A 57671-nucleotide genomic window follows, 5' to 3' on the forward strand; every position below is an offset into this window, starting at 1 on the left:
CTTGTCTGTATCAAATTTTATTCGCGGCCAGTAATTATGATGGAAAGGATACTTTATTAAAGCAATTAATTGTAATTCCCGACATTCTTGAAGATTTATTAAAAACTACTGAATATGATAATAGATTATTAGCTGAAAATTTTAAAAATGAGGATATTTTCTATTGTTTAGGTAGTGGACCCAACTTTGGGCTTGCTTATAAGTTAGCAATGACCATGCTCATGGAAGGGGCTATTAAACATGCATGCCCGGAATATTCTGCTGAATTTAGGCATGGTTTAATTGAAAGAGTCGAAAAGGATGTTCCGATTATATTTTTAAAATCAGATTTTGAATCTGATGAAATTACACAAAAAGCTATTGAATTTTCAGAAAATTTAAAATTAAAATCAATTATTTATGAATTAAAAGATTATGCGGATATTGATAAATTATTATCTCCATTTGTATTTGTAATCCCTCTTGAATGGTTTGTTTATTATTTAGCACATTATAATGGTGAAGATCCGGGTGCTACAAGACATATTGGAAAAGTAAGATATTAATCTTTAAAAAAAGAATAATGTAGAGTTTACTCTACATTGACTTTATGTTTTGGAATTACTAATTTCGGAATGGTTACAATAATGATTCCGTTAGAGAATTTAGCAGAAATATTTTCTAAATCAATGCTGTTTTCAAATCTTATAGTTTTAACACATCTGCCAGTCTTAATTGAAGACACGATTACTTCTGCATCTTCTTCTTCAAATTCTTCAATGAATGATTTGAAAGTAGTTTCAATGGTTAAATCATTGTCTCCTGCTTCAATTAAAACATCTTCTTTATCAACACCAGGAACTGCTGCTTTAATATGGTATTTGTTTTCGGTTTCAACAAGATCAATGTCTAAGGTTTGAACAGTAGATTTTTTGTAATCAGCATATTTTTGGTCTGCAGTTTTTTGAACATTTTTAATGTATTCTTTGAATTCATCTATGCTGGCGTTTAAATCGTTGATTACATTATCTGCAATATTTTTGCCTTTTTCTTTGGTTTCTTCATACTTATCTTTTTGTTCTTCTTTTTTCTCATCAAATTTATCTTTTGTATCAGAAATTTTAGTTTCTATAGTTTCACTATCCACCATAATTTCACGCTCCTTATTGATGAATTGATTATAAGTATGTGTTAATTACGTTTTGTCAGTATATAAATTTAACTATTAATAACTTCAAGTTACTAAATTTAGGCATTAGTAATACTCATCATCTTCTTCGAGTTTTCTGTCGATTTTTTTAATAGTATCAATTTTTCTGTTAATTTTATCAATGCCTTCTCCTTCAATAGCTGAAATAAAAATTGAATTGTTTTCATCATCAATATATTGATTGAGATATTCTGCATCGTCAATTAAGTCCATTTTATTAAATAAGTAAACAGTTGGAATTTCGGAAAATATTTTTTCAATTTGTTTTAATAAGTTGTATTGGTTATCTAAGTGAAATCCGCAAGTTTCAGAAGCATCAAAGATAAATAATATGGCATCCGCTAAATGTTCAAGTGCGACAATTGCATTCATCTCAATATCGTTCATTTCTAAAACTGGTCTGTCTAAAAGTCCTGGGGTGTCAATAATTTGAATACTTTTCCAATGTCTTTCTGTATGGCCAATCTGAATACCTTTTGTTGTAAATGGATAATTGGCAACTTGAGGATCTGCTCCGGTAATTTGTCTTAAAAGAGTAGATTTACCTACGTTAGGAAAACCAGCAATTACTATTGTTGTTGCATCAAAATCAATTGTAGGCATATTCCTTAAGTTTTGTTTTGCAAAATCAAGGAAATCCAGATTTTTTTTGATTTTATTTATAACTGATGCGATTCTGCCATAAGCCTGCTTTTGTATTGCAGTTGCATTTTCAGAAGGGTTTTTCCTAATTTTAGCCCCATATTCTTTTTCAAGTTGTGTTATGATTCCATAAGCCCAGTTAAGACCCCCAAGTGCCTGTTTCATATCATCAACACCAACAGTAATGTCGATATAGTCTTGATAAAACGGATGTAAACTCTCAATTTCAGGAACTGCATCAAGAATAGATTTTAATTTATCTTTAATAACTTGACAAGAAGTTACAACTCTTCTTTCTTCAATTCTTTTACCTTTTAAATGTTTAGGTATTTTTTGACTCCTCATTAAGTCTGCTTGTTTTTTACCTCTGCTGAATCCTTTATCTAAAATTTCATCAGGCGTAGGTATTGTAGGTATCATCATTGTATCACTCTAAATATAGGTTGCTTATGTTCGTTCTCTCTCAACATTTCTATTATTATAGTTTAGATTTGGTTGGTTAATTAATTTGTGGATAATGTTGTGATATTTCAGTTGGTATATTATTTGTTTTATATAATTGATATAATAAAAAAGTATATTTTCTTGGAAAAGTTTATACCTTATAAAGTTCATATATAATAATCATGAAAGTCGCAAAAATTGAAGAACATTTGACGGACAAGGAATTAAATGATATTATAAAAGAACATAAGGATTCCTATAATATTTATAGGCGAGCTTATTTAATCAAAATGGTTAAAAAAGGAGATACTATAAAAAAAGCCTCTAAAATTATGAATGTCTCTAGAAAAACAGGTGAACGTTGGGTTAAAGAATATAACGAGAAAGGTATTGATGGATTAATGCCTAATTATAGTAATTGTGGCCTTGAATCAGAATTAGACGATGAAAAGTTGAAAATTCTTTATGAAGCCATCACAAATAGCGATAAAAGATTAACAATTGAAGATGTTCGAGAAATGATATATACCTTATTCAAAATAGAATTTAGTTATAATCATGTTTGGTTCATAACACGGAAAAAATTAGGATTAAACTACGGAAAACCTTTTATTAAATATGAAGGTCGCACAGAAGATGATGTCAAAATATTTAAAAAAAACTAACAATAATTGACACAAATAGACGAATGTTAGCATTCATGGATGAAACTGCCTGCAAAAGCGTAACAAACGTTAGAAGAGTATTATATGCACCAAATACAAAAAATATACAAGTACACTGTGGTGAACGATTTAAAATCAATGTATTTGGATTTATTGGAGTCCACTGTAGTTCATACATGGAAACTAATGAAAGAGGAGATTCAATTAATCTTGTAAAAGCATTATATCACTTCAGAATGGAAAATATGCTTAATAATGAAGCTAAACAATTAATTAAATAAGCAATAACTAACTCCAATTTAGAATACGAATATATTAAGGATATTGACCCAAAAATCATTAAATAGAATGGATTTAATAAATAAGGTAAATGATAAACTTTATAATGATAAACATTCCAATCAGGAATCCATTGCAAAAATTAAATGAACTTATTTCAATATTTAAAGGAGAATTTGGTGAATTTGTAGGGTTAAAATCACTTTATGAAATTGGTTGAATAATGGGGTATAAACTTTCACAAAGAACTATGGCATTTTCAAATCCTCTAAACTAATTTCATATTCATAAATTGAAAAGAAAAACATGAATAAATATCTTTTATAAAAATTCAACAGTCAGATTCCCACAAATTTGTGGGAATCTGGGAAAGGATTTTAGTCTTTCTTCTTTACCTTGAATTTCATCACCATCATCTTTACCCTTTTTATAACCGTAACCTAAAATCACGATTATATAGAATAAAATGACAGCTAGTATGAATTTCATATTATTATTAATGTTTTTGCTAATTTCTTTAGTGACTTCATATGCCTTTGCAGAATCTTGTGTTTCACCAGACTCAGAACCTCCTTCAACTGAATCAGAAGAACCTTCCGCAGCAGCCTGAACACCCACGGATGGAGAAGTTCCACCATTTGTTCTGATTAGGTTGTTGGAGTTTCCTTTAACTTCACCTTCACGACCATTAATATTGGAACCACCATGTCCTGAGGAGCCATGACCGTTACCACTGCCTTGGCCGTTTCCGGTACCGGTTCCATGACCGTTACCATTATTGCCACTATGAGCCTTGATGTATTCAACAATACTTGGCACTTTAGGATCAGGATTATTGATGGCCTCACCGGCCTCATAACCAGAATCATGATCCTTGTTGGAAGATGAATAACCATCACTGATTGGTATGTTCCAGGAAGTAGACTGACTGATATAAGATGATATTGTAGCCATAATATTAGTTATAGCTGATGCAACATCAAATGTTGCAACAGCCTGATTGTCAACGAATTTAACGGTTTGTGAATATGAACCTGCAGTAAACTTAACATCAAATGCCGGAATATCAGACAAATAATCATTAGTTAGTCTATTGATTAATCTTAACCTGTAAGATGAGTCCCCTACACGGTCAATAACCAAATCAACAAAACCTTTAATGTATGATGTTGCACCATTTGTCATTCCAGTGTATGAGTCTGATCCATCCCATAAATTATAACCGTATCCATTACAACCTGATTGAGTGTAGGTATGTGTTTTTCTTGACTCCCAGCTACGGTGCTCTGTTTTGATGCAAACATTATTTTCAATATGAACAGCATTATGGAAGTTATCAGCTAACTCCCATACCTGAATACAATTACAATAACAACCATATAAGTCAGTTCCATGCTTAAATCCATAGAATGCATCGTATTCGGCACCTGAATCCGGTTCACCAGGATGTGAATGCATATTATGGACAAGATTACTTACAACATTTACATTCTCACTATAACCGTTAAAGTTAATTCCCATGAAACTGCCATCCAAATCATTTCTTGTAATGTTCACGTTACTGAATCTGCCTTCCAAAAGTATTGCATCACCAACACCTTCATAAACAGTATTTTTGTCAATAATTACTCCATTGTTGTTGTTTTTTAAACGTATGCCAAAAACACCATAATTGATTCTATTATTTAGCAAAGTAGTGTCACCAGAACCATACAATAGTACTTGATGAGCACTGCTGAGGTATGGGTCCTGACCATTATTTTCCAATAAAGAATCTTTTAAAGTAGTTTTTTTACTGTTTAAAATCCAAACACCATTATCATAACTATTCTTGACATTAATTCTTTCCAATTTAGTGTTACTTGATTTATTAACAATTACACCATTAGTGGAATTATTCACTTTAGTATCTTTAACTAAAGTGTTTGTACTGTTTATGATATTGATTCCAACTGCATCATTGGCAGATACAATAGAATCCTTAACTGAAATATTTTTTGTTTTTTTAATCAGTATTCCATCTGCTCCATCATTTATGATAGTGAATCCGTTGATTGAAGAGCCTTTTGCATTTTCACCAATTGTGAAAACCGGCTGAACACCATTACCGACAAGTTTGGTATTATTGTTAGTGATAATGTTTAAGGGCTTATTGATTGTGAAATTAGCACCATAAAGGGTATCATAGTCGAATACGAATTTGCTACCTTTTTCAGCATTATCCAATAATTTCTGAATATTTTGAATCAATGTAGAATTGATTTTATCATTAACATTAATACTATCGGTAATGTTAAATGTGAAAGTGGAAACTTTACCCCAATTATTAGAAGTATCCACCGCAACAGCCCTCAAAACTGTGTAAGCTTCAATACTAACAGGTTCGACATAAGTTCTGCGAGTAGCACTGTCAATTGGATTGGATCCGTCAACTGTGTAGTATATATTTGCTATACTATAGTCGTCACTTGCAGATAACTCAACACTTTGAGTTTCATCAAATACTCCTCCTTTAGTTGATTTACCGTTAATGTTTGCAGAAACTGGGCTAGGGGGAGTAATATCCCATGACTCAACAACAATTGTTGTATTTCTTGCAAGATTAATACCCTCATGAGTTACCAATAGTTCCACACGATATTTGCCGGCTTTACTGTATACATGTGAAGGATTCCGCTCACTTGAATAGTAACCGTCACCAAAACTCCAATAATAAGTATTGTTGCCTTGGGTAGATAAATCAGTAAACTGAATAGTCCTTTCAGTATTATTCACATGCTCATAAGTGAAATCCGCTGAAATATCATTAAATGCAAAAATACCCTGATTAGTAGTAACAATCAAAGTACCGTCATCAGATAATGTAGGGCTACTGAAACTGATTGGCCCACCATATTTACCGGTTAAAGTATAATTCCAGATTTGCTCACCGGTTAAATTAAAAGCATATACCACATTACCTTGAGATAAATAAATAATCTCATCACCACTAATTAATGGAGAACTTAAAGAATTATTCGCATTAGCAATACTTTGACTCCATAAGATATTTCCATTAGAAGCATTAATGGCCGTCAAACTCTTTTGACCTGTAATGTATAATATGCCTTTATAATATGATGGAGTACCAGAAGCAGATTTGTCACCACTAGACCAAATACATGTGTTGTCACCAATAGACCAAACACGTGTGCCATTAGGTAAATATGCATTAATAATGTTGTAATCATGAGAAGGTTTAAAAGAAATAGCTGCCTCACCTGGTTGATTTAAAACATAAAGTAATCCATTATCTCCAATGCTTATAGTATCGGAATATGCGAGAAATATAACACCAAAATCAGATATTCCTTTTACAAATTTAACAGAACCATCCCAGTTTACTGCAACAAGTTCATGATGGGTAGAAACCATATATAATGTACCATCATTAGCAATAGTTGGTGTAGAACCAGTAATTGCAGGTAAAGTACAATTCCATGACAAATTATTATCTTTAAATGCAAATAATATAGAAATATTATCATTTCCACTTAAAACATATAATGTATTGTCATAACCAAATATGGGACTAGAACCCGTATTATATTCCCCTAAATTATATTTAAACATTAATTCACCATCTGGAGAAATACAATACAACGTACTATTCAACCAATTAGTAAAGTAAATATTACCATCACTTCCAATAGTTGGTGTGCAAATGATTTTACTAGTTGTACCATAACGCCAGATAACCAAACCCTGATTATTTAAACAATACAAGTACCCATCATCACTACCCACATAAATATGGCCATTTTTATCTATAACTGCAGAACCAGAACTAACAATATTTGTATTAGACCATTTACTGACATTAGTTAATGGACCAATATAATTAGTAACTCCCGTTTTATTATTATTTCCTTGATATTGGCTCCAAATAGCCTCTGAAGACTGATTCATATCATTTTTCTTTAGATAAGTAACTGAGAAATCATTTGTGTAAAAGTTAATAGACAAATATTTATGGCTATGAGATTCAAACCGGATTACAGTTCTATTATGAATATAAAAAGGATTTGTATATAATATTCGAGTATCACTAAAAATTGGATCACTACCATCTAATGTGTAATATGCTAATAAAATAGAAACTAAGAGTTTTTAGAAAAAATAAGGTTGACGACTTGATAAAACTCATACTAATTAGTGAATTGGGAGGAGTTATTATTGCAAATAAAAATGTTGAATTAATGAGAGGAAAGCCAGAAATTGCTGTTAGAAAACTAGCGATTCCAATAATGATATCCATGCTTTTAACAGCATCATATAATATTGTTGATGGTATTTGGATTGCAGGATTAGGTCAAACTGCTATTGCAGGAATAGGTTTTGTAACACCAATATTCATGATTTTAAATGGTGTTAGTGTAGGGTTAGGTAATGGGGCGACAAGCAGTATTAGTCGTGCTGTTGGAGCAAAAAATCATAAAAGAGCTAGTAAGTCAGCAACACATTCAATTGTAATTTTACTAATGGCTTCGATAATTTTGACTATAATTTTGCTTATAATTCAGGAACCTTTGCTTAAAGCATTCGGTGCTAGTGGTCAATCATTAGTTGAAGCAATTAAATATGCAACACCATTATTTGCAGGTTTATTTGCTTTTATTTTTGCTAATGGGGGAAGTGGGATTCTCCGTGGGGAAGGTGATATGAAAAGGGCAATGTATGCAATGATAGTCTCTGTTGTTTTAAATTTTATTTTAGATCCTGTTTTTATCTATGTTTTAAACTTAGGTTCAACTGGAGCTTCACTTGCAACAATAGTGAGTTCTATTGGTGCTGCAATTGTGATAATGTATTGGATTTTAATTAAAAATGATACTTATGTTGATGTTACTTTTAAAGGATTTAGATTTGACTTAGAAATAACTCGAGACATCTTAAAAGTAGGTATTCCATCTTCATTGGACATGTTTATGATGTCACTTGCAATGAGTTTTTATTTGATATTTATTTCATCTGTTGGTGGTGAATATGGTATTGCAGCATTTACATCTGGTCAAAGATTGTATTTGTTTGGAATAATGCCTTTAACAGCTATTGGTAGTGCAGTTGCAGCTGTTAGTGGAAGTGCTTTCGGCGCTAAAAATTGGGATTATTTGTCAAGAACCCATAGTTATGGTACAAAATTCGCCATGCTATTTGCAGTCCTAATCATGCTTATTTTAGTAATATTTGCACCGCAATTATCATTGATTTTTGCATATACTCCAGATACAGCTCCTTTAACTCCTGAAATAACAAATTTCTTAAGAATAGCTTCCTTTGGTTTACTTTTAGTTGGTTTTGGCATGCCTTCAAGCTTTTTCTATCAGGGAATTGGTAGGGGAACAACTTCTCTTATGTGGACAATCATAAGAGAATTAATTTGTACTGTAAGTTTTACTTATCTATTTGGAATTGTATTTGGTTGGGGGTTAATTGGTATTTGGACAGGTTTGGCAGTTGGTAGAATCATAGCATCTATTTTCAATTATGCTTATGCCAGATATACCATTCGCAAGTTAAAAACAACTTTAAATGATGCAGTTATTTAATCATTGAGAACAGAGATTTGTTTTAAAAATAAATAATTTAAATCTTTCTACTAGGCAGTAGGGGTATTTGTATTTATTTTTTTCCAAATTTCATATTGTTTTAGTCTTTTATCAGTTTAAAACACCATTTAAATCATTTTATTTTTATCATTCTGGAAGTAATATTAATTTTTAATATGTCATTGTTAAGTATTATTTTTTAAATTTTCTCTAATCCGTGATATTTTTGTTAATCATGGGTTGAATTTATAATAATCATTTTATAGTTCATTAATCTCTTTTTAAATTTATTTAAATTATTGTTTTTTGTTAATAGGTATTTTTTTTAAAAGTTTGATAGGTGTTGTTATTACTTTTTATATAAAAAATAATAGAATTGTATTAAATAACTTTATATATGTATTATTTCAAACCAATTCTTATATTCTTGATAAAATTTCGATTGTTGGGAATATGTTAAAAATTAATTGGAGGTCAAAATATTAGAAAACAACTACTTTTATTCATTACTCTTATTACATTCTTAATGTTTGTAACAGGTGCAGTTTGTGCAGGTGATGCAGATGCATTTGATAATGCCGCTTTAGGTATTGATTCAGCATCTTATTCGGATGCAATATCAAGTTCTAATGATGATATTAACGAACAAGTTTCTGATTCTCAATCTTCAAATATTTTGAAAGATTCTGGATCCGGCAATACTACTTCTGTTGAGGTAAAAGTTAATTATCAATATTCTGATGATGCAAATAAATTAGTTCCTGATTTTTATGTAGTTTCTAATGGAAACTACCTTAATTTTACAAAAAATTATAATGTGAATGATAAAAATTATGTTCTAAATATTAAAGATGCTTTGGCAGGCAGTTATAATATTACTGCAATGACATCTGGATATGTTAGTCAATCTAAAATAATTAGTGGTGCAGATTTAACTAACCTTGTTTCATTTGATTTAAAAGCTACAAAAGCTTATGAATTAGGAAAAACAGTTACTGAATCAGCAGATAAATTATTAGATTTCAAAAATGCCGATGATATTCTTATTGTCACTTCAGCTGGTGTAGCTAAATTATATGGCAAATGCAGTGAAGAGGCAATAGAGGGTATTATAAATTATGGTAACCATATAGCTTATACCGATGTTTTAATGCTACGCCAATCTGCTGTAGATCCGATTGACTTTGCTTTTATAACTAAAAAAGGAAATCAATTAAAAGCAGCAATATTTGAGAACGGGTCAACAAAACACTCTTACTTGGGTACTATTTCTGAAAATATGACCAAAAAGCAATGGAATACTTACTTTAAGTCTATTAAAGGTAAGAACGCATGGGCATTTGCAAGTTTAGCAAATGGTTGGGTTGCAGGTGTTTCAAGAGAAGTGCTTCAGGAAGGTGCATTCCATGGACATATTTGTGAAGGAACATTAGGCGGATTTAGTATTGTGCAAGCTTTATTAAAATATTACCCTCCTGTAAAAGAAACCCAATCTGAAGGTGCAGGTTCTCCAGGCGATATAACTTCATACAAGATTCTTGGTGTTCCGGGAGGATCTGATGATGATGCAGCAATGTTTTTCTTAGATGCAACTATTGGTAAAACTGGTTATGTAGGTGTTGATACCACAGCAACTGGTGCAACTGAGAATATGATTGGATTTATCAGATGGTATGCTAGTTCCAATACTGGTGATTTAATCATCATGTCATTAAATTCCACTAATGTTAAAAATACTTTCATAAAAGAAACTGGTATTAATCCAGATTCCGGAAGTTTGGAAGAATTAAAATACTGTTCATGGTGGATTAAAAAAATTAATACAAATCCTGGATGTTTAGTTGACTTTTTATATGAATTTACTAATTTAACTGCAGAACAGTATTATTATTTAATGGGTACAAATGCCGATGTTAGTGCAGATGGTCATGCTATTCAAGCTATTGATGCTCATGGTTTAGATATGAAATATATTTTATCTTTAAATTTACCAAAAGCAACAAGAACAAATGCTGATACTATTAAAGGCACATTAACTGATGCTCAAATGAAACAAATTGGTATTGATGCAGCTAAAAAAGGAAAAGAGTTATTCAAAAATGAATTAGGTATTGATATTGACAGAGATAATGTTGACTTTGCAGTATTTACTTCAGCAGGTTATGTTTACTTGAAAGGTCAAGAAACAGTTTTAGTTCGTGATGGTCTTCATGAAGTATTAGGCACTAGTTTATACAGTAAAAACATGTTACAATACCACCAAGCACTTTGGAAGCCATTATGGTTTGCATTTATCTTACGTCATCCGGACACAAAAGAAATTCATGCAGCATATCTTAGATACAATGTTAATGGATCATTCTTTGTAGGGGAACTTGATGGTGATAAAGTAATAAACATAGGCATTGATACTTTAAATAACTCTGCAAAAGTAAAAGCTATTCCAAAATCTTTCATGCCAGATGGAAATTGGTTCAGTATTCAGACTATTGCAAATGCATGGAGATCTCACCCAGCATTTGATCAAATATTGTCTTTCTTATACCACAATCATGTATGTCCGGGTGTACAACCGGGATTCTTTATAACTGACCACATTCAAAAGAAATATCCTTTAGGTGAAAATGAATCATATACTTACATTGCTTCAACTACTTTCTGTAAGGATGACAGTATGACTTATTTATTAGGTATTTCTCCAGGTATGGGTACTTTTTTAGTTAAAAAATTACCTAATAATGAAACTGTATCTGAATATATTGCTGGCGGAACTTACCAGGGTGTTCTTGTGGTATGGGATAATAATCTTAAAGTTGGTAAGGTTTCTATTTTAAGTTTCAAATGGGGTGACATTGATACAAGTATGTACAGTACCTCTGAAGCTAAACGTGCTGCTCAAATCGAGGCTTACATTGATTTGTATAATGGGGTAAATAATCCAAATATTAAATCACGCCCTATTGTTTCTACAGACTGTGAAAAATGGATTAATGAAGAACAATTTAATAAATTAAAGCAAGGTGCTGATGATTCCGTTATTAGATATGTTAAAGGTCTTAACAATGTTACTAAAGAAGATTTATTAAAGTCTATTGCAGATAATAATAAAGATAAGACAAAAAACAATACCAAAGACAATACTAAAAAATCTAACACTACATCTAATGCAAAATCTGATGGCTCCAGATCTAATTCAAATGGTCATTCTAAGTCCACTGATGCTAGGTCATCTAATCCATCTCAAAGTAGATATTATGGTCATGCAAATGCAGCTACAAGTAAAGAACCTGTAAATGTTGGAGACAGTTCACAACCTTTAGAAGATTCTGAAGCTGATCAAAGTTCAGACAGTAAGTCAAAATCTTATGAAGTTTCAAAATCTATTGAAACACAATCTACAGATTCCAATAATCTTTTATATGCTTTAATAGGTATTTTAGCAATTGGAATTGTATTAGGTTTAGGTTACATGAGACGTAAATAAAACTAAACATATTAATTAATAACTCATTCAATTGAGTTATTATTTTTTTATTTTAATAATTTGGTTGAATTTAATTAAATAAATTTTTATTATAGGTTTGTTTAATTAAATTTAATTATAAAATGGTGATTTAATGAAATATAAAAGACTGGCATTGTTGATAACAATAATTTTTATCATATCATTTGTTTCAACTAGTGTATGTGCTCATCCAGGACATGGTTCTGAGTATGCTGAGGAGGTAACTGTAGAAACTCCTTCTCATCCTTCTGATTCAGGGTCTGGTTCTTCTGGAAGTTCTAGTTCTAGCTCATCTAGTGGCCATAGTTCTTCAAGTAGTTCAAGTTCTAGCTCATCTGGTAATTCTGCTTCTTCTGGAGGTTCTGCATCTTCTGGCAGTTCTGGAAATTCTCATTCAGGTGGTTCTAGTTATTCTTCTAGCAATCCAAATCAATTAAGTTCTGACGAGTCTTCATCTGGTGTTTTGGAAGTGAAAGATAATTCAACAATTGAAAAAAACAGTACTGATAAAGCAAGCAATGATACAAATATTTCTGATAATGATGATGAAAATAATGATTTGTTCAATATAAACAATATAATTTTATTTGTAATCGTATTGATGTGTGGATTTTTCATAGCGGTTGTGATGTCAAAATTTTTCACTAAGGAATAATTATGGAGATATTATGGTTTTTAGTTCATTATGGTCTATAGCTTTTATAGGTTCTATAATAATTTTTTCTATTGTTATTGGGTTGATTTTAGGTTTAAATGTTTCTAAAAAATATATGGTTAAATTTTCTATCGTTTCAATAATGGTCATGTTAATATTAATTTATTTAATGAATTTATATAATGATCAGTTAAATTTGGCTATTGGTTCGTATAATTATTTATTGCTGTTTGTAATTTCATCTATTTTAATTTTCATTGGATATTTGATTAATAAAAGTAAGGATGTAAATAAAGTTATTTCATTGTCTTATTTATCCTTTGTATTAATCGCATTTACATGTATTTTATCTAAAAATGTTTTAAATGGTTGGGGAGATATTCAAATAACGTTATTGGCAACATGCTTATTTAATTCATTGGTAATTGCGGTATTCGCTATTAAAAAATTGAAAATTTTAAGTAATTCTTATGAATATTTGGGTAAATTCTATTTTATTTTTGGAATTTATTTTTTGGTAGTTTCTTTATTCATTCCAAACCTCGTTGCTTTGGATGTTAATACTATGAAACCGATAAATATTGTTTCTATAGAATCAATCATTCTTACTATTGTGTTATTGGCTGTAGTGGTTAGTTTAGGTTTATTATATAATAAAAAAAATACTTTATTTAAATAATTTATGTGGTGTTTTATGTGGTAAGTATTCCAGGAAGTGAATTGTTAATCGCAGCATTAAATGTTGTATCTCAGAGTTTACAGATTCCGGTAATTATTTTCTTATTAATATTTGCTGTTTTTGCAATATTTGCATTTGGAGGGTTAATTTCAGATTATAATTGTCGTATTAAATTGAATAGAGAATATAAGGAGAAATTAATTTTTTCATTGGTCAATGCCAGTTCTATAGACGAACTTAAAAGCATTGTCAGCAATTCTGAAATTTATGATAATCAAAAGGAAGTATTATTGAAAGTAGTTAATGCACATTCTCTTTCAATTGAATCAAGAGAATCATGGGCTTTAAATTTGATTGAAGATGAAGAGGTAGTCATGGCAAAATCTCTTGAAAGACTTGATATTGTTACACGTATCGGCCCGACTTTAGGATTAATGGGAACTTTAATACCAATGGGTTCGGGTCTTGCAGCGTTGGGTAGTGGAGACGTATCTACATTAGCTAATGCAATCATTGTAGCATTTGATACAACTGTTGTGGGTATTGGAGCTGGTGCGGTTGCTTATGTTGTTGCTAAAATTAGACGTAGATGGTATGAAGAATATTCTTCTAATTTGCAACTATTTGTCAATGCGGTTTTAGAAAATTTAAAGGATTAGATGATTTCATGATTCGTAGAAGAAAAGGAAAATTTCTAAGCCATGGTGAAGAAGATCCAATGGCAGGGACAACTAATCTTGTTGATGCAATGTTAGTAATTGCTGTAGGGTTGTTAATATTTTTAGTAATTTCATGGAATATGCAAAATATTGTCTTTAATGAAAATATGGATGAACAACAAAGACAAAAAGTTAAAGATGCTATAAACGAAGTTTCACAAGTAGATCAGGGTGAAGAATTAGAAGACACTCCTGATTTAAGTAAATCATCAGGTAGTGGTTATACTGAAATGGGTAAAGTTTATAAAGATTCTGAAACGGGCAAATTGATCATGGTTGAAGGTTAATTATATTAAACTAAACCTTAAACTTTTTAGGGCATGTTATATTTTAATTAAAGTGATGCTTAAAATCATGATAAAATATAATATGGTGAGGAATTATTGTTTATCTAATAAATCCACTACTTTATTTGCAATAAATACGCAACAGTCAACACAGGGTGATTTATCCTTCCCATGATTAGTTATTTTATCGCATCTAACAGTGCCATATTCATCTTTAAAAGCATTAAAAATTTCTTTTGCATTTTCTTTAATGATTGGAGGAGCTTCATTTAAAATACCGTTGGCCATTAATGCACCAGTTACTGCGCCACAGGTTCCTTCATCAAATGTTCCGCCCATTCCTCCTGCAAATCCACAAGATAATTTTGTCATTTCTTGAGGAGTTATGTCCGCCTCAGCAGTTTCACAAAGACCCATTAAAGTTGATTCGGAACAGCTTTTAAATGTTCTATATTCCCTAATTTTTTCTTCTAAAATTTTTTTATCAAGTTTCATACTACAATCTCCCACATATTATTATATAAATTATATTAACAATGAATATTAAATAGTTATTTAGTGAAAATAGTGAGTTGATAAGAAAATGCATCCAAGACCAAGTCCAATTGCGGCTTCTCTTTATACCCTAAGAGATATGAATGTCGATGTTATTATTATGCATGGGCCAAATGGTTGTTGTTTTAGAACTGGAAGACTATTGGAAAGTGATGGAGTAAGAGTTCTAACAACTGCAATGGCCGAAAACGATTTTATTTTAGGCGCTGGTGAAAAACTGGAAGAAACTTTAATTAAGGCTTATGACATGTTTGAACCTAAATTAATGGGGGTTGTTGGAACATGTGCAAGCATGATTATTGGAGAAGACTTAAAAGAAGCAATAGCTAATGCTGATTTGCCTTGTACAGTTATCCCTGTCGAATCTCATGGAGGATCAGGTGAAGGGGATAATACTATTGGAGCTATTATGGTTTTAGAATCAGCTGTTGAATGTGGAGTAATCCCTCGTGAAGAAGCTGACAGGCAAATTGAAATGCTTGAAAAAGCAACGGAAGTAGAAAAAACTCGTGGAATGGCTCAAGGCAGATATATCAAACCAAACTTTGGAGATTCTAAAGAACGTGTTGCAAAAGTCGTTGTTCAAGCCATTAAAGAGGGCAAAAATGTAGCTTTTGTTCACAATGCCAAAAAAGAGACTGCATATTTATTTGCAGATATTATTAATTTTGATTACACGGAAATTAATCAAGATAATAAACCTATTGTTGTTGCCAATTTAGATGAAAATATAGGTTTAGAACGAATCAGAGGTCATGCAAGGAATATCAAAGAAGAATTGCCAATGGATATTGACTTTATTACTGGAGGATTAGATGAATATCCTGTAACTGCAGATGTTGCAGCCAAATATTTAAAAGATAAAGATTTAGATTTAATTGTTGTATTTGGTGTTCCTCATGCATTTCCAATCGAAGAATTTGACATTGAATCAGTAGCTGTAACCGATGGGCCACGTTTAGTAGAACCTTTAAAGGATTTAGGTTATACTCATGTTGTTGCAGAACTTGATGCACATTCAAAAACACTTGGAACTGATAAAATCGTATTTTCTGACTTTGGCGAAATGATTAGGTCAACTAGCGGATGGTTAAAAGAATGATAACAATAATTGATTATAAAAGTGGAAATTTAAAAAGTATTTCCAATGGATTTAGAAAAATTGGTGCTGATTATCAAATCACTGATGATAAAGAAATTATTGCAGATAGCGATTACTTGGTACTGCCTGGTGTTGGAGCATTTGGTAGTGCGATGGAGAATTTAAAACCATTTGAAGATGTAATAAATGAACATGTAAATGATAACAAGCCATTTCTTGGAATTTGTCTGGGTCAACAAGTATTAATGGGGTCAAGTGAGGAATCTCCAGAAATTAAAGGTTTAAACTTGTTTAAAGGACATGTGGAATTGTTGTCCGGGAATGTAAAAATACCTCATATGGGGTGGAATCAACTAAAAGTAGTCAATGATTCTCCAATTTTAGAAGGCATTGACAAAGAATTCTTTTATTTTGTTCACTCATATCATGTAGTTCCTGATGATGATGAAATAATTGCCGGAGTATGTGATTACGGTGGAGAAATTGTAGCAAGTTTATCTCAAAACAATTTATTTTCAACACAATTCCATCCGGAAAAAAGCGGAAAAGCAGGATTAAAGATTATTAAAAACTTCACTAATTTGGAGATATAATTAATGGATATTGAAGGATTTGTAAGGGCAAGAATTGAGGATTATTCATATGATGATTTAGCTGAAATTCTCTCCTTACGTATTAGAGAGTATAAAAACATTTCACAAGATAATTCAGTGGAAATGGCAAAAGCTGTAATTGATGAGGTTTCAACAACTTTAAAATTACAAGAAAGTGATGACGAATTTTTAAAAGAAATAGTTAATGTTAATAAATCCGAGGTTTTGATGGGTGAAATGGGGGTAGGTTCCCGTGGAGCCGGAGACTTTTTTGTTCACAGAAAAATAGCAGAAATTGTAGCTTCAACTAACACTACATCATTAGTTAACCCTTCAGAACAAGATGATGGGGGTGTTGTTAAATCATCTGTTAGTGATGATGAAGTTTATATTACAACAGCTGTTGATGGGATACATTCAAGATTAAGTGAATACCCGTTTTTAGGCGGTTTTCATGTTACAAGAGCAACACTTCGTGACGTTTGTGTAATGGGAGCAGACCCGGTAGCTATTCTAAGTGATGTCCATCTAGCGGATGATGGAGACGTTGCTAAAATATTTGACTTTATGGCAGGTGTTGCAACGGTGTCTGAACTAGTTGACGTTCCAATAGTTGCTGGAAGTACATTGCGTGTTGGTGGGGACATGGTTTTAGGCGATAGGTTTGTTTCAGCTGCTGGTAGTGTTGGTGTTTCGCCTTATCCTCCAACTGCAAGAAAAGGGGCAACTGAAGGAGATGTAATTCTTTTAACTGAAGGGTCTGGCGGCGGAACAATAACAACTACCGCATTATACAATGGATTTTTCGATGTGGTGTGGGATACAATGAATGTTAACTTTGTTCAAGCGTCACATGCATTATTCGAAGCTGATTTGGTCAAAGACATTCATGCAATGACTGATGTAACTAATGGGGGATTGCGTGGAGATGCTCATGAAATATCAAACACTACAGGTGTTGGATTGGAGTTTTACGAAAAAGAAATTCGTGATATGGTGGCTCCTAATGTATTGAACATGCTTGAAACTTTAAATATTGATCCATTAGGGGTTTCAACAGATTCATTGATGTTAATTGCACCTCCTGAAATTTCAAATGATGTTAAAAAAGCTGTTAGCAAATACGATGTTGCTATATCTGAAATTGGGCAAGTTAATAACTCTGGCGAACCGATTTTAGTCAAAGAAGATGGTTCTAGTGATAAGTTAGTTCCATTATTTAGGGAAGCAGCATATACAAAAATTAAAAAATTGGTTGGGGATACTACTCCTGAAGACTTTGAACTTATGAAGCAAAAGGTTCAAAAAGCTTCAGATGAAGCTATCGCCAAAAAAGATAAAGTCATTGAATACATTAAAGGAAATTAAATAATTCCCTCCCTATTTTTTTCTGAAGTGCGACTAGGCACAAAATCGCACTTGGCAATTTTTTATAAATTTAAAATCCCAATTATTTAGCATGTTAGATATTAAAGGGTCATTTTACATTATTGATGCACTTCTTGCAGTATTTTTACTTTTAATCGTATTTTTAGTAGTCAACACAGCAATAACCATGCCAACATATGATTATTCTTATGAAAGCAGAGACATAAGGATTGCTCAAGATGTTATGGAGTCATTAAGTGGAAAAATAGATTTTACAGACCAAACATTCATTGGTAAAATTTCAACTATTTTAAAAGATGAGGATAATTCAAAAGAAAGTATTAAAGAAGTTTCTAAAATGTCTAGGGATAAATTAAATTCATATAATCTTAAAAATTATAAGTTATGTGAGAATAATGTTTTGGATGGGAAAATTCTGGCTTCTCGAGGGAATTTTAAAAAAGCTGCCGACGTTGATGTAGCAACAAGAAATTATGGGGATTATTCTTACACGTTATCTGTGTGGGAAAATTAATTTGAGGAGTTGACACAATCATTTCATGTTCAATAATAACATCAAATAATAAAAAACATTTAAATTTAAAGTTTGAATTTTAAAAATATATAAATTAATATTAATTAGACAAAAATCTAATTTTATGGTTGTGCTACATCGTCAATCTGGAATAAAAAAATTAAAAATAAAAAAGAAGAATAACCTTAAGTTTCTAGGAATGAAATTATTTCATAAACATTAAATACTATAAAAACCTTACATTTATATGTTATCTTATTTTGTTTAGCCCTGGTGGTGTAGTTTGGATAACACATGGGACTGCGGATCCCATTCCCCGGGTTCAAATCCCGGCCAGGGCATTATAATTCCGTGATTATTATGTTAAATGCTGATACTTATGTTACTCCTCAAAAAGGAATTGGGGGAACTATTAGAAATAGATATGAAGATTTTTATGTAGAGGAAATTCCAGAAATTGTTCCGTCTGGCGAAGGTCCAAATATTTATATCTGGATTGAGAAATTAGGAAGAACTACATTAGATATTGCCCTAGATATTTCAAGAGACTTACATATCTCAAGAAAAAGATTGGGATTCGCCGGAATGAAAGATAAAAAAGCTTTAACCCGTCAATGGATTTGTATTGCAAATATGGATTCGGAAGAACAAATGAAACAAGTTCAAAATTTAGATATTTACAAAACTGATTTTTTAAAAGTTGTTCGTGGTCGTAAAAAACTCAGAATGGGGCAGCTTAAAGGAAATAAATTCAAAATCTTAATTAAAGATTTAGATGATATAGAGAAATCCGCAGGGATTGCTAATGATGTCCTAAATGAGTTACAAACTACCGGCGTTCCTAATTACTTTGGCTGGCAGAGATTCGGGAAACCTAGAACAAATACTCATTTGGTTGGTGAAGCTTTAATCGAAAATGACTTAAAAAAGGCTGTAGACAGATATATTGGCGGACCATCTGAAGAGGAACATGAAGAAAATCAAATGGCAAGACAAGCTTATGATGATGGAAACCTTGAAGAATCTCTAAATTTAATGGGTAAGGGAATGAGATATGAAAAAATGATGATTCGTGAGTTAATTAAAGATTCTAAAAAAGGCGAATTAACTGATAAATCATATAAAAATGCTTTACATGCACTCCCGAAACCTTTACAAAGAATGTTTGTACATGCTTATCAATCTTATTTATTTAATGAAGCTGTAAGTAATCGTGTAGCTATGGGAATTGATAAATACATTGAAGGAGATATTGTCATTGACAGAGAAGAACACATTGTCTATGATAAAAGTCCTGAGGAGTATCAGAAACTCATTGATAATTTTGAAGCAAATCCGACCTGTCCATTATATGGTACTAAAGTTCCATACGCAGGGGGAGTAGTTGGAGAGATGGAAAGAAATGTATTGAAAGGTTATAATCTTACTAAAGAAGATTTTGAAGTTCCAAAAATGCCGCGTTTAGGAAGTCAGGGTCTTAGAAGATTCATGAGATTCCAAGTTTGGGATGCTGGTGCAACACCAACAGATGATGGTGTTTTGTGCGAATTTTCAATCAATAAAGGTTCATATGCTACTGCAGTTTTAAGAGAAATTATGAAAGTTGAGGTAATCTAGGTGAAATAATGGTAATTTGTCCAGATTGTGGAAAAGAAGTTCCAAAAAATAAATTTTGCAAAAATTGTGGAGCTTACATTTCAAATATTGATGAACCAGTTAAAATAGAATCTAAACCTATTGTGGAAGGCAATGCTTTAAATGCTGAAAATCAAGATAAATCCGCATCCTGTTTTAATTGTGGTCATGAGTTGTCCTGTGATTTTCATTTTTGTCCAAATTGTGGTCAGGATTTAACATCTCAAAAAATTAACTCTAAAAAGGATGTCGGTGATAAAAACACACTTTTAGCTGTTATTTTAAGTGTTTTCATACCGGGATTAGGTCAAATTTATTTAGGGCTTGATAATAAGGGAGCAATATTTTTAATAGCTTATATTGTATCGGTATTCTTGATTTTATGTTTAATAGGTATTTTATTTGTAATTATTATTTGGGTTTGGGCATTAATTGACACTATAATATCAATCAATGCTTTAAATCGTGGTGAAGAGGTTGTAGATAGACTATTTTGAGTGATTTTATGATTAAATGTAGAAATATATCAAAAGGAAAAGGAAAAGGCAAATTAATTGTTTCATCAGAGCCGATTAGTTTTTTAGGAGGAGTAAATCCTGAAAATGGTGAGATAATCGATCCAAATCATGAATTGAAAGGAAAAATCATTAAAGATAAGGTATTATTTATTCCAGGCGGAAAAGGTTCTACTGTTGGATCTTATGTAATTTTTCAAATGATGAAAAACAATACGGCTCCTAAAGCAATTATTTGCTTAAATGCAGAACCAATAATAGCAACTGGCGCCATAATGTCTGATATCCCAATGGTTGACTCTCCATCTGATGTTAGAAATTTAACAACAGGAACATTAGTGGAAGTTGATGGGGATAATGGAACGATAGAGATATTATAGTGAAATTATGCAAACCCTAATTGAAAATGTAAATATTGTAAATCCATTTGAAGAGATTAAAACAAATCAAAGTATTTTAATCGAAGATAAAATAATTAAAGAAATCTCATCAAGTAAAATAAAAGCAGATGGAAAAGTTATTGATGGAGAAGATAATTATTTGCTCTCAGGATTTATTGATTGCCATGCTCATATTTTTGCAAAGGGTTTTCACAAGCAAGAAAATATGGCAAATCCATTAGGAATTCATTTTTACAATGCAGTACCTCATTCTTTGCAAACAATTAATGCAGGCGTTACAACAATTAGAGATTGCGGATCTGCTGATTTAAGTTTTAAATTAGCTCAAAAACAAAAATTATTCATAGCTCCAAAAGTACATTTGTCAATAACTCCATTAGTCATAACTGGGGGACATTTTGATTTATTCCTGCCTTCTGGTTGGGATATGGAAATAAGGTATCCTGGTTTTCCTAAAGGGAGATGCGATGGTGTTGAAGAAGTCTTAAAAAAGACTCGTGAAGTTAAAAGGGCAGGTGCTGATTTTATTAAAGTAATGGCAAGTGGAGGAGTATTGACGGCAAATACTTCACCGGAATTTGCTGAATTTAACAAAAGTGAGTTAAAAACAATAGCATGTGAAGCTAAATCCACCAACATGAAAGTTTCAGCTCATTGCCATAGTTTAAAAGGCATTAATAATTGTATAGATGCAGGATTTAGCTCAATTGAACATGGAACATTCATTGATAGAAAAACTTCTAAAAGAATGGTTGAAAAAAATGTCAGTCTTGTTCCGACATTGCTTGTTCATAATTTCTTATATAAAAACGGTTTTCCAGTATGGGACAGATATGCGAATGAAAAATCATCTAAACTAAAAGAGATAGTTAAAGTTCACAAAGAAAACATATCGCTTGCCTATGGGGAAGGGGTTAATATATTAATGGGAACTGACAGTGGTGTTATTCCTCATGGACATAATTTAGAGGAATTAGTTCATTTAACTGATATTGGAATGAGTGAAGATGAAGCAATAGCTAGTGGCACAGTCAGATCTGCTGAATTTTTAGGATTTGACAACTTGGGATTAGTTAAAGAAAATTATGCTGCAGATTTAATTTTAGTTAATTCAAATCCTTTAGAGGACATTAGCGTTTTAAGTAATAATGATAATATTTTGAGAGTTATTCAGGATGGTTTGGAAGTTAAAAATTGATGCTGGTTGCAATCAATATCCATATTGTATCAGTATGATTGTTTCAATACTTTGCAGTTGAAGTTGGTAGTGCAGGGAAATATGTAAAGTATGCGTAATTGCACGTAAATCTTATTATTAATGCTTCATTTTTGACTAGCTGATTTATATTTAATTTTACTCTTTTTTAATCTAACAGTTTTTTTTTATCTGGCACTGTTGCAGGTTTTGTTTAACCTAAACTTTTATAATGGTTAAAAGCAATATTATGTTTTATATAATAGAAACGGTTGTGATGGAATGGTAAAACATAAACGTATGGATTTGCCAATTGAAGGAATGCACTGTGCTTCATGCGTTTTAAGTGTTAATAAAACTTTTGGAAAAATTGATGGTGTAGAAGAAGTTGATGCGGATTTGTCAGCTAATAAACTACATATTACAATAGACACTAAAAAAATTTCTTATGAAGACATGGAAAGGTTGGTTAAAAACCTTGGCTTTGAACTTCATACAGATGAAATGACTATAAGAATCCAAGGTATGCATTGTGCGTCATGTACAATGAATGTTGAGAATTACCTAATAAGGTTAGATGGTATTTTTGATGTTAAAGCTGATTTGACTTCACAAACAGCAAAAATACGTTATGACTCTTCTAAAGTAACATTAGATGAAATTGAAGAGGTGATTGTTTCTTTAGGCTTTGAACTTTTAGGTGTTGAAGGTCAAACAGAAATTGATGAAGAAGCTATATACCAGCAAGATTTAAAAGAGAAAATGAATAGAATCATTGTTGGTTTGATATTTTCCGTAATTTTAATGATTTTAATGTTTAGTGGATGGGATCCTTTAATGGGTTTGACCCATAACATTCATGAAGCTACTGGAATTCACATATCCTCTATGGGATTGTTATCATTGATTGTAAGTATAGGACCATTTTTCTACATTTCCTTACCGATCCTCAAAGCAGGAATCAACGGTTTAATGCATAAAAACTTGAATATGGATGTAATGTATTCCATGGGTATTTTAGTTGCATATGTATCAAGTATTTTTGGAACTTTTGGTATTGTTTTAGACCACACTTTCATGTTTTATGATTCAGCTGTAATGCTTCCTTCATTCTTAATGATTGGAAGATATCTTGAAGCTAGAGCTAAAAAACGTACCTCTGATTCAATTCGTGAATTAATTGGTCTTCAACCAACTGTTGCAACATCAATTGAATTAGATGAAAATGGCGAGATTGCCTCTCAAAAAGAAGTTTCCATTGTTGATATTGTAATTGATGATTTACTTTTAGTAAAACCCGGTGACAAAATACCTGTAGATGGGGATGTTGTTGGTGGGGGATCTTATGTTGATGAATCAATGATTAATGGTGAACCAATTCCTAAAGTCAAAAAAGACGGTGAAGAGGTCTTTGCCGGAACTATTAATCAGGATGGTGTTTTGCATATTAAAGCTAAAAAAATTGGTAAAGAAACAGTTTTATCAAATATTATCCGTTTAGTTGAAAAGGCACAATCCTCAAGGCCTCCAGTTCAAAAATTCGCAAATACAATTGTATCATACTTCATTCCGGTTATTTTATCAATAGCTATTATGGTATTCGCAATATGGTATTTTGTGTTGGGAGGAACTTTATTGTTCTCACTTACATGTTTGATATCCATTCTGGTAGTTGCATGTCCGTGTGCATTAGGGCTAGCTACTCCAACAGCGGTTACAGTAGGTGTTGGAAGAGCCGCGGAATATGGTATCTTAATTAAAAATGGGGATACCTTGGAAAACGCAGGTCAAATTGATGTAGCTGCTTTTGATAAAACTGGAACAATTACTGAAGGTAAACCGGAAGTAGATGATGTTATGGCATATGATGGGTCTGAGGATGATTTGATTAAACTTGCAGCAAGTATTGAGCAAAATTCAACTCACCCAATTGCTAAAGCTATTGTAAATAAATCAAAAGAGCTAGATTTGGAACTTTATCCAATCACCGGTTTTGAAAATGTTGCAGGTAAAGGCCTCAAAGCCGAATTAAATGGGGAAATGGTTCTTGCAGGTAATATGGCTTTAATGGATGATTATGATGTTGAAATTTCAGATGAGCTTGTTGATAAATATCATGAGCTTGAAAGTTTAAGTAAAACTATTATCTTTTTAGCTAGGGATAAATCTGTAAAAGGCCTTTTAAGTTTGTCTGACAAAATCAAAGCTAATTCTAAAAAAACAATTGATGAATTGCATAACATGGGTGTTAAGACATATATGCTTACAGGGGATAATGAATCTACTGCTTTAAATGTTGCTAGGGAAGTTGGAATTGATAATATTGAGGCAGGTGTTCTTCCAGAAGATAAGTTAGACATTGTTAAAAAGACTCAGGCGAATAACACTAAGAAAGTTTTATTTGTTGGAGATGGTATTAATGATGCACCGGCGCTTACACAAGCTGATATTGGTGTTGCCATGGGTAATGGTACTGATATAGCTATGGAAAGTGGAGATATTGTCATAATGGAAGGGGACTTAGAAAATGTTGTTGCAGCTGTGCAATTCTCTAAAAAAGTAATGCGCAGAATTAAGGAAAACATTTTCTGGGCATTTGCATATAATTCACTTTTAATCCCAATTGCAGCGGGAGTTTTATATCCGGCATTCGGAATAACATTCGAACCTGCTCTTGCAGGTCTTGCAATGGCAATGAGTTCTGTAACAGTCATATCTCTTTCACTGATGCTTAAGAGATATGTTCCTGAAATAAAAAGAAGTAAAAATTAATTGATTTTAATCAATTAATTCTATTTTTAATTTTCCTAGTTTTGGGGATAAATAGTTGTAGAATATTGCAATGAGATAAGCTTCAACAAATCCGCCAATAAAACCAATCAGGACAATACCGATGGAGTTGGTGATTGGTGTTCCACTTATAGCCATTATTATTGCAAAAAGCAAATTCAAAACACCGCTAATAATTGCAAATACAATAGCTAATTTTAAACCATCAACTGATTCAATAGCAGTATAATCATTTTCCTTAACTAAATTCAAAACAATTCCTCTGCCTCTGCCTGATAAATAATTGTAGATTAGGGTTCCAAGTAAAACAAATACAAAAGTTATAATCAAAGTACCAAAAATTAAAATTGCAATTATTGTCGGTTGGCTGATTACAAGCAATAATTTATAAACCTGATATGCTAGGATTTGCTGACCTGAATACATTAAAGTTTGCATCATTGTGCTTAAAAACAAAGGCAGGATTAAAACTGAAACTAAATAAAATAAAATCGCTTCTATTGTTGCAATAATTGAAAGCATCATTGCAGTTTCAGTTGTAGAAATTTTAACAATTTCTTTATCATCTTTAATTTCTATAAAGATTGTTTTAAATCTTTTAGCGAGGAGATTGTATAATAAACCTTCACAGAAGGTATTGTATATTGTAAACATAAATGTTCCAACGATAATTGTTGGAATTAAGTAGATTGCAACACTTGCACCTTTTGGTGCAGTCAAACTTATTACAATTGCTATGATTATAGCAATAATTATTGAAAATACAACTGAGATTCCTGTTGTTATTGTAGTAAAGGAAGCCAGTTCAATTGAACGTAATTCTTTTGCATTTGTCATTTAAAACCACCTTTCAGATTTTTTAAGTAATTCATCGATAATTGTTGGAATAGATCCAATGTATGTGTGAGGATCCATTATTTTTTCAACATCATCTTCTGTTAGATATTTTTGAACTTCGATGTCTTTTAAGATTAACTCTCCAAGTAATAATTTTTCTTTATTTGCTTTAATAGCGTTTTTCCTAACAATTCCATATGCGGTTTGTTTTCCCATTCCTGCACGTGTTAGCTCAGCCATTAATCTTTCAGCCATGATTAAACCGTTAGTCAAGTTTAAGTTTCTTTCAATGTTTTCATCATAGAATACTAAATTATTCATTAATTTGATAGTTAAGTTTAGGATGTAATCGGTTAAAATACAGCTTTCCGGAAACATTATTCTTTCACAAGATGAATTGGTCAAGTCTCTTTCATGCCAAAGTGGATTATTGTCAAGAGCTGCATTAACATAGGATTTTACAATTCTTGCAACACCACAAATCCGTTCAGCAGTAATAGGATTCATTTTATGCGGCATGGTACTGCTTCCAACCTGTTTTTCAGGGTCAAAGTATTCTCCGACTTCCATAAGTTCAGTTCGCTGCAAGCTTCTGATTTCAAGTGCAATTTTATCTAATGTACTTGCAATGTTAGCTAAAACACTTATGAACTCAACATGGTTGTCCCTTTGTACAACCTGGTTTGTAATTGTAGCTGCAGGTAATCCTAAAATTTCTGCAACTGTTTTATGGATTTCCCAACCTTGCTCGCCTAAAGCTGCAGTTGTACCAACCGCCCCATCCATCATTCCAATACAAACATTTGATTTTGCATTTTCTAATCTTACATATTGCCTGTGCAATTCATCTGCCCAAATACCAAATTTCATACCATATGTAGTTGGAAGCGCATGTTGGCCGTGTGTACGGCCAATGCACACCTTCATTTTGTTTTCACTAGTAAGTTTGAGCATTATTTTAGTTAATCTTTCTAATTTATCTTCTAACACATTAATAGAGTCACGAATAAGTAATGAATTTGAACTGTCTACAATATCGTTAGATGTAGCTCCAAAGTGCACATATTCTCCTGCACCATTTTCACATACTTCAGTAATTGATTTTGATAATGCAGCAATGTCATGATTGGTTTCAGCTTCAATTTCTTTCATTCTTTCTAATTTAACATAATCAATATTGGCTTTTTTTGCAATTTCATCAGCAACTTCTTGGGGAATAATCCCTAGTTTTCCTTCAGCAAGTGCTAGTGCAGCTTCTACATCTAGCATTCTTTGTAATTTATTTTCTTCTTCCCAAATACTTTTCATTTCAGGAGTACCATACCTAAATTCTATTGGGTGTATAGCCATTTTTTATCAACTCACAAAATTATTATTTAATAATATTAGTTTAGTTGTTTAAAGTTTTATATTTTAGCAAACATTTATATTATTTTGTATAAAAATATATTATTGTCCTTAGGTTTTATGATAGGTGGTAACTTGGAAACAAAAATAAGGCAGTTCCGCCAAGAAAAAGGTATGACTCAACAAGAGTTAGCTAATCTGGCTGATGTAACTCGTCAAACTATCAATGCTTTAGAAAATGCTCGCTATAATCCTTCATTAGTATTGGCATATAAAATTACTAAAATTTTGGGTAAAAATGCAATCGAAGATGTATTTATACTTGATGATGCATTTTAAGTGTTAAGTACTTTCGGAGGATATAGGTAACTGGTTAATTTTTCAGATTTGTGTATATAATTTTTTTTAAACAAATTTTCTTTTTGATTATATGTCTTTATTTAATGATAAACTTAAAAAAATCACTTTAGAAGAAGTATTGTCTTTAATTGTTGGATTATACGTAATTCACTATTTTATTATTAAGTTTAACATAGTTAATATAGATGCAATATGGATTTATGTATTTGTAATTTTTTACTTTGTTTTCAAACTAAGAAATGAAATTCCATCACTCGGAGAGGATATTTCACAACTGTTCAAACTGAATTTACTCAAAACAATTTTTTTAGTAGTTATTTTAAACATATTTTTATCATATGGAATGTTGTATTTAGCCGATTTTATTTTAAATATTTTCACAGTTAATTTTAGCATGGCATCCTATTCAATATTGTCCAGTAGTTTACTAACTATTGTTGTAGTTGCACCAATTTCTGAAGAGTTAATATTTAGGGGAGTTTTTCTAAATAGGTTAAAATTATTTATTCCTTTAATGTTTTCTGTATTAGTTTCCTCAGTATTTTTTGCATCGCTTCATAGCTTCGGATCTATTTTTTCGGCATTTATTTTTGCTATTTGCGTATCTATTTTGTACTTAAAAACTGATAATATTGTTGTTCCGATATTTGCTCATTTTTTAAATAATTTATTTGCCGAGATTATTATTGTTCTGGATTCAAGTAATGTTTTATTCAATAACACTTTAGTTATTATTGTAATGTCTATTTTAGCTGTTATTTCATTTGCATTAATTGTCATGTCAATAATTCCCGAATTGAAAAATATTAATAATAAGGACTTATAAAACCTCATATCATGGATTTGCGAAAAATTGGAATTGTGTTGATTTTCGCCGGAATAGTTGTCACTATAGTCTTTATTGACATTCAGCAAATATTTGTCCCGGCTTTAACAATAACTATTTTGGGTTTTTTTATTACTCTTGTAGGTTTCATTAGTGAAGTCAAAAAAAGAAAGACAATCAATGATAGGTTAGATGAGGATATTGGGAATGTTCTCCAACATTTAATCACAAAATACTCAAATTTGAATAAGCAGTATAAGGCAGAATTTGAAGGTGAAAGCTATAATCAAAAACGATTAGAGTTAAATAGAGATTTAGAATGTGAAATAAGAGAAAAACTACCTTATTTGGAAAGTAGAGAAATTAAAAAGATTGTTATTCAGTTCAGTCAAGAACAAGACAAGATGTAATTTCCATGACCGTAATGTCTCATGAAATTTCTCTTATAATGTATTTAAGGTTTTTGTCATGTTGGATGAATGAAAAAATTAAACAAAGACTTGAAACTTTAGACGGCACAATATCTTTAGGAGATTTAAAAAACGAAGTTTCCTTAATGAGTATAGCTAATGAATTTCCATAATTGAGGTCAAAAGGCCATCACCTTCAAATGGATGGATTGTTGAACATGATGGGGATGAAACAAGATGTATCCTTGCAGTTGGTGCTGAAATCATATGTTGAAATAATGAAATATTGATGAATTTAGCCTACATTGAAAATAGTATTGGTCTACGTATAGATGTGTTGGTGGTGATGTTATTTTTATTTCAGAAAATGGCATTAAAACAAAAGAAGATGTCATCAGATTAAAAGAAAATAATGTTGATGCATTTTAATAATGGGTGATTTTGATTAAAAGTGATGGTAAGAATGCTCTGGTTTGTGAGTTGAAATGATTAATAATTGATCGTATTAATAAAAAAAGTTAAACTTATAATATATAAAATATAAATATATTAACATTATTTATAAGAGGATTATTTATGTTTAAAGCAGAATTAAGTGATTCTAGTATATTAAAAACCAGTTTTGATGCTATTTCATCTATTGTTGATGAAGTACAAATTCAAACTGATAGTGAAGGCATGAGATTAGATGCCTTAGACCGTAGTCATATAACTTTCGTACATTTAGAACTTAAAGCTAGTTTGTTCGATGAATATATTTGTGATGTACCTGAAAAGATTAATATTGATACTGACGAATTTATGAAAATTCTTAAAAGAGCTAAATCACAAGACAGGGTATTAATGTCTGTAGATGAAGGTAATTTTATCATTACTTTTGAAGGAGATGCTACAAGAACTTTCAAAATTAGATTGATTGACATTGAGTATGATAATCCTAATCCTCCTGTGATTGATCACCCAACTAAATTCAAAGTACGTTTCTCAATCTTAAAAGACTGTATTAACGATATGGATATCTTTTCGGACAAAGTCATTTTGCAAGTCGATGAAGACTACTTCATGGCATCAGCTGATGGTGAATTTGGTGATGCTAGTATTAAGTATCTTCATGGGGAAAATATTCAAGAACATGTAAAATCTTTGTTCTCTTTAGACAAGATTAGAGAAATGCTTAAAGCAGATAAATTTTCGGAAGAAGCAGAAATTAGATTAGGTACTGATATGCCATTAAGTTTAACCCTTAATATGGTAACTGGCGATGGCAAACTTAGTTTTTTACTTGCTCCTAGATTAGAACAAGATGATTAAGTTCATCGGTTCATCTTTTTTTTTATTTTAATAGTTCGAGATGGTATTAAGTGGATCAATATTTTCAAGTATTGCGAAAAATTCAGAAAAAAGAGCGCAACAATGGCACATTAGCTCGTGTAGATGAGACTTTTTACAGTGATATGCATGAGTATATAGATGCTTTAAAACAACAGGCAATGAGCGATCCATTTTCTAAAGCTTTATCATTACTTAAACAATCTCAAATTATTGCAAATGAAATTTGCGGAAGACGCGAGAAGAAAATTTCAGAAGCGGCTGTTGTAAATATACAAAGATCTTATCATTTATTCACTGATGAGCAAAAGTTTGATTTAGTGGATACAACCCCTTTAAATTTAACTCCAGAGGAAGAAAAATTTTATTATTCTTTAATTGATGTTTTAAAAAACCATAGAAATAATATTTCCATTGCAGAATATTCCGATGACAAAGAATTTAGTAAAAAACATATTATAAAACCTAAAGAACCTCAGAAAAATACATTAACCTCCGGAATTGGAAAAACTATTAAAAAATCCAATTCAGAACCTGTTAGTGAGGTTATTGAGCCTAAAGTTTCTGAAGTTAGTCCCAAACCTGTTAGTGAGGTTATTGAGCCTAAGGTTTCTGAAGTTAACCCTAAACCAATCAAAAAAGTTCAATCAAAATCTGCTGGAAATATTGAAGATAACCCAAACGCTTTTGATAGTCAAAATGAGTTTTATGATTTTGAATCGCAAAGTGTGGCAAGAGAAACAGAACTTGTTACAATGCTTGTTTTTGATGAAATAGGCGCTATTGTATGTGTTGATGAGAAAGTTTATGGACCTTTCAGATCACAAGATATAGTAACATTGCCATTAATTAATGCAAAAATATTTTTCAAAAATAGAAAAGGTCGCAAGGTTAAAATTTAATAATGTTTTTACAATATCCCCGCCAAATTGTTAAATGCTAAATCATTATGCATCGAAAAAATATTAGTTTTGACACTCACTTAGTTTTCTGGATATTTCAAAAACTTGTGTGTTTCATTTTAAACAAATTTTTCACTAAGGGGATTGTCATTAATTTTGTTTTTTAATATTTTTCCCCATTTTTGTCATTTTCACTATTAATTTTCATTTGTTTTTAAATTTAAATGCTTTCATCAATTTTTTGAGTTATGAATTTTTACGTTTTTTCAATCTGAGAAAATGCAAATTTTTATTAAATTTAAATTTCAATAGGTTTGAACAGCAATTTCTTAAAATTCATAAACTTTAATTAAAATTGCTTGTTTCAGATACGGCGTACTGTCTATCTTAATGATAAACAGTTAACATTTTTAGTAGTGTTTAATGTTAAATATGTTGTATCAGTTAGATTTTTATTGATGTTTCAAGAGCAACTAGTGTTGGTGAAGATAAATATGAATTTCAATTAAGTTCAGTTGGAATTGATGAAGGTGAAAACTTAAAAGATAAAGTTAGAATGACTATTAACTGTAGGAATTTCTTAAATAAATTATCTAAAACACCAACAGGTTTGAATTTAATATGTTCTATTGAAATAATTAAAATAAGAAGAATGAAAAAGGATTAATATTCATAAAATCCTTTTCCAGTATTTATACCAGTTGCACCGGCATCTATTTTTTCTTTAAGCATTTTAGCAATTTTTCCAGGTGTAGTTTCAGGATCTTTTGATTCGGGATTCATAATGACAATATTATATGCTGTTTCAAGTCCCACAATATCTAAAATATGGAATGGTCCGGCAGGAGCACCTGTTGCTAAAATCCAAGTTTTATCAATTGTTTCATGGTCTGCTACATCATTTGCAAGTAATGCTTGACCTGCATTTAAGAATGGAACTAAAAGTGAGTTTAAGATATAACCAGGTTGTTCTTTTTTAAGTTTTAAAGGAACCATGTTAATGTCTTCAGCAAATTTAACAACCTCATCATAGTATTTTTGTTCAGTTCCAGGATGCCCCATTACTTCAGCAGTATTATTCGCCCAAATTGTATTTGCAAAGTGTAATGAAAGGTACTTTTCAGGCCTTCCAGTATATTCGGCAAACATTGATGGAAGCAACGTTGAAGAATTTGTTACAATTATTGTTTTATCTTCAAGGTATTTTGCTAATTCTTGGTAAAATGCGATTTTTTGCTCTGGATTTTCAGAAATAGCCTCAATAATTAAATCCGCATCTTTTGCTGCTTCTTCATAACTTGTTGTTAATTTCAAGTTATCATATGCATTTTGTACTTGTTCTTTTAAAGCATCTAATTCTTCAGAACTCAAATCTGCTTTTTTAGATAATCCTCTACAGTATGCGCCTGCATCTGTTTTCATTTTTTCAAGAGTGTCAACATAGATGTTTTTAAACCTTTCAAGTTTTGGTTGAGCTCTTTTAATAGATCCTTCACTTCTAAGCCAAATTGTAACATCAAATCCACAGTAAACTGTTTGGAGTGCAATTTGACTTCCAAGCACTCCTCCACCTGCGACAACGATTTTTTTCATACTCATTTGAAAAACCTCCATTACTTAACTTATATACTGATTTATGTATTTTTTAATATATAAACTGCCAAGTTTATCAAGTGTAAAAGCATTCCTTGAAACTTAAGATGTATTGTTTGATGATAATTAGATTAATAATCAAAACTTCTTAATTGTTAATGCAGTTGTTCAGGATGATATGGGGTTTGATATGTATTCAACAATTTTAATACTTGCTTATTAGTTTGAATTTGACTTTAACTTTGGAAGATAAAAAAATTAGATGAACCAGATGATGATTAAATAAAATTATACATTTTTTCATGAATTTTGAATCATAAGCTTTATTTGCTAATATATAATTGGGGAAGTATGGTTTTAATTGTCTTATTGATGGCATTGCTAATTGTGTGTTGTATTTTGAATCTCGATTTGCCGAGCAATTTAAGATTATTCTTGTGTCGATATCAATTGCAATATGGTTTTTAATGTAGTTTTTTCTGCATCTTCCCTTATTTTGCGTAATAATGGTCTGGTCTGTCAATTGTATGTCCTGTTTCATCTATTACTGTTAATTCACAATTTATTGTATGTTAAACTGTCAAATACTTAGTTGGTAGAATTTTTTTCAATTTATTTTGGATCTTTTTATTTCATGTTTTTGAAAGAGCCTCCTTCATAAAAAAGATTATATATTCAGAGCTCAAATAAATTATATTAATATTTTAATTATTTAATGAGAAACGAAAATTATTTTGGAGGATTATTATGACTTGGGAAGATGCACCATCTCACATTTGTAGAGGGGGAGATGTAAGGGGACTTGCTTTTTGTTGTCCGCCAGTTAAGCCATGTCCAATTTTAAATGCGTTGCAGGAAGTTAATTTAACTCCGCAGGAGTATGTTGATATTAAAATTCAATTTGGAAAAGAAACTAGATTAGGTGAAGGTGCAGGAACTTGTTTTGGATCACTTGTTTGGTGTTGTAAACCATCCAAACCTTGTCCATTAAGGGACATGACTTTAAGGAATATGGGAATGTCTCATGATGAGTATCTGGACTTGAAAAAGGAATTGTCTGAAAGATTAATTGGTGTTCAAAAACCCCATCCAGATGAAAGAGCTGAAGTTTTAGCTGAAACATTTAATGTGTCTAAACTTGAAGCAATGAATGTTTTAACTGACTGTAATAATGATTTAAGAGCTGCTGTAAAAGTATTGCATGCGAAATCTCTTGAGGATGTTGCTGATTGAAATGGATTGGACTGCTCTTTATTTAAAAACTGATGCCTTAAATGTTTTTATTTTAGGGACTGGTGAAGTTGCAACAAGGAGGGCAAATAAATTTTTAGACCATGGGGCTAATGTTAAATTAGCTGGAAACAATTTAGCTGATGATTTAGAAAGTAAGGGAGCTATTTTATGTTCAACTGATGAAGTTGATGAATTGGTCCAATGGGCAGATTTAGTTGTTGTTGCAAGTGGGGATAAAGAGTTATCTAATTATGTTTCAAAAATTTCACAGGATAAATTAATTAATCGTGCTGATTATCCATATGGCGGAAATATTATTGTTCCTACAAGCTTCAGTATTGGTGATGTTGAAATATCTATTTTTACTAATGGAAAAAGTCCATTAATGGCTCGTCAATTGCGGAAAAAGATTCAGTCAATTATTAGTGAAGAGGATCTTTTAGAAATTGAACTTCAAGATTATGTTCGATTAAAATTAAAGGATGTAGTTGAAAATCAAAAAGAGAGAAGAAAATATCTTTACCGGCTTTTTGAAGATGATGAGGTAAATGATTTTATTGAAAATCGCCAAATTGATGAGGCAAAGGATTATATTGATAATTTAATAAGGGGATTATATTGATACTTAATTTGAGAGTTGACCATAAAATTGCAGATATTCAATCAATGGAAAATATTGCAAAAGATATTGACGAGTTATTTTGGCAATTACAAGAAAAATATTTAATTAGCGAGTATATCGAAATTTCTACATGTAACAGGAAGGAATATTATATTAATAGTGATTTCATACCTGAAGATGAAAAATTATTGTCTCATAAAAATCAGAATATTATAATTGATTATGGTCAATCTGCTGTAATGCATTTGCTTAGAATGACTTCTGGTTTGGAATCAATGATTGTTGGTGAAGACCAAATTTTAGGCCAAGTTAAAGATGCAAAGCACAAAGCTTGTAAAAATCACCATTGTGGAAAGTCTCTTGATGCCATTTTTACAAAAGCCATTCATGTGGGTCAAGTTGTTAGGAATAAAACCAATATTAATAAAGGCGCTGTTTCAATAGGTTCTGCTGCAATCAATTTGGCTGAAAAGCATATTGGCAACTTGGATGACAAGTCTGTTCTGGTTATTGGCGCAGGTAAAATGGGTAAATTAGTTGCAAAGGCATTGGCAGAAAAAAATTTACAGGCTATTTTTGTTGCTAACCGTACATTTTATGTTGCAGTCAATCTGGCAAGGGATTTGGGTGGACAAGCTATTCTTTTCACTGATTTAGAAAAGTATTTAGCTAGTGCGGATTTGGTAATTAGTGCCACTAGTGCTCCACACCCAATTATCACTAAAAAACGTCTTTTAGGCATTGATATGGATTATGAGAATTTGATGATTGTTGATATTGCAAATCCGAGGGATATTTCTGAGGATGTTTGTGAATTAGGCGTTAAATTGTTCAATATTGACGATTTACGTGAAATTGCCGATGAAAATACTCAACTCAGAATTAATGAATTTGGAGAAGCTGAAAATATCATCAATGGTGAGTTCATTTTACTTCAAGAATCGTTTAAAATGATGGAAGTTGATGAAATGCTTGGCACTTTAAGAGCATCTATGGAAGATATAAGACAACGTGAAACTCAAAAAGCATCTGCGAAGTTGGTCGATGTAGAGGGCAGTGTCAAAATACTTGATAATTTAACAAATTCTATAGTCAACAAAATCTTTTTTGATATTTCTAAAAATATTAAACAAGCTGCAAAAGATGATAATCAAGATATTTTGGATGTGGCGCAATATATTTTTAAGAATGATTGAACTTTCATTCAAACATTCCTTTAACATCATTATTTTTAATTTTAGAAGAATTCAAAGCATAATTTATATTTTCAATGGTGATTGTTTCCGAATCATTTGAGATGGCATTGTGCATTGCTGTTTTTAATATTTTTTCTTTTATATCTCTGCCAGATAATCCTTTGGTAAGTTTGACAATTTTATCTAAGTCTAAATCATGTTTTAATGGCATTGTTTTAAGGTTATTTTCTATAATGTTTAGTCTTTCGTTGTCCTCTGGAAGTTTGAATTCAATTTCTTCTTCAAATCTACTGCGCACTGCTAAATCTAAGCTATTTTGATTATTTGTGGCGCCGATAGTTATAACTGCTTTATTTTCCTCAATTCCATCCATTTCTGTTAAAAGAGAGTTGACAATTTCACTAACGTCTCCTCTCAAAGCTTGAAATGATCTATGAAGTGCAATAGCATCAATTTCATCAATAAATATTATTGCAGGTGCATTTTCCGATGCCTTTTTAAATAATTCTTGGATTTTTGATGCTGCATCTCCAACATGTTCGCCGATTAATGAAGTAGCTTTAACTAAATATAGCGGAATGTCAAGCTCATTGGCAAGTGCTTTGACAAGCATTGTTTTGCCGGTACCTGGAAGTCCGTAAAATAAAATATTTTTTGGAGCCCAAGGTCCAAAACTTTCAGGATTTTCCAAATATTTTGTTATAACTTTAACTTTTGATTTCGCATTGTCCTGACCAACAATATCATCAAGTGCGATATTCGAGTTAACTTTATTGTCAGTAGTCTTTTCTATTTCATCAGTAATGATTTTAATTTTAGTTTTTTCTGAAATTATGGAATTGTCAGGTTTTGCACTTATAATTTCAAAACCGTAATCAGGAATTATTTTTTGATCAAATAAAAAAGCGTTTTCTTTAACAACTAAACCCAGCCATTGCTCTCGAGCATATTCTTCAAATAGGCCGGTGTTTGTAATTTCTATATTTTCATCCATTAATGTAAAATCAAAGGGATATCCTACAGGTTTAATAACAACTAATTCTGCACAATCTTTATTTTCATTTTCTATTTTCGATGTTTTTTGGTTATTTGTTTTAATTTCTAGTTGTTTACTGTCACTTTTCAAATAATCACCTCCAAGTTTTTTATATATAATCAAAGATTAGCTTTAATTATTTAAATAGTTGTTGTAATATATTAATTTAATGAGTTTTAGAACAAAAAGAGTATTGGTTATAACTCAATTTTACATGTTATTTGAGTTTTTCTTACTTAAATATGTATTTTTATTAATTGGAGGGCTAAATGATATTTATTCATTGGCAATGACAATTTTAATTGGATTGAATCATTTCATGCCTATGTTATTTGAAACTAGAAAATCAAGAAAAATAACTAGGTTTCTAACAACATTAGATGGAATTTGGATGTGGGTGTCTTTAATGTTTTTTATGGATATTTTGATAATTTATTTCATTGGAAGTTTTATAACGTTGTCTGTAAGTTTAATTATAAGTTTATTGTCTATTGTACCTATCTTAGGGGTTTATACTTATTGGAAAGCTCATAATTTGGTCATCCATGAAAAAACTATAAAATTAGATAATTTGAAAAGAGACATTGACATTGTACATTTGTCAGATGTAGTTTCACTGATAAATCCGTTCCAAAAATGGATAAATCATGGATTAATCCCAATAAGGTGAATATTCTCAATTATCATGTTCCTTATTATTGGAAGGAATTTTCTTCATTAGGATTTGATATTCAATTATCTGGTCATACTCATGGAGGGCAATTCTATCCTGTAGTTTGGTTTGGAAATTTAATGTTTAAATATACTAAGGGATTATTTGAAAATAGATTGGGCAAATATCTCCATGTGACTACTGGGGTAGGTTCTATGGATGCTCCAATGAGGTGGGAAACTGAATCCGAAATTGTTGTTTTACATTTAAAAAAGGTATAGTATCTGGCACATGTTAATGGATGTTACTTAATTGTTATTGTGTTTATTTATATTGTATATAACTTTAAATATTGTTTAATTTAAACATTATTTATTGGTGTTATTATGGATGACGAAATATTAAAATTAGTTGCTTTTATAAGAATTTCATCATACAGAACTAAAGCATTAAAAGAATTAATGGATGAAAATAAAACTCCCACTCAAATAGCAAAAGATTCTGGCATTCGAATAACACATATTTCTAATATTTTAAGAGATTTAAAAGATAGGGATATTGCAGAATGCATAAACGAGGAAAAGCGTAGAAATAGAATATATAGATTAACTAGTAAAGGTCAAATAATTGCTAGTTATTTTAAAGAGGATTAAACCTCTATCACATATTTTTTAGTTAAAATATATTAAATACAATCATACAAATATTAATTTATGAGTTTTGAAGATAATCATAATCATTTCTGTATTTACTGTGGAGCTAGATTAGTTCCAAATCAACATTTTTGTTCCCAATGCGGTAAAAAAGTTTATCAATACTATAAACCCCATGCTGTTAAAGCTCTTTCTAAATACAAATCCAGAATTGATGAAATTGAAAATGATTATAATTCAAAACAATCTAAAGCCAGCGAATTAGTTGAAAAATTATTTGATCCTACACATATGTCTTATTCTAAATTCACATCTTCCATTACCAAATCTAATCAACTTTTTACAAATCAAGTAATCATTGCCCATAGAATGATGGAATTGGATGAAAACAGTTTTGTTGATGGTGAAATTGAAAATAAAATAAAAACATTAAATGCTTTTGTTGATAAAATGGAAGATTTAATAAATGAACTTGTAATTCAATTAAGTTCCAATAAAAAAGATAATGAGGATATAAATAATTTATTTAATGAAATGGATGATTTAATTGATTCTGTAAAGGATTATTAAATCATATTTTCGTACAATTTTTTCATTTTTAAAGCATCAAGGTCTCTTTCAGGGGTTTCACAAATAATATTTGCTCTCCAACCATTATCAATTAAATTAGAAAGTAAATCTTCGATATTCGGACCATATTCATCACTTTCAGCTAATGTGTGATGTTTCACTTCCCCTCCATGACCATATTCAATTGTTGTGAAGTGGCAATGCAATATGTCAATATCCAAGTTGTCTTCAATTGTTGAGAAAATGCAATTGTAATCTTCTTTTTTATTTAAAAATCCACGACCACGTGCATGAACATGTGCAAAATCAATTGTTGGTTCAAAATTGTCAAATGTTGCACATAATTCAACCACTTCTGAAACATTTCCAAGCTGTGTACGCTTGCCTGTAGTTTCGGGAGCGAATGTAAATTCTTTAATGCCTTCGCTTTCAAGTTCTTCGAATAATCTATTAACAGTATTTTTGGATATTTCCATAGCTTTTTGAGGTTTTCTATTCAAATAAGCTCCTGGGTGAAATACTAAACGATATGCGCCCATCCATTCTCCCGCACGGGCAGCTGCGATTAAATACCCAATACTTTTTTCAAGTTTCGATTCTTCTTTTGCACATAAATTAATGTAATATGGTGCGTGCATGGAAACTAAAATATCATGTTTTTTAGATTCTTTTTTAAGAGTATTTGCAGAGTCTTCACCAATCCTAACGCCGTATGGTGATTGGTATTCATAAGAGTCTAGGTCTTCTTCTTGAATGTAGCTTGGAGCTTTATATCCTGCTCCTTTATAATTTATAGGACTTCCCGCAGGTCCAAAAAGCACTTCATGTTTCATTTAAATCGATTAAAAAATAATAAAAAAGAGGAGAATTAGAAGATTCCCATAGTTTTGTTAGTTTTATCAATTGATTTTTCGTTATTGCTTTCAATTTCTAAAAGTGCACGAATTGCATCAATATTTTCAGGTATTACATCGGATTCTTGATGTACTGCTTGCATGTAGAACAATTCGTTATCCACTACATTAACAGATTCTCTCCAAACCGGAATTTCATATAAATCGTTTCTGTTTCTTCCGAATTCTTTAGCGTATTCCATTAACTCAGCGGTTGAGCCTAAACCTTCTTCAGCAGATACAACTATTACTCTAGAACGTTTTTCTAATGCTTCAACAACATCTTCAGTTTCAACATCATTGTTAATTTCAACCATAATGTTGTGCTGGTGCATTAAAGTAGTTGGCACGAGTAATGCCATAGTTGTTACATCAATACCTTTCATGACGGTTTTTACATCAGGGCCGTGGTGTGAAGGCACTTTCGGTGGATTTGGAACAATTGAATTGATAGGTCCTTTTTTGATTTCAGAAGGATCCGATCCTCTTCTCACCATTACTGCTCTTACTTTTTTGATATCTGCAATAGGATCAATTGTAGATAATGTACGAGTTAATCCTGTGGTGTTACATGAAACTACTCGGGTGTAATCTGCACCATAGGAATCATCATAATTAGAAATAGCATTAAATGAAAGGCCTGTTAGCTCATGGTCTTCTCCACCTTGATAAATCGCTTTAACACCTGCTTTTTTATACATTTCAAGGTTTTGCGATCCAATACTTCCAGGGGTACAATCAACAACTACATCTGCTTCTTGAATCATATCTTCAACGGTACCGGCTATTTCAATTCCAGCATCTTTAAACAATTGTTCTCTTTCTGGAATTCCGATGTATAGTGGATATCCTTTTTCTTCAACAGCAGTTCTTGCTTCATAGTTTGGTCTAGTTTTACTTACACCAATTACTTTCATGTCGTCTTGAGCAGCTACAGCATCAGCCACTCTTTTACCGATGGTTCCATAACCATTAATTGCAACAGTTTTCATTTTCATCCCTTTTTCTTTTATAATATTAAATTTATTATATGGGTTATATTTTGTTATTTGACTTATTTAAAATTTGATATTTGACTTAATAGGATTAATTATTAAAGTTCAACAAATGATAGGAATTTGGTGTGTAGGTTATGTGGGGGTTATCTAAATTTAAAACTATTGTTAAATGTCGGAATTTTAAAAATTTTATTAATGGTCTGATAAGTTGGAGTGATTACTCACTCATCCTCCAGAACTGTCCGTATCTGTTTTCAAACAAGTCGGCTCAAGTATATTAGTTATCTGAAGCAGATGATATATGAATCTATCAATATAAACACTTCAAACAGCTTTGAACTTTATTTTCTAAATATGGTCCCAATACTCACGATTATACGGAGCAGTTACATACTTCAATGGTAATTTAGCAAAACCAGCTCATCCTAAGTAACTGAGAACCAGTTTCCGGATTAGTAAACAAATAATTAGGGACAATTCTAGACTTATCAGGTTTATCCTCTGTCAGATGCGACCTGAGTTTAGGTTCTCCCATTGCACCGACACGTCTAACATAAGACTCTCAAAAAAAGAAAATGAGTCCATATGACAAAATTTAAAAGATAATTGTTTGTCGCACAAAAAGAAAAAGTAAGTAGAGATTATTCTACTTTGAAACCTGCCTCTTCAACAGCATCGCTAATTTCTGAATCACTCACATCATCAGACATTGTAATTGTGGTAATGCCGGAATCTAAATCTGCTTTAGCATCTTCAATTCCATCAACATCTTTTAAAGATAATTCAACAGCATTTACACATGATGGGCAGTGCATGCCCACTACTTTAATTTCTTTTTCACTCATATGAAATTCACCTTATTATTTATAGTTAACATTTAAGTATTTGATTTATTTAAATGTTTAGTTGCGCCTAATTTTTTAACTTTATAATCTTTATATGATAATTCATAGTTGGTTAATGTAGATGAATAAATAATTACAATAACCGAACCAATGTTGTGAATTAATGCTCCTTCAATCGGATTTAACCATCCTAAAATAGCCAGTGCCATTGCAATAATGTTCAATGTTAGAGCAAAACCGATACTTAGATTAATGGTTTTCATTGTTTTGCGAGCAATTCCAATTAAATGGGGGATATCATCAATATTGTCATTAATCAGTGCAATATTTGCAGTTTCAATACTAACATCACTTCCGATTTTTCCCATGGCTATTCCAACATTTGCTTTTTTAAGTGATGGCGCATCATTAACTCCATCTCCAATCATAGCAACTTTATTTCCTTTTAATTGTTCCTGTTTAATATATTCTGTTTTGTCTTCAGGTAAACAGTTCACTTTTACATTTCTGAGTTTAACTTGATTTGCAATCTCTTTTGCAGTTGTTTCATTATCTCCTGTAAGTAATGTTGTTCTGACTTTCAATCTTTTAAGCTTTTTAATTGTTTGTTTTGAAGTTTCGCGAAGTGTATCTGCAAGAAGTACTTTTCCAATAATTTCTCTATCTTTGGCTACAAATATTTCTATTTCGCTGTTTTCTGGCTCTTTGTCATATTTTAATGGAATATTTTCGCTACTGAGAAGTTTTCTATTTCCTGCAGTTATTTTTGAGTTGTTGATTGTTCCGGTGACTCCCATTCCAATATGCATTTTAAAGTCATTAACTTCTGCTGATCCAGAACTATTGTACTGTTTAACAATAGCTCTTGCTAGTGGATGTTCTGATTTTGATTCAAGGGAAGTCAAAAGATACATCATTTCATTGGGATTATCGGATATGATATCTATAACTTCAGGAGTGCCATGTGTTAAAGTTCCGGTTTTGTCAAATATTAACTCATCTACACAGGATAATTCTTCTATTGATTGACCATCTTTTACTAAAATGCCGTATTTTGTTAAATTTCCAATAGAAGCCATAATGGCAGTCGGTGTTGCAAGAACTAATGCACATGGACAGAATACTACTAATATTGTCACTGATCTGATTATTTCAAATGTGGATAAATAAGTCAAGATCGCTGCTGAAAAAGCTATTACAACAATCATCGTTGCCCATTTGTCTGCTTGTCTTACGATTTTTGAATTCTCGGGAGAGGATGATTCAACTAATTTAATTAATTTTTGAAGTGAACTATCTTCACTTACTTTAGTGGTTTTCATTGTAAATGATCCATAAAGGTTGATACATCCACTGTAAACTTCATCATTTGCTTTTTTATCAACAGGCAATGATTCTCCTGTTAATGTTGATTGATCGATTGATGTTTCACCACTTATGATGATTCCATCAGTTGGGATACTTTCTCCTGGAAGCACTTTAAGAATATCTCCAATTTCTACTTCTTTTACATCAATTTTTTCTTCAATTCTATTTCTAATTCTTGTTGCAACTTGAGGAGTCATTTTTACAAGTTTTTTAATTCTTCCTTGTGCTTTTGATACTGTATACTCTTCTAAAAATCCTCCAATAGTCATAATTGTCGCAATTTCTCCTGCTGCAAATATTTCACCAATTATTATTGATGCAATAATGGCTATATTCACAAGCAAATCTGCTTTTATGTCAAATTCAGCGATTAATCCTTCAATGCAGTCTTTAAATAGGGGTATTCCACATAATATAACTGCAATCCATGAAATATAATCGAGAGATAGTATGAAACTTGCAATTACACTAATTGTGGATATTATTATGATTAATATCTCTTTTTTTTATCTTCTGTAAGGTTCATATTAAACAGCTCCATTAGTATAGGTATACCCCATAGGGTATATATTTATTTTAAAAAAAATTAAATTCGGGAGTAGTATTCTAAAATTGAAGAAATATCTCCAATGGCTTCATCTGAATCTTTATCTTCAATAGCTTGTTTAACACAATTTTCAAGGTGTCCTTCAACAATGATGTATCCTACTTTATGTAATGCTGATTTTGATGCATTTATTTGCATTAAAATTTGTTCACATGGAATATCTTCTTCAATCATACGATCAATAGCATTTAACTGGCCAATGATTTTTTTAATTCTTCTATGTAAATTGTCAATATCCATACATTGTTTCAAAATATCACATCCTATACTTATTGGGGTATAAGATTTTTTTAGTATATAAATATTTTGTTCGCCTAAAGTTTGCATTATGATTTTTCCATTTTCTTTAATTTTAATGTTCTTAATTTGATTTATGGATGAAATGATTAATAGAAATAGTATAAAATTAAATTTAGAGGATATTCGTCTTTGGAAAAAATTATTTAAAAAAATTAAAAAGGAGGAAAATTTCAGCTTAAGCCTGATTTTCCATTTCCTCAAATTTAGCCGGGAAATATGTATCTACTACATATTCAAGACCATATTTTGAGAAAGATTGCTGTTCTGCTTTTTTACCAATTTTAAGCATCTTTTTGATTTCTGTTTGCCAGAAGTCACCTTTATACCTTGGGTCTTTAGCAAGCTCTTTGAGTCTCATAACATCAACATCTTTGAGTTTATCGGTTGGTAAGTCATAATTGATAATATCAGATGCAGTTACTCCAATGAATTTAGCATCAGGAGTTGCGAGGTCATGATTAACGTGAGCTAATTTTGCACTTCCAGAAATAATAACCTGTGCAATGTGGAATCCCCAAGGGTCTCCGTCGTTACAGATATATACAGGTAAACCTAACTCAGTATTTACTCTTTTAATAAATCTTCTTGTAGCACGGGCAGCTTGTCCTTTAAGCCCTACAATCAATGTATTAAATCTTTTATGAGCATTTTCTTGCACTAATCTGTGAAACATTCCCATGGTTTCCACGGCCAATACTTTATCTACATTACAATCTAAGAATTCTACTTGGTCAATTGTCGGTGATATTGTATAGCCGGATTTTCCAACATTTGCGGCATTAAGCTCTACTTCATCAAAGAGAGTTATGTCTCCATAAACAGATGCACCGTCTTCTTCTGGCATTAAACCTAAATCTTCACGGGTAGTACCGAGAGTTACTTCTAAGTCTTCTCCTACAATGTTGGATTCCTGTTGTGTTTTAAAACTTATTCCCCAACCTTCGGAAACATAATACATCTCCCTGATTGTTGCGGTTTTTTCTCTTGCTACTAAATCTTTACAGAAATTAGCTACATAAACCATTTGTCCTAATTTTCTGATTTGTTTTACATTACCAAGTGATCTTCTACCGTATCTGTCACCTAATACGTAATATCTTTTAGCATCATCATAAACAATATTTCCAGTACCTCTGGATGGAACTCTGAGATTAGGGACTTTATTCTTCTCAATTTCTTCAATAATTTCCTGACCTAACCCTTTTAATTTGTTATAGGTGTATTCTTTTCTTTTTTCCCTATGGGATTTTCCTTTTTCTTCAACTTCAGTCATTTAAATCACCTAATCTTCAAAACCATCTTCAACATCATCTTCTTGGAAGCCATCTAATGTGGATTCTCCTTCACTAACTACATGGCCTCTTTCATCAAGCTCTTCCATGATGATTGCATCAAGTTCTTCTTCTTCATCTTCTTCTTCAACTTTTTCACCAAGCAACTCTGCAAGAGCTCTTTTGGTTACTTTTGCAAGTACTTTGTGGTATTCAGGCACTCCAGTTTCACCAAGTTTTGCGGCTTCTTCAATAATAACTGGCACGTATTCTTCAAATACTTTTGAACGTTTTTCTTTTTCTTTAGCGGCTCTTTTAGCTCTTAAGTGTTTTTGTAATTTACGAGCTAATTTCATAGTTGCCTGTCGGATTTCGTGAACGATTTCAGGTTCAGGTGATACGCTTTGTTTACCTGTTGAAAGGTAAGGTACTTGAGTTGAAATAATATTGACAAATAAGGTTAATGGAGTGTTATCCATATCTTTTAAACCGTAACGTTTCCAATCAATACTTTTAAGAGCTTCTGTAATGGCACAGCTTCCTGCATCAAAGGTTAATGGAACTCTGTTAGCGAATCTCATAATTTCAGATTTTCTTTTTTCATTAACCACTCTTCCAGCATCTCCACCATAAGCCAAACCCGCTTCAATAATAAATGAAACACCGCCTGCATATGTGACTGGTTTTCGGGTTATGGTTGTTACAAATTCAGGTTTAAGAATTTGCTTCATACCTTTTTCAATCTGTTCAGATCCGATTGGTATAAGTCCGTCTGTTGGAGGAGCCATGAATTTCATTTTCTTAAAGCAGTGAACAATGGCTTCTGCCTCTTGGAATGTCATTGCTTTCGGACGTTTGTTCATGTCAATTCTAGTTATCTCAGCAATTTCATCTACTCTTTTATTGGACATTCTTGACATTGAAGAAGTTAGCATGCTTTTATATCTTCTACTGTCTGTATTTTGAGCCATTTCCACTAAATCATCAGCACTTACGCCTTTAGGGTGAGGTAATACTTCTTTTGGTTGCACCGGCACAACATCCGCTGCTCTTTTAAAGATGTATTTGTGTCCAGAAGGATCTCTGAATGTGATTTTCGCATGAGGGTTACCAATCATGGTTCTTCGGATATATTCAAAAGCACCTTGTTCTGCAAGTGAGTATGAAACATCTTTAAATTGTAATTCGATACATACTCCAGTTGATTCTGCAGGGAAATCTTCTCTTTCCATTAAAATTCCACGGTTGTTTTTAACATCCATTTGGAATTTCATTTTCACTCCTTTAATTTCATCTCCATCTTTGTAACATGAAATTACATGAGCAGGTTTACCTGTTGTCATTTGGGATAAGAGTACACAACCACTACAACCTAAACCTTGCTGTCCTCTAGATTGTATGTTTCTGAATTTGGATCCTGCAAACATCATACAATACACTTGCATTACATAGTCTTCAGGAATTCCGGGTCCATTATCTTTATGTCTCAAAACATAATGTTCCTTATCAATGCGTTTTAATTCGATGTCAATATCGGGCAATATTTCAGATTCTTCACATGCATCAAAACTGTTTGTAATCAATTCGTGGAATACAATGGTTAATGAACGGATTTTACCAGTAAATCCCAGCATCTGTTTGTTTTTTCTAAAGAATTCAGATGGAGTCAATCTTTGAAAGTCTTCTTCCCAATCTAATCCTAATTGTTGTTGAGCCAAAATTTTTCCTCCTTATAAATTACATGTTTAAAGTTATTAGCTTACTATATTTAAATAAAGTGAGAGAGCATTTGAAAAGTAATATTTATTCATTGCCCTATCTAGATTGCTTAAATTTCTGGTAAAATAATAATTTAAAAACATGTGGAAAATATAGTATTTGTACTATGTTATCTATATATGTCGGTTAAAGTATATAAAATCTTTTAAGTATTGAAATAATTTTTATATAGATATGTTATTAAAATTGATGTGATGTTGTAATATTTATTTGATAAGAAACAATTAGCTTCTAATTTTTGTTAAATTATAAAAATGAGTTAGGAGAATAAAACTCCTAAAAATCTTTTTCATCAAAGTCAATGTTGTCTTTAAATTCAATTTTGTCATCTTCAATTCCAACAAGATCTTTGAACTCTTTCATTTTTAATGTTTCTTTTTTGTGCTCTAAAAATCCATAAACGGTTTTATGTCTAGAACCATTCAAAATCATTTCAACAGCTTCTTTTGCAACCATGATATTGTCCATTTCTCCAATAAGTGAAACGGTTTTACCCTGAATTGCCATATCGACCTCGGTCATTTCCATGATTATTTCACGTGTTTTTCCATCTTTTCCAATAATTCTACCTTTATGTCTTGCAAGGGCTTTTTTAGATTTGCCAATATACAATGGCAGACTAAGTACTTCTAAATATACCTCATCGCTAACAAGTTTAAGCGCCACTTCTGGATTAAATCCACGTCCTACTGCTTTAACGATATGGTTTGCATTCCAAACTCCTAATGGATCTTCTATATCCTCTTTTGGCGTAATATGAACTGTGCCTTCATCACTATCAATATCTAGGATGGTTCCAGTTGCTTTTTCAATGGATTTTTTAATATTGCCATTGCTTCCTATTAATGCCCCTATTCTGTTTTGTGGTATTTTTAAATAATCAGTTTCTGGCATATTTTTCACCTTTTTTAATTAGAATTAGTAATATTTATTGCATTTTAAATGTTTAAATCTTTTGTTAAAATAGTGTTCTCACGTTGTAAATGGTATTTATTAGTTGATTTTCGTTGTCAACTGCATTTTTTGTAGTTCCGATTAATTTCAAAATGCCATCATCACCTTTCAAGACTATAAAAATTAGAAAACTAAGAAAAATTAAGAAATTATGGATTTAATGACAAACCTCCTAAAAACTGTTTTCTGATATTTGGAGGCATCTTTATAATTAAAAAAATAATCTATCACTAAAGTTTGAAAGTGCAAGTTTTCCATTACCTTTAAATAACTTAATTTATAGACATATTAATTGTATCTATTTGTGATAATAAAAAATTGTATTTTATATAATTTGGATTTCTGCTGTATGTAGACTTGATGCGTTACAATGCAGTTTTTATCTCTACTTTTTTGATAGAAATTGAATTTAGATAAATTCACAACTAGATTTATCATAACTTATTAATTAACGGTGAAAAAATGAAAATACCAAAGGAAAAAAGAACATATTGTCCTCATTGTAAAAGACACACAGTACATGAAGTTCACACTGCAAAGAAAAGAAAAGCTAGTGAATTAACCTGGGGACAAAGACAATTCAGACGTGTAACTGCTGGTTACAGAGGTTACCCAAGGCCTTTACCTGCTGGAAACAAACCAGTTAAAAAATTAGATTTAAGACTTAAATGTAAGGAATGTGGAAAATCTCACATTAAACAATCTTTCAGAACAGGTAAACCTGAATTCGTAGCTAAATAAGGTGGTTAACATGGTTAGTAAAGGTAGAGGAAACTTTTTAAAAGTTAAATGTTTGGATTGTGACAATGAACAAGTAATCTTTGATCGTGCAGCATCTGATGTAAAATGTATTATTTGTGGCAAAACCCTTGTCAAATCTCGCGGTGCTAAAGCTAAAATCACTGCACACATTGAAAAAGTTTTAAACTAAATTTTAGTTTTAAACTTATTTTTTACTATTTTTTATAATTTCTATTAAATGTTGGTGAGAGTATGGTAAGAAAAAATCAAGAATGGCCTGATGAAGGGGAACTTATTGTCGGTACAGTATATAAAGTTCTTAATTATGGGGCTTTTGCTAAATTAGAAGAATATCAGGGCAAAGAAGCTTTCATTCACATTTCTGAGGTATCTTCTGGATGGGTTAAAAATATTAGAGATCATGTAAGAGAAAATCAAAAGATTGTCTGTCGTGTTTTAAGAGTAAACCCTAAAAAGGGGCATGTTGATGCTTCTTTAAAAAGAATCCGTGAAGACCAAAGAACTAAAAAAATCCAACATTGGAAAATTGAACAAAAAGCTGAAAAATTATTAGAATTATCTGCTAAATCTTTAGATAAGACTTTAAATGAAGCTTATGATGAAGTAGGTTATGAGCTCATGGACATCTTTGGGGATGTTTATGGCGCTTTTGAAACTGCTGCTGATGAAGGAGCAGAATCTTTAACTGAAGAAGGAATCCCTCAGGATTGGGCTGATGCTATTGCTGAAGTAGCTGTAAAAAACATTACTCCTCCTGAAGTTCACATTAGTGGTTATGTAGATATTGAAACTTTTGTACCTGATGGTGTTGATGTTATCATTGCTGCACTAAGGGCTGCTGAAGAACATGACAATGAGGAAGAAGAGATTAAAGTCCAATGTGTTGGTGCTCCAAGATATAGGATTACCGTAAAATCTACTGATTATATATTGGCGGAAAAAACTCTTAAAACAGCTGCTGAAAGATGTATTGCAGTTGTTGAAGGATCTGGAGGCAACGGTTCATTTTTAAGAGAGTTAGATAATAATTAGATTCTTATGAATATGAAAATGAATAAATGTCCTGAATGTGGAATTTATACTTTGAAAGATGCTTGCCCAAAATGTGGCGGGCAACTTAAAGTAATTTATCCTCCTAAATTTTCAGTTGAGGATAAATATGGTAAATACCGCCGTATTTTAAAAAAAGAAGCAATGAATAAGGAGTAGTTATTGTATGAATACTACTGAAATAAGTGTTTTAGAAGAAATCGAATTGGATAATCCTATTTTTATAGAAGCGTTGCCCGGTCTTGGACATGTTGGCAAATTAGCTGCAGATTATATTATTGATGAATTGGGAGCTACTAAATTTGCTGAAATTTATTCTCCATCATTTCCTCCGCAAGTTTTTGTAAAAGAAGAGGGCATAATCGAGAACATGTTAAATGAGTTGTATTACTTAAAAGATGTTGGTGAAGATAACTTAGATTTAATTATTCTTGTAGGCAACACTCAGGCTTTATCTCCTGAAGGACAATATTTGGTATGTAAAGAAGTCTTAGAATTTGTTTCAAATTACAATATTAATGGAATTTTCACTTTAGGCGGCATGGTTACTTCCCCACAACCTATTGAAAATCCCAAAGTCTTTGGAGCGGCTACTTGTGAAGCTAATGTTGAATTATTAAAAGAAGCTGAGATTGAAGTAAGATCTAATGACGGTGGCATTGTTGGGGCTTCCGGATTATTCTTAGGTTTGGGAACTCGTAAAGGAATCGAAGGATGCTGTCTCATGGGGGAAACTCCAGGTTACTTTATTGATGCTGAAGCTGCTGAAGCTTTATTGAATAAATTATCATTATTGCTCAATTTTGAAATCAATACTAATAAATTAGAAGAAAGAGCTGAAAAAACCAGAGAAATGATTGCTAAGGCTCAGCAAATGGAACAGGATTTGATCAACAAAGCCAATGCTGGAAATGCTGATGATTTAAGATATATTGGATAGTTCAATCCAATATTCATTTACTTTTTTTATGAATGTTATTGTCATACCTGATGCTTCAATGATTGTCATTCCATTAATCGAAAAAAATGGACACACTTATTTATCTCCATCTAATTTTTCCAAATATGATAACATGGATATTTGTGATGGAAATTTAACTTTTAATAGCTTAATTACCAAATATTCGTCTAGTGAACTTCCATCTGGTGTAAAATCAAGGCTGTTTTTATTTTCTAAAATTATTGATGATGCTGATGCAGCCATAATTATTGGAAAGCGTCCGAAAAACTATAAAAGAATGTACAATTCTTTAAATGAGTTAATATTGTTCGGAGGCAATTCATGTAATAACGCTCATAGTTTGCTGGTTAAAATTGTTAATGATTTAGACATTCCAACATTAAAACTTCAATATCCCACTACTCAAAAAGAAATCATTGAGTTAATACATAAAACAAACGCTTTTTTAAAAGATTTCAAATCAAATAGTGAAATTAACACTGATTTAACAGATAATAACCAGAAATGCTCACTTCATGAAGTTAAAAAAATATTAAATAATAATACGTTCTAACATTTAATCATGTTAGTAAATGCTGATTTTCACATTCACAGTTGTTTTTCAATGGCATCGTCTAAGGATATGCTAATTAATAATATGGCTCCTAAATCCAAATTAAAAGGCCTGCAATTATTAGGAACTGGGGATGCATTTCATCCAAAGTGGCTAGATATTGTTCAAGAAAGCACTACTTATTCAGGTGATGGAATTTATACTGCCAATTCTATGGATTTTGTTTTAACAACAGAAGTTGAAGCAAAACATAGAATTCATCATGTAATAATCATCCCTGATTTGGATATTGCCCGTGAATTATCTAATAAGTTGCCTTCGAAAAACAAAGCTACTGATGGAAGGCCCAAAACACATCTTGGAGGTGCGGAGCTATTGGAATTGGCTCATGATTATGGTTGTTTGATTGGTCCGGCACATGCATTTACTCCCTGGACTGGAATGTATAAATCTTATGACAGCATTTATGATTGTTATGAAAAAAAGCCGGATTTTGTTGAATTAGGTCTTTCAGCAGATACAGATATGGCAGATACGATATCTGAACTTAAGGACTTTCCATTTTTAACAAATTCAGATGCACATTCCCCTTGGCCACATAGGTTAGGTCGTGAATTTAATCAGATGGAGCTTGAGGATATTTCATTTTCTTCAATAAAAAAAGCCATTAAACACAAGGATATTAAAGCAAATTATGGTTTGGTGCCAAATTTGGGGAAATATCACATGACTGCATGTACAAAATGCTACAGATTAATTGATCCTGCAACTGCTCGTGAGAATAAAATGAAATGCAGCTGCGGAGGTACAATTAAAAAAGGAGTGGACTATAGAATATCTGAAATTGCCGATTTTAACAAACCTCACCATCCTTCTTTTAGGCCAAATTATGTTCATTTAATGCCATTAGCCGAAATAATCTCATCGGTTTACAATAAAGGAGTTACTACAAAAACTGTCCAGGGGATATGGCGGAAATTAATTGATAATTTTAAAACTGAAATCGATGTTTTAATAAATGAGGATGTTAATGATATTAAAAAAATAGATGCAGATGTTTCTTTAGCTATTGAATCTTTCAGAAATAACACAATTGACATTATGCCTGGAGGTGGAGGCCAATACGGTAAAATCTGTTTTAAAAAAGAAGTTAAAAAACCTAAAATGATTACTTTAGATAATTTTTAAAAAACGGACTTGGAGGGATTTGAACCCTCGATCTTAAGATTAGGAGTCTTACGCCCTTCCAGACTAGGCTACAAGCCCAAAATTAAATTAATTATAAAAAATATTTTAAAAAAAGATTTTAGTAAGAGCGGACCCGCCGGGATTTGAACCCGGGATCTTCGGATTAGAAGTCCGACGCCCTATCCAGCTAGGCTACGGGCCCTCACTAACAGCAATAATAATTTTGTAATTTTTATTATATATATTTATCTATTTTTAAAAAAAATAAAAGAAAGGATTAAATTTAATCCTTAGGCTCTTTCAGTAAATCCAGTTTTATCATTCACTGCAATTGTGTCAACTACATTGCCCTTTGCATCATATACATTAAAGTACCAGTATCCTCCAGAATAGTAACCGCTTCCAGCATAGCAACCTTCTTCTAAAATTGCATCATTTGCAATTGCTTTTGCTGATGAGTAAGATAAATGGGTGTTTGAACTGCCACCTCCATTACTACCGCTGCCACTGCCTCTGGAGTTTGAACTTCCTCCAGAGGATGATCCTCCGGAACTTGAACTTCCTGATGAACTACCAGATCCACTTGATCCAGTTGAACTTGAACTTCCTGTTGTAGTTGCTACAGATGAACCTGAATTATTTCCAATGTTGGAATTATTTCCAACACCATGTCCAGCATTATCATCTTTTGCACTCATACTGGATAAATCAGAGAATATTGGGTTCCCACTATTGGTTATTCCATATGCTGCAACAGCCGCTGCAATACATAACACAATAATTACTGAAATAATTATATTTGCTTTATCCAATTTATTTCCCTCCTGTCAGGTATTATTAATTTTTATAATAAATAATCTTAGTTCTTTATCTATTATATATATTTCGATTAATCTCATTTGAAGTCACTTATTAATAATAAGGAATATATAATAATATTGTTAGTTTCTAATATAATTGAGGTGACATATTTGAAAGATAGAGTAGTTATATCCCCTACAACTCGTCAGGAGGGCCATGCCGAGCTAGTCATGGAAGTGGACGATGAAGGGATTGTTACAAAAGGTATGTATTTAAGTATAACTCCAGTAAGGGGTTTGGAGAAGATGGTTCTTAACAAAGCACCAGAAACAGCTCCAGTTTTATGCCAAAGGATTTGTGGGGTTTGTCCAATTCCTCATACTTTAGCATCTGCTGAAGCTATAGATCAGGCATTAGGTATTGAAATTCCTAAAGCAGCTCGATTGTTAAGAGAAGCTACCTTAGCAGCACACAATATTAACAGTGCCGCCATTCATCATTTTTTAATTGCAACAGATTTTGTCCCGGCTGATAAATTTGCCGCTGCAGTTGATAGTGTGAGTGAAGTAAGAAAAAATGTTCAATATGTTGTTGACATGGTTGCTGGTGAAGGTATCCATCCATCTGATGTGAGAGTAGGTGGAATGGCAAGAAACCTTACTCCATTTGCAAAAGAAAGATTAATAGAAAGAATGACTGCACTTAAACCTAAACTCGAAGAACATATTGAATTTATTAAAACATGTGTTTCTGAAAGTGCAGAGAAAATAGGTATTCCTGAAGATTTAGGTGTAGTAAACCAACCGTTACTCGCAGTGCACCCGACTTATGGTGTAAACGAGTTTGATATGGATGCATTTTCAGAAGTATTGCCTGAAGCATGGTATGATGACCCTGAAATTGGTAAAAAAGCATGTTCAGTAATTCCATTAATCAACGGCACCAATGTGGAAACAGGTCCTAGAGCAAGAATGGAAAAATTCGAAGGATTTAAAGGAAAAGGAGTTATAGCTCAACACGTAGCTCGTGCTGATGAAATGATGAAAAACTATCAATCCTGTATGGATGCATTAGATGCAATTGACACTTCTGCTCCAGCTAATGTAAGCTATGATAAAAGAGGCACTGGGGAATTAGGTTTCGGTATTATTGAAGGTCCTAGAGGAACCAATGCACACATGGCACAAGTTAAAGATGGTAAAACTCAATTCTATTCTGCAATTGTACCTACTACATGGAATATTCCAACAATGGGTCCGGCTATAGAAGGTTTCCATCATGAATTAGGTCCACATGTAATTAGGGCATACGATCCATGTTTATCTTGCGCTACTCACGTGATGGTAGTTGATGATGAAGATAAATCTATAATCAAAAATGAAATGGTGAAAATTTAATTTGGAGGAAAATAAATGCCTTACGATTCGGAAATTATTGTAATAGGATGCGGAAATGTTTTATTTAAAGATGACGGATATGGTCCAATACTTATAAACATTCTACAAAAATACTCTAATGATAAAAATGATTATTATGACCCTGCCATAACTGCATATGTGGAAAATGAATTTGATAAAGATGTTCTAAATCAAATCAAAGAGAAATTTGAAGGTATTGAATTGCCTGATGGTATTCAATTCATTGATGGTGGAACTGCAGCCCCAACCAACTTCTTCCCACTTTATGAAGAATATGATTGGAAAAAACTAATTGTTGTTGATGTAGTCGAATTTGATGCAGAGCCTGGTTATGTGCAAGTATTTGATCCTAATATAATGAAAGTAGGAAAATACGATAATCCTCACGGAATGACTGTTGAAGAACCTCTTCAAAAAATTTCAGAAAAATGTGAGGTTGTTGTTGTTGGTTGCAAACCAGCTGAAATTCCAACTCCGGACGTTGATATGGGTTTAACAGAACCTGTAGTTAAGGCAATTCCTAAAACTATTGATCTTATTTTCAATGAAATCGGGGTTAAAAAATGTTCGAAAAGTTAAAAAAAGTTTTTGGTGGTTCTCAAGAAGAAATCACATCTGATGTAGAAGAGAGGGTTGAAGCTGCTCCTGTAGAAGAAGTTGAAGCTGCTTCATCAAAACCGCGTATTGGTTACATACACTTAAGTGGATGTACTGGTGATGCAATGTCTTTAACTGAAAATTATGACATTTTATCTACAGTCTTAACTGATATGGTTGACATTGTATATGGGCAAACTTTAGTCGATAAATGGGTTCATGGTACTTATGCTGAAGAAATGCCTGAAATGGACTTATGTTTAATAGAAGGGTCTGTCTGTTTACAAGATGAACACAGTGTTCAGGAACTGTTAATGGCAAGAGAAAAATCCGGTTTAATTTGCGCATTCGGTTCTTGTGCTATGACTGGTTGCTTTACAACATTTGCACGTGGAGGTCAACAAGCACAACCTAAACACGAATCTTTTGCACCAATCAGTTCTTTAGTTAATGTTGACTGCGCACTTCCGGGATGTCCTGTAGCTCCTGAAATGATTGCAAAAGTTGTTGTGGCATTATGCAATGGTGACATGGAATACTTGCAACCTGCAATCGATAAAGCTGCTTGTAACGCCGGATGCGGCTGTGATGTATTGACTAATATAATAGTTAACGGATTATGTACTGGATGCGGAACTTGTGCTCTTGCATGCCCTACAAGAGCTATGGGATTTTCTGAAGGAAGACCTAGCTGTGATAGGGACAGATGTATTAAATGCGGATCTTGTTATACAATGTGTCCGAGAGCATGGTTACCTATAAATAGAATTAAAGAGGAAACAGGATTATAGGAGGATTTGACATGCCATTAGGTACTTATAAAGAAGCATTATCTGCTAGATCAACTAATAGTAAAATTTTAGATGTATCACAAGATGGAGGAATTGTTTCAGCATTACTTTGTTATGCGCTTGATGAGGGAATCATTGAAGGTGCAGTTGTAGCTGGAACTCCTGATGATGATTGGAGACCTAGTCCTATTGTAGCAACTTCTTCTGAGGAAGTTATCGCAAATGCAGGTACTAAATACTCAATATCTCCAATGTTGTCAGCTTTAAAAGATGCTACTCGCCAATACGGTTTAGAAAAAGTAGGTATTGTTACAACTCCATGCCAAACCCAAGGTTTAAGAAAAGCACAAGCGTATCCATTTACTAGATTTGTCGCTGATAAAATTAAATTGATCATTGGTATTTACTGTATGGAAAACTTCCCTATGGCTTCTCTTGATACTTTTGCAACTGCAAAATTGGGATTTGACAAATTAACTGATGCTACTAAAATGGACATTGGTAAGGGAAAATTCTGGTTAACTAAAGATGGTGAAGACTCAGGTTTAGCTATTAAAGAAACACACGGATATGAACAAGCTGGATGTAACATTTGTAGGGATTATGTTGCTGAATGGGCTGATGTATCTACAGGTTCAGTAGGATCTCCTAACGGATGGTCTACTGTTTTAACCAGAACAGATGATGGTGAATCCATCTTTAAAGCAGCTGTTGATGCTGGTTTAATCGAAACAAAACCAATGGACGAAGTAAAACCTGGTCTTGGTTTACTTGAAAAATTAGCTGCTGAAAAAAAAGAGAAAAACGGAAAAGAAATTGAAAGAAGAGCTAAATTAGGTTTACCTCTTCCGGTAGAATACTAATTCTACTTCTTTTCTTTTTATTTTTTAAAATTAAGATATTGCGGGTAAATCCAAATTAAATGGTTGTTACAGTACAACCTTCTTTTTCAACAATTATTGTATGTTCTTTTTGGCTTACAAAACAATCTTGCTTTTCACGTAATGGTGCATAAGGATAAATTGCCATAGCTTCAGATAACTGTTTTAGTGCTATTGCTCCTTTTCTCTCACCAAATTCAGTTGTTATCCATCTGCCTGAAAATGGAACAAATCTGTGTTTATGCTGAATGTATTTCAAAATTCTTTGTGTGCTTTTCATTCTAAATGGCTTATTTGACATATATGAGTAAATATAATGTCCCGGAGCATCATTGACAATTCCTTCTCCATTTGTTGCAAACGGTTCAATAGCTATTGCCTGACCTTCTTCTAAAACATATTTGTCGTGGTTGTCATAATTCGGTATTGAGATTCCTGCATGTAAATTATTTTGTTCTAAGCTATGTCCGGTTAGGTTGAAAATTGGATTTAGTTTATATTCTGATATTGCTTCATGAACCGCTTGTCCTATTTTGGACACTTCAACACCTGCTCTTACAGTCGATATTGCAGCTTCAAGGCCTGCTGCTGATGCTTCTACTATTTCTTCATGCAGGTTTATTTCATCTTGAGTGTAGTTTTCATCAATATTTCCATCTGCGATTATAGTAATTGCAGTATCAGCAATATACCCATCAATCATAGCACCCAAATCTAATTTCACCATATCTCCAGCATGAATTACAG

The 57671-nt window shown here is 31.9% G+C and carries 60 protein-coding genes and 3 tRNA genes (2 of these 63 running past the window's edge); 43 read left to right on the forward strand and 20 right to left on the reverse strand.

The genetic code is table 11. The annotated features are described in order from the left end of the window. Positions 1 to 545: the 3' portion of an SIS domain-containing protein gene (locus tag Q9968_RS06110; protein WP_305514515.1), read on the forward strand. Its footprint begins 466 nt before the window's first position; the window shows 545 of its 1011 coding nt (coding positions 467–1011); the start codon falls outside the window, past its left edge; it ends in the stop codon at positions 543 to 545. A 26-nt stretch (positions 546 to 571) separates the two neighbouring features. On the opposite strand, the gene Q9968_RS06115 is transcribed toward Q9968_RS06110, so the two are convergent. Next, complete coding sequence (locus Q9968_RS06115) at positions 572 to 1129, reverse strand: Hsp20/alpha crystallin family protein (RefSeq protein ID WP_305514516.1); 558 nt, start codon at positions 1127 to 1129, stop codon at positions 572 to 574. 105 nt (positions 1130 to 1234) lie between these two features. Further along, the gene (locus Q9968_RS06120; RefSeq protein WP_305514517.1) at positions 1235 to 2254 is read right to left on the reverse strand and encodes an NOG1 family protein; all 1020 of its coding nucleotides are present in this window, start codon (positions 2252 to 2254) and stop codon (positions 1235 to 1237) included. A gap of 203 nt (positions 2255 to 2457) precedes the next feature. On the opposite strand from Q9968_RS06120, the gene Q9968_RS06125 reads away from it, so the two are divergent. The 3 genes from Q9968_RS06125 (at position 2458) to Q9968_RS06135 (ending at position 3439) form a co-directional block, all read left to right on the forward strand. Continuing rightward, positions 2458 to 2940: a helix-turn-helix domain-containing protein gene (locus Q9968_RS06125; protein ID WP_305514519.1), complete on the forward strand. Its 483-nt coding sequence runs from the start codon at positions 2458 to 2460 to the stop codon at positions 2938 to 2940. Between the two features lie 23 nt (positions 2941 to 2963). Continuing rightward, positions 2964 to 3221, forward strand: a complete 258-nt coding sequence (locus Q9968_RS06130; protein WP_305514521.1) for a hypothetical protein — start codon at positions 2964 to 2966, stop codon at positions 3219 to 3221. Positions 3222 to 3310: 89 nt separating this feature from the next. After that, on the forward strand, positions 3311 to 3439 hold the full coding sequence (locus Q9968_RS06135) for a hypothetical protein (protein WP_305514522.1): 129 nt from the start codon (positions 3311 to 3313) through the stop codon (positions 3437 to 3439). A 101-nt stretch (positions 3440 to 3540) separates the two neighbouring features. Here the strand turns inward: Q9968_RS06135 and Q9968_RS06140 are convergent, their stop codons facing one another. Beyond that, a complete protein-coding gene (locus Q9968_RS06140; protein WP_305514524.1) occupies positions 3541 to 7224 on the reverse strand; it encodes a PQQ-binding-like beta-propeller repeat protein in 3684 nt (1227 codons plus the stop codon). Between the two features lie 209 nt (positions 7225 to 7433). On the opposite strand from Q9968_RS06140, the gene Q9968_RS06145 reads away from it, so the two are divergent. From Q9968_RS06145 to Q9968_RS06170, 6 genes are all read left to right on the forward strand, one after another. Then, on the forward strand, positions 7434 to 8807 hold the full coding sequence (locus tag Q9968_RS06145) for an MATE family efflux transporter (protein WP_342765950.1): 1374 nt from the start codon (positions 7434 to 7436) through the stop codon (positions 8805 to 8807). Positions 8808 to 9333: 526 nt separating this feature from the next. Continuing rightward, positions 9334 to 12291 carry an FmdE family protein gene (locus Q9968_RS06150; protein ID WP_305514528.1) on the forward strand — a complete coding sequence of 986 codons (2958 nt, stop codon included), beginning with the start codon at positions 9334 to 9336 and terminating at the stop codon, positions 12289 to 12291. A 133-nt stretch (positions 12292 to 12424) separates the two neighbouring features. Next, on the forward strand, positions 12425 to 12967 hold the full coding sequence (locus tag Q9968_RS06155; RefSeq protein ID WP_305514531.1) for a hypothetical protein: 543 nt from the start codon (positions 12425 to 12427) through the stop codon (positions 12965 to 12967). Positions 12968 to 12980: 13 nt separating this feature from the next. Next, on the forward strand, positions 12981 to 13646 hold the full coding sequence (locus Q9968_RS06160) for a DUF2162 family putative transporter (protein ID WP_305514533.1): 666 nt from the start codon (positions 12981 to 12983) through the stop codon (positions 13644 to 13646). A gap of 17 nt (positions 13647 to 13663) precedes the next feature. Next, a complete protein-coding gene (locus Q9968_RS06165; RefSeq protein WP_305514535.1) occupies positions 13664 to 14305 on the forward strand; it encodes a MotA/TolQ/ExbB proton channel family protein in 642 nt (213 codons plus the stop codon). Between the two features lie 8 nt (positions 14306 to 14313). After that, on the forward strand, positions 14314 to 14652 hold the full coding sequence (locus Q9968_RS06170; RefSeq protein ID WP_305514537.1) for a DUF2149 domain-containing protein: 339 nt from the start codon (positions 14314 to 14316) through the stop codon (positions 14650 to 14652). 93 nt (positions 14653 to 14745) lie between these two features. On the opposite strand, the gene Q9968_RS06175 is transcribed toward Q9968_RS06170, so the two are convergent. Next, positions 14746 to 15147 carry a C-GCAxxG-C-C family protein gene (locus Q9968_RS06175; RefSeq protein WP_305514539.1) on the reverse strand — a complete coding sequence of 134 codons (402 nt, stop codon included), beginning with the start codon at positions 15145 to 15147 and terminating at the stop codon, positions 14746 to 14748. Positions 15148 to 15235: 88 nt separating this feature from the next. Here Q9968_RS06175 and cfbD point away from each other — a divergent pair, with 88 nt between their 5' ends. The 10 genes from cfbD to Q9968_RS06225 all read left to right on the forward strand — a co-directional run bounded on the left by cfbD (position 15236) and on the right by Q9968_RS06225 (position 25323). Further along, entirely contained in the window at positions 15236 to 16309 is a 1074-nt protein-coding gene (gene cfbD / locus Q9968_RS06180) for a Ni-sirohydrochlorin a,c-diamide reductive cyclase catalytic subunit (protein WP_305514541.1), read from the forward strand. Further along, a complete protein-coding gene (hisH, locus tag Q9968_RS06185) occupies positions 16306 to 16902 on the forward strand; it encodes an imidazole glycerol phosphate synthase subunit HisH (protein WP_305514542.1) in 597 nt (198 codons plus the stop codon). The genes cfbD and hisH overlap by 4 nt, the downstream gene beginning before the upstream one ends. A gap of 3 nt (positions 16903 to 16905) precedes the next feature. After that, entirely contained in the window at positions 16906 to 18270 is a 1365-nt protein-coding gene (locus Q9968_RS06190) for an AIR synthase-related protein (RefSeq protein WP_305514544.1), read from the forward strand. 91 nt (positions 18271 to 18361) lie between these two features. Beyond that, the gene (locus Q9968_RS06195; RefSeq protein WP_305514546.1) at positions 18362 to 18805 is read left to right on the forward strand and encodes a hypothetical protein; all 444 of its coding nucleotides are present in this window, start codon (positions 18362 to 18364) and stop codon (positions 18803 to 18805) included. 267 nt (positions 18806 to 19072) lie between these two features. Beyond that, positions 19073 to 19146 (forward strand) — tRNA-Arg (locus tag Q9968_RS06200). A 19-nt stretch (positions 19147 to 19165) separates the two neighbouring features. Then, positions 19166 to 20422, forward strand: coding sequence for a tRNA pseudouridine(13) synthase TruD (gene truD, locus Q9968_RS06205; RefSeq protein ID WP_305514548.1), 1257 nt, complete (start codon positions 19166 to 19168; stop codon positions 20420 to 20422). A gap of 8 nt (positions 20423 to 20430) precedes the next feature. Then, positions 20431 to 20937, forward strand: a complete 507-nt coding sequence (locus tag Q9968_RS06210) for a zinc ribbon domain-containing protein (RefSeq protein WP_305514550.1) — start codon at positions 20431 to 20433, stop codon at positions 20935 to 20937. 8 nt (positions 20938 to 20945) lie between these two features. Further along, positions 20946 to 21335, forward strand: coding sequence for a DUF126 domain-containing protein (locus tag Q9968_RS06215; protein ID WP_305514552.1), 390 nt, complete (start codon positions 20946 to 20948; stop codon positions 21333 to 21335). Positions 21336 to 21342: 7 nt separating this feature from the next. Beyond that, entirely contained in the window at positions 21343 to 22554 is a 1212-nt protein-coding gene (locus Q9968_RS06220; RefSeq protein ID WP_305514553.1) for an amidohydrolase family protein, read from the forward strand. A 279-nt stretch (positions 22555 to 22833) separates the two neighbouring features. Next, a complete protein-coding gene (locus tag Q9968_RS06225; RefSeq protein WP_305514555.1) occupies positions 22834 to 25323 on the forward strand; it encodes a heavy metal translocating P-type ATPase in 2490 nt (829 codons plus the stop codon). A gap of 6 nt (positions 25324 to 25329) precedes the next feature. Here Q9968_RS06225 and Q9968_RS06230 read toward each other — a convergent pair whose 3' ends face one another. Both Q9968_RS06230 and purB read right to left on the reverse strand, forming a co-directional pair. Further along, positions 25330 to 26178: a hypothetical protein gene (locus Q9968_RS06230; protein WP_305514557.1), complete on the reverse strand. Its 849-nt coding sequence runs from the start codon at positions 26176 to 26178 to the stop codon at positions 25330 to 25332. Further along, positions 26179 to 27528: an adenylosuccinate lyase gene (purB, locus tag Q9968_RS06235; RefSeq protein ID WP_305514558.1), complete on the reverse strand. Its 1350-nt coding sequence runs from the start codon at positions 27526 to 27528 to the stop codon at positions 26179 to 26181. A 132-nt stretch (positions 27529 to 27660) separates the two neighbouring features. Here purB and Q9968_RS06240 point away from each other — a divergent pair, with 132 nt between their 5' ends. From Q9968_RS06240 to Q9968_RS06260, 5 genes are all read left to right on the forward strand, one after another. Further along, positions 27661 to 27864, forward strand: a complete 204-nt coding sequence (locus tag Q9968_RS06240; RefSeq protein WP_305514560.1) for a helix-turn-helix transcriptional regulator — start codon at positions 27661 to 27663, stop codon at positions 27862 to 27864. A 91-nt stretch (positions 27865 to 27955) separates the two neighbouring features. After that, positions 27956 to 28711 carry a CPBP family intramembrane glutamic endopeptidase gene (locus Q9968_RS06245; RefSeq protein ID WP_305514562.1) on the forward strand — a complete coding sequence of 252 codons (756 nt, stop codon included), beginning with the start codon at positions 27956 to 27958 and terminating at the stop codon, positions 28709 to 28711. An 11-nt stretch (positions 28712 to 28722) separates the two neighbouring features. After that, positions 28723 to 29121 (forward strand): hypothetical protein, encoded by a 399-nt coding sequence (locus tag Q9968_RS06250; protein ID WP_305514564.1) that lies wholly within the window; start codon positions 28723 to 28725, stop codon positions 29119 to 29121. Between the two features lie 576 nt (positions 29122 to 29697). Further along, a complete protein-coding gene (pcn, locus tag Q9968_RS06255; protein WP_305514566.1) occupies positions 29698 to 30432 on the forward strand; it encodes a proliferating cell nuclear antigen (pcna) in 735 nt (244 codons plus the stop codon). 50 nt (positions 30433 to 30482) lie between these two features. Beyond that, complete coding sequence (locus Q9968_RS06260; protein ID WP_305514568.1) at positions 30483 to 31352, forward strand: hypothetical protein; 870 nt, start codon at positions 30483 to 30485, stop codon at positions 31350 to 31352. Between the two features lie 663 nt (positions 31353 to 32015). Here Q9968_RS06260 and Q9968_RS06265 read toward each other — a convergent pair. Then, on the reverse strand, positions 32016 to 32951 hold the full coding sequence (locus Q9968_RS06265) for a 3-hydroxyacyl-CoA dehydrogenase (protein ID WP_305514570.1): 936 nt from the start codon (positions 32949 to 32951) through the stop codon (positions 32016 to 32018). Between the two features lie 741 nt (positions 32952 to 33692). Between Q9968_RS06265 and Q9968_RS06270 the strand changes: the two genes are divergently transcribed. From Q9968_RS06270 to hemA, 3 genes are read left to right on the forward strand one after another with little or no spacing between them, the layout of a single operon-like run. Further along, entirely contained in the window at positions 33693 to 34178 is a 486-nt protein-coding gene (locus Q9968_RS06270) for a methanogenesis marker 9 domain-containing protein (RefSeq protein ID WP_305514571.1), read from the forward strand. Position 34179: 1 nt separating this feature from the next. Next, positions 34180 to 34800, forward strand: a complete 621-nt coding sequence (locus Q9968_RS06275) for a bifunctional precorrin-2 dehydrogenase/sirohydrochlorin ferrochelatase (protein ID WP_305514573.1) — start codon at positions 34180 to 34182, stop codon at positions 34798 to 34800. Beyond that, a complete protein-coding gene (gene hemA, locus Q9968_RS06280) occupies positions 34797 to 35996 on the forward strand; it encodes a glutamyl-tRNA reductase (RefSeq protein ID WP_305514576.1) in 1200 nt (399 codons plus the stop codon). Before Q9968_RS06275 ends, hemA begins: the two co-directional genes overlap by 4 nt. 4 nt (positions 35997 to 36000) lie before the next feature. Here the strand turns inward: hemA and Q9968_RS06285 are convergent, their stop codons facing one another. Continuing rightward, entirely contained in the window at positions 36001 to 37122 is a 1122-nt protein-coding gene (locus tag Q9968_RS06285) for an AAA family ATPase (protein WP_305514578.1), read from the reverse strand. A gap of 79 nt (positions 37123 to 37201) precedes the next feature. On the opposite strand from Q9968_RS06285, the gene Q9968_RS06290 reads away from it, so the two are divergent. The 4 genes from Q9968_RS06290 to Q9968_RS06305 all read left to right on the forward strand — a co-directional run bounded on the left by Q9968_RS06290 (position 37202) and on the right by Q9968_RS06305 (position 38907). After that, positions 37202 to 37702, forward strand: coding sequence for a hypothetical protein (locus Q9968_RS06290; RefSeq protein ID WP_305514580.1), 501 nt, complete (start codon positions 37202 to 37204; stop codon positions 37700 to 37702). Then, positions 37699 to 37965 carry a hypothetical protein gene (locus Q9968_RS06295; protein WP_305514582.1) on the forward strand — a complete coding sequence of 89 codons (267 nt, stop codon included), beginning with the start codon at positions 37699 to 37701 and terminating at the stop codon, positions 37963 to 37965. Before Q9968_RS06290 ends, Q9968_RS06295 begins: the two co-directional genes overlap by 4 nt. Before the next feature lie 105 nt (positions 37966 to 38070). Further along, entirely contained in the window at positions 38071 to 38337 is a 267-nt protein-coding gene (locus Q9968_RS06300; RefSeq protein ID WP_305514583.1) for a transcriptional regulator, read from the forward strand. 60 nt (positions 38338 to 38397) lie between these two features. Then, complete coding sequence (locus tag Q9968_RS06305) at positions 38398 to 38907, forward strand: zinc ribbon domain-containing protein (protein ID WP_305514585.1); 510 nt, start codon at positions 38398 to 38400, stop codon at positions 38905 to 38907. Here the strand turns inward: Q9968_RS06305 and Q9968_RS06310 are convergent. The 8 genes from Q9968_RS06310 to Q9968_RS06345 all read right to left on the reverse strand — a co-directional run bounded on the left by Q9968_RS06310 (position 38904) and on the right by Q9968_RS06345 (position 47862). Beyond that, complete coding sequence (locus Q9968_RS06310; protein ID WP_305514587.1) at positions 38904 to 39740, reverse strand: TIM barrel protein; 837 nt, start codon at positions 39738 to 39740, stop codon at positions 38904 to 38906. The two genes, Q9968_RS06305 and Q9968_RS06310, sit on opposite strands and share 4 nt — an antisense overlap. Positions 39741 to 39775: 35 nt before the next feature. Next, the gene (locus Q9968_RS06315) at positions 39776 to 40792 is read right to left on the reverse strand and encodes a phosphorylating glyceraldehyde-3-phosphate dehydrogenase (RefSeq protein WP_305514589.1); all 1017 of its coding nucleotides are present in this window, start codon (positions 40790 to 40792) and stop codon (positions 39776 to 39778) included. A 647-nt stretch (positions 40793 to 41439) separates the two neighbouring features. Continuing rightward, the gene (locus Q9968_RS06320) at positions 41440 to 41643 is read right to left on the reverse strand and encodes a heavy-metal-associated domain-containing protein (RefSeq protein WP_305514591.1); all 204 of its coding nucleotides are present in this window, start codon (positions 41641 to 41643) and stop codon (positions 41440 to 41442) included. Positions 41644 to 41675: 32 nt separating this feature from the next. Then, on the reverse strand, positions 41676 to 43349 hold the full coding sequence (locus Q9968_RS06325) for a cation-translocating P-type ATPase (protein WP_305514593.1): 1674 nt from the start codon (positions 43347 to 43349) through the stop codon (positions 41676 to 41678). A gap of 248 nt (positions 43350 to 43597) precedes the next feature. Next, positions 43598 to 43870, reverse strand: a complete 273-nt coding sequence (locus tag Q9968_RS06330) for a metal-sensing transcriptional repressor (RefSeq protein WP_305514595.1) — start codon at positions 43868 to 43870, stop codon at positions 43598 to 43600. 223 nt (positions 43871 to 44093) lie between these two features. After that, complete coding sequence (locus tag Q9968_RS06335; protein WP_305514597.1) at positions 44094 to 45191, reverse strand: DNA topoisomerase IV subunit A; 1098 nt, start codon at positions 45189 to 45191, stop codon at positions 44094 to 44096. A gap of 9 nt (positions 45192 to 45200) precedes the next feature. Continuing rightward, positions 45201 to 46907 carry a DNA topoisomerase VI subunit B gene (gene top6B, locus Q9968_RS06340; protein WP_305514598.1) on the reverse strand — a complete coding sequence of 569 codons (1707 nt, stop codon included), beginning with the start codon at positions 46905 to 46907 and terminating at the stop codon, positions 45201 to 45203. A gap of 337 nt (positions 46908 to 47244) precedes the next feature. After that, positions 47245 to 47862: a KH domain-containing protein gene (locus tag Q9968_RS06345; protein ID WP_305514599.1), complete on the reverse strand. Its 618-nt coding sequence runs from the start codon at positions 47860 to 47862 to the stop codon at positions 47245 to 47247. A gap of 522 nt (positions 47863 to 48384) precedes the next feature. On the opposite strand from Q9968_RS06345, the gene Q9968_RS06350 reads away from it, so the two are divergent. The 7 genes from Q9968_RS06350 (at position 48385) to Q9968_RS06380 (ending at position 52436) form a co-directional block, all read left to right on the forward strand. Beyond that, a complete protein-coding gene (locus Q9968_RS06350; protein WP_292739056.1) occupies positions 48385 to 48663 on the forward strand; it encodes a 50S ribosomal protein L44e in 279 nt (92 codons plus the stop codon). Positions 48664 to 48673: 10 nt separating this feature from the next. After that, entirely contained in the window at positions 48674 to 48853 is a 180-nt protein-coding gene (locus Q9968_RS06355; protein ID WP_067044971.1) for a 30S ribosomal protein S27e, read from the forward strand. 62 nt (positions 48854 to 48915) lie between these two features. Then, entirely contained in the window at positions 48916 to 49716 is an 801-nt protein-coding gene (locus tag Q9968_RS06360) for a translation initiation factor IF-2 subunit alpha (protein ID WP_305514605.1), read from the forward strand. Between the two features lie 6 nt (positions 49717 to 49722). Continuing rightward, on the forward strand, positions 49723 to 49893 hold the full coding sequence (locus tag Q9968_RS06365) for an RNA-protein complex protein Nop10 (RefSeq protein WP_305514607.1): 171 nt from the start codon (positions 49723 to 49725) through the stop codon (positions 49891 to 49893). A 7-nt stretch (positions 49894 to 49900) separates the two neighbouring features. After that, a complete protein-coding gene (locus Q9968_RS06370) occupies positions 49901 to 50674 on the forward strand; it encodes a proteasome assembly chaperone family protein (RefSeq protein WP_305514609.1) in 774 nt (257 codons plus the stop codon). 28 nt (positions 50675 to 50702) lie between these two features. Then, positions 50703 to 51248 carry a DUF2112 family protein gene (locus Q9968_RS06375; protein WP_305514611.1) on the forward strand — a complete coding sequence of 182 codons (546 nt, stop codon included), beginning with the start codon at positions 50703 to 50705 and terminating at the stop codon, positions 51246 to 51248. 9 nt (positions 51249 to 51257) lie between these two features. Continuing rightward, positions 51258 to 52436 carry a TIGR00375 family protein gene (locus Q9968_RS06380; protein WP_305514613.1) on the forward strand — a complete coding sequence of 393 codons (1179 nt, stop codon included), beginning with the start codon at positions 51258 to 51260 and terminating at the stop codon, positions 52434 to 52436. Positions 52437 to 52440: 4 nt separating this feature from the next. Here Q9968_RS06380 and Q9968_RS06385 read toward each other — a convergent pair. From Q9968_RS06385 to Q9968_RS06395, 3 genes are all read right to left on the reverse strand, one after another. Continuing rightward, positions 52441 to 52514: transfer RNA gene (locus tag Q9968_RS06385), tRNA-Arg, on the reverse strand. A gap of 50 nt (positions 52515 to 52564) precedes the next feature. Beyond that, a tRNA-Arg gene (locus Q9968_RS06390) sits at positions 52565 to 52638 on the reverse strand. 88 nt (positions 52639 to 52726) lie between these two features. Further along, the gene (locus tag Q9968_RS06395) at positions 52727 to 53248 is read right to left on the reverse strand and encodes an endoglucanase (protein WP_305514615.1); all 522 of its coding nucleotides are present in this window, start codon (positions 53246 to 53248) and stop codon (positions 52727 to 52729) included. A gap of 159 nt (positions 53249 to 53407) precedes the next feature. Between Q9968_RS06395 and frhA the strand changes: the two genes are divergently transcribed. Genes frhA through frhB form a run of 4 tightly spaced genes read left to right on the forward strand, consistent with a single transcriptional unit; the run spans position 53408 to position 56906 of the window. Next, the gene (gene frhA, locus Q9968_RS06400; protein WP_305514617.1) at positions 53408 to 54634 is read left to right on the forward strand and encodes a coenzyme F420 hydrogenase subunit alpha; all 1227 of its coding nucleotides are present in this window, start codon (positions 53408 to 53410) and stop codon (positions 54632 to 54634) included. Between the two features lie 15 nt (positions 54635 to 54649). Beyond that, positions 54650 to 55234, forward strand: a complete 585-nt coding sequence (frhD, locus tag Q9968_RS06405) for a coenzyme F420-reducing hydrogenase, FrhD protein (RefSeq protein WP_305514619.1) — start codon at positions 54650 to 54652, stop codon at positions 55232 to 55234. Beyond that, positions 55219 to 56043 (forward strand): coenzyme F420 hydrogenase subunit gamma, encoded by an 825-nt coding sequence (gene frhG, locus Q9968_RS06410; protein ID WP_305514621.1) that lies wholly within the window; start codon positions 55219 to 55221, stop codon positions 56041 to 56043. Before frhD ends, frhG begins: the two co-directional genes overlap by 16 nt. An 11-nt stretch (positions 56044 to 56054) precedes the next feature. Beyond that, positions 56055 to 56906: a coenzyme F420 hydrogenase subunit beta gene (gene frhB / locus Q9968_RS06415; protein WP_305514623.1), complete on the forward strand. Its 852-nt coding sequence runs from the start codon at positions 56055 to 56057 to the stop codon at positions 56904 to 56906. Between the two features lie 55 nt (positions 56907 to 56961). Here frhB and map read toward each other — a convergent pair whose 3' ends face one another. After that, a protein-coding gene (map, locus tag Q9968_RS06420) for a type II methionyl aminopeptidase (protein ID WP_305514625.1) crosses the window boundary here: on the reverse strand, positions 56962 to 57671 show its 3' portion. Its footprint extends 208 nt past the window's final position; only the last 710 of its 918 coding nucleotides appear in the window; its start codon lies off the right edge, out of view; it ends in the stop codon at positions 56962 to 56964.

Source organism: Methanobrevibacter sp. V14, from assembly GCF_963082475.1.
Taxonomy (GTDB): domain Archaea; phylum Methanobacteriota; class Methanobacteria; order Methanobacteriales; family Methanobacteriaceae; genus Methanocatella.

Excerpts from the sequence above, each read along its gene's own strand:
- Q9968_RS06115 (WP_305514516.1), bottom strand. The coding sequence starts at position 1,129 with ATGGTGGATAGTGAAACTATAGAAACTAAAATTTCTGATACAAAAGAT.
- Q9968_RS06120 (WP_305514517.1), bottom strand. The coding sequence starts at position 2,254 with ATGATGATACCTACAATACCTACGCCTGATGAAATTTTAGATAAAGGA.
- Q9968_RS06125 (WP_305514519.1), top strand. The coding sequence starts at position 2,458 with ATGAAAGTCGCAAAAATTGAAGAACATTTGACGGACAAGGAATTAAAT.
- Q9968_RS06130 (WP_305514521.1), top strand. The coding sequence starts at position 2,964 with ATGTTAGCATTCATGGATGAAACTGCCTGCAAAAGCGTAACAAACGTT.
- Q9968_RS06135 (WP_305514522.1), top strand. The coding sequence starts at position 3,311 with ATGATAAACTTTATAATGATAAACATTCCAATCAGGAATCCATTGCAA.
- Q9968_RS06150 (WP_305514528.1), top strand. The coding sequence starts at position 9,334 with ATGTTTGTAACAGGTGCAGTTTGTGCAGGTGATGCAGATGCATTTGAT.
- Q9968_RS06155 (WP_305514531.1), top strand. The coding sequence starts at position 12,425 with ATGAAATATAAAAGACTGGCATTGTTGATAACAATAATTTTTATCATA.
- Q9968_RS06160 (WP_305514533.1), top strand. The coding sequence starts at position 12,981 with ATGGTTTTTAGTTCATTATGGTCTATAGCTTTTATAGGTTCTATAATA.
- Q9968_RS06170 (WP_305514537.1), top strand. The coding sequence starts at position 14,314 with ATGATTCGTAGAAGAAAAGGAAAATTTCTAAGCCATGGTGAAGAAGAT.
- Q9968_RS06175 (WP_305514539.1), bottom strand. The coding sequence starts at position 15,147 with ATGAAACTTGATAAAAAAATTTTAGAAGAAAAAATTAGGGAATATAGA.
- cfbD (WP_305514541.1), top strand. The coding sequence starts at position 15,236 with ATGCATCCAAGACCAAGTCCAATTGCGGCTTCTCTTTATACCCTAAGA.
- hisH (WP_305514542.1), top strand. The coding sequence starts at position 16,306 with ATGATAACAATAATTGATTATAAAAGTGGAAATTTAAAAAGTATTTCC.
- Q9968_RS06190 (WP_305514544.1), top strand. The coding sequence starts at position 16,906 with ATGGATATTGAAGGATTTGTAAGGGCAAGAATTGAGGATTATTCATAT.
- Q9968_RS06195 (WP_305514546.1), top strand. The coding sequence starts at position 18,362 with ATGTTAGATATTAAAGGGTCATTTTACATTATTGATGCACTTCTTGCA.
- truD (WP_305514548.1), top strand. The coding sequence starts at position 19,166 with ATGTTAAATGCTGATACTTATGTTACTCCTCAAAAAGGAATTGGGGGA.
- Q9968_RS06210 (WP_305514550.1), top strand. The coding sequence starts at position 20,431 with ATGGTAATTTGTCCAGATTGTGGAAAAGAAGTTCCAAAAAATAAATTT.
- Q9968_RS06215 (WP_305514552.1), top strand. The coding sequence starts at position 20,946 with ATGATTAAATGTAGAAATATATCAAAAGGAAAAGGAAAAGGCAAATTA.
- Q9968_RS06220 (WP_305514553.1), top strand. The coding sequence starts at position 21,343 with ATGCAAACCCTAATTGAAAATGTAAATATTGTAAATCCATTTGAAGAG.
- Q9968_RS06225 (WP_305514555.1), top strand. The coding sequence starts at position 22,834 with ATGGTAAAACATAAACGTATGGATTTGCCAATTGAAGGAATGCACTGT.
- Q9968_RS06230 (WP_305514557.1), bottom strand. The coding sequence starts at position 26,178 with ATGACAAATGCAAAAGAATTACGTTCAATTGAACTGGCTTCCTTTACT.
- purB (WP_305514558.1), bottom strand. The coding sequence starts at position 27,528 with ATGGCTATACACCCAATAGAATTTAGGTATGGTACTCCTGAAATGAAA.
- Q9968_RS06245 (WP_305514562.1), top strand. The coding sequence starts at position 27,956 with ATGTCTTTATTTAATGATAAACTTAAAAAAATCACTTTAGAAGAAGTA.
- Q9968_RS06250 (WP_305514564.1), top strand. The coding sequence starts at position 28,723 with ATGGATTTGCGAAAAATTGGAATTGTGTTGATTTTCGCCGGAATAGTT.
- pcn (WP_305514566.1), top strand. The coding sequence starts at position 29,698 with ATGTTTAAAGCAGAATTAAGTGATTCTAGTATATTAAAAACCAGTTTT.
- Q9968_RS06265 (WP_305514570.1), bottom strand. The coding sequence starts at position 32,951 with ATGAGTATGAAAAAAATCGTTGTCGCAGGTGGAGGAGTGCTTGGAAGT.
- Q9968_RS06270 (WP_305514571.1), top strand. The coding sequence starts at position 33,693 with ATGACTTGGGAAGATGCACCATCTCACATTTGTAGAGGGGGAGATGTA.
- Q9968_RS06275 (WP_305514573.1), top strand. The coding sequence starts at position 34,180 with ATGGATTGGACTGCTCTTTATTTAAAAACTGATGCCTTAAATGTTTTT.
- Q9968_RS06290 (WP_305514580.1), top strand. The coding sequence starts at position 37,202 with ATGAGTTTTAGAACAAAAAGAGTATTGGTTATAACTCAATTTTACATG.
- Q9968_RS06300 (WP_305514583.1), top strand. The coding sequence starts at position 38,071 with ATGGATGACGAAATATTAAAATTAGTTGCTTTTATAAGAATTTCATCA.
- Q9968_RS06305 (WP_305514585.1), top strand. The coding sequence starts at position 38,398 with ATGAGTTTTGAAGATAATCATAATCATTTCTGTATTTACTGTGGAGCT.
- Q9968_RS06310 (WP_305514587.1), bottom strand. The coding sequence starts at position 39,740 with ATGAAACATGAAGTGCTTTTTGGACCTGCGGGAAGTCCTATAAATTAT.
- Q9968_RS06315 (WP_305514589.1), bottom strand. The coding sequence starts at position 40,792 with ATGAAAACTGTTGCAATTAATGGTTATGGAACCATCGGTAAAAGAGTG.
- Q9968_RS06320 (WP_305514591.1), bottom strand. The coding sequence starts at position 41,643 with ATGAGTGAAAAAGAAATTAAAGTAGTGGGCATGCACTGCCCATCATGT.
- Q9968_RS06335 (WP_305514597.1), bottom strand. The coding sequence starts at position 45,191 with ATGACTGAAGTTGAAGAAAAAGGAAAATCCCATAGGGAAAAAAGAAAA.
- Q9968_RS06345 (WP_305514599.1), bottom strand. The coding sequence starts at position 47,862 with ATGCCAGAAACTGATTATTTAAAAATACCACAAAACAGAATAGGGGCA.
- Q9968_RS06350 (WP_292739056.1), top strand. The coding sequence starts at position 48,385 with ATGAAAATACCAAAGGAAAAAAGAACATATTGTCCTCATTGTAAAAGA.
- Q9968_RS06355 (WP_067044971.1), top strand. The coding sequence starts at position 48,674 with ATGGTTAGTAAAGGTAGAGGAAACTTTTTAAAAGTTAAATGTTTGGAT.
- Q9968_RS06360 (WP_305514605.1), top strand. The coding sequence starts at position 48,916 with ATGGTAAGAAAAAATCAAGAATGGCCTGATGAAGGGGAACTTATTGTC.
- Q9968_RS06365 (WP_305514607.1), top strand. The coding sequence starts at position 49,723 with ATGAATATGAAAATGAATAAATGTCCTGAATGTGGAATTTATACTTTG.
- Q9968_RS06370 (WP_305514609.1), top strand. The coding sequence starts at position 49,901 with ATGAATACTACTGAAATAAGTGTTTTAGAAGAAATCGAATTGGATAAT.
- Q9968_RS06375 (WP_305514611.1), top strand. The coding sequence starts at position 50,703 with ATGAATGTTATTGTCATACCTGATGCTTCAATGATTGTCATTCCATTA.
- Q9968_RS06380 (WP_305514613.1), top strand. The coding sequence starts at position 51,258 with ATGTTAGTAAATGCTGATTTTCACATTCACAGTTGTTTTTCAATGGCA.
- frhD (WP_305514619.1), top strand. The coding sequence starts at position 54,650 with ATGCCTTACGATTCGGAAATTATTGTAATAGGATGCGGAAATGTTTTA.
- frhG (WP_305514621.1), top strand. The coding sequence starts at position 55,219 with ATGTTCGAAAAGTTAAAAAAAGTTTTTGGTGGTTCTCAAGAAGAAATC.
- frhB (WP_305514623.1), top strand. The coding sequence starts at position 56,055 with ATGCCATTAGGTACTTATAAAGAAGCATTATCTGCTAGATCAACTAAT.